General features: G+C 71.1%; 56 protein-coding genes, 1 pseudogene and 1 riboswitch (1 of these 58 cut by a window edge). Of the genes and pseudogenes, 32 read left to right on the forward strand and 25 right to left on the reverse strand.

Annotated features, from left to right (window positions below; genetic code table 11):
- Positions 1-340 precede the first annotated feature (340 nt).
- Positions 341-3,478 carry an alpha-N-acetylglucosaminidase gene (locus tag OO63_RS21975; protein ID WP_030360990.1) on the reverse strand — a complete coding sequence of 1,046 codons (3,138 nt, stop codon included), beginning with the start codon at positions 3,476-3,478 and terminating at the stop codon, positions 341-343.
- Positions 3,479-3,590: 112 nt separating this feature from the next.
- On the opposite strand from OO63_RS21975, the pseudogene OO63_RS21980 reads away from it, so the two are divergent.
- Positions 3,591-4,039: pseudogene (locus OO63_RS21980) on the forward strand (hypothetical protein); the annotation flags it as partial.
- A 92-nt stretch (positions 4,040-4,131) separates the two neighbouring features.
- On the opposite strand, the gene OO63_RS21985 reads toward OO63_RS21980, so the two are convergent.
- The 3 genes from OO63_RS21985 to OO63_RS21995 all read right to left on the reverse strand — a co-directional run bounded on the left by OO63_RS21985 (position 4,132) and on the right by OO63_RS21995 (position 7,640).
- Positions 4,132-5,652 carry a DUF1996 domain-containing protein gene (locus OO63_RS21985; RefSeq protein ID WP_030360989.1) on the reverse strand — a complete coding sequence of 507 codons (1,521 nt, stop codon included), beginning with the start codon at positions 5,650-5,652 and terminating at the stop codon, positions 4,132-4,134.
- A 75-nt stretch (positions 5,653-5,727) separates the two neighbouring features.
- Entirely contained in the window at positions 5,728-6,378 is a 651-nt protein-coding gene (locus OO63_RS21990) for a LuxR C-terminal-related transcriptional regulator (RefSeq protein ID WP_030360988.1), read from the reverse strand.
- Positions 6,363-7,640, reverse strand: coding sequence for a sensor histidine kinase (locus OO63_RS21995; RefSeq protein WP_030360987.1), 1,278 nt, complete (start codon positions 7,638-7,640; stop codon positions 6,363-6,365). The genes OO63_RS21990 and OO63_RS21995 overlap by 16 nt, the downstream gene beginning before the upstream one ends.
- Positions 7,641-7,888: 248 nt before the next feature.
- Between OO63_RS21995 and OO63_RS22000 the strand changes: the two genes are divergently transcribed.
- Positions 7,889-10,075 (forward strand): MMPL family transporter, encoded by a 2,187-nt coding sequence (locus OO63_RS22000; protein WP_199819529.1) that lies wholly within the window; start codon positions 7,889-7,891, stop codon positions 10,073-10,075.
- A gap of 145 nt (positions 10,076-10,220) precedes the next feature.
- On the opposite strand, the gene OO63_RS22005 is transcribed toward OO63_RS22000, so the two are convergent.
- The 5 genes from OO63_RS22005 to OO63_RS22025 form a co-directional block, all read right to left on the reverse strand.
- The gene (locus OO63_RS22005; protein WP_030360985.1) at positions 10,221-11,216 is read right to left on the reverse strand and encodes an NAD-dependent epimerase/dehydratase family protein; all 996 of its coding nucleotides are present in this window, start codon (positions 11,214-11,216) and stop codon (positions 10,221-10,223) included.
- A gap of 125 nt (positions 11,217-11,341) precedes the next feature.
- Entirely contained in the window at positions 11,342-11,977 is a 636-nt protein-coding gene (locus tag OO63_RS22010) for a winged helix-turn-helix domain-containing protein (protein ID WP_030360984.1), read from the reverse strand.
- 394 nt (positions 11,978-12,371) lie between these two features.
- A complete protein-coding gene (glnII, locus tag OO63_RS22015; RefSeq protein WP_030360983.1) occupies positions 12,372-13,409 on the reverse strand; it encodes a glutamine synthetase in 1,038 nt (345 codons plus the stop codon).
- Positions 13,410-13,828: 419 nt separating this feature from the next.
- On the reverse strand, positions 13,829-14,299 hold the full coding sequence (locus OO63_RS22020) for a hypothetical protein (RefSeq protein WP_030360982.1): 471 nt from the start codon (positions 14,297-14,299) through the stop codon (positions 13,829-13,831).
- A gap of 164 nt (positions 14,300-14,463) precedes the next feature.
- The gene (locus OO63_RS22025; protein WP_030360981.1) at positions 14,464-14,832 is read right to left on the reverse strand and encodes an arsenate reductase family protein; all 369 of its coding nucleotides are present in this window, start codon (positions 14,830-14,832) and stop codon (positions 14,464-14,466) included.
- 221 nt (positions 14,833-15,053) lie between these two features.
- Between OO63_RS22025 and OO63_RS22030 the strand changes: the two genes are divergently transcribed.
- A complete protein-coding gene (locus tag OO63_RS22030; RefSeq protein WP_078619286.1) occupies positions 15,054-15,413 on the forward strand; it encodes a hypothetical protein in 360 nt (119 codons plus the stop codon).
- 148 nt (positions 15,414-15,561) lie between these two features.
- Positions 15,562-16,530, forward strand: a complete 969-nt coding sequence (locus OO63_RS41515) for an asparaginase (RefSeq protein WP_051811083.1) — start codon at positions 15,562-15,564, stop codon at positions 16,528-16,530.
- Positions 16,531-16,656: 126 nt separating this feature from the next.
- On the opposite strand, the gene OO63_RS22040 is transcribed toward OO63_RS41515, so the two are convergent.
- Positions 16,657-17,826: an HAD family hydrolase gene (locus OO63_RS22040; RefSeq protein ID WP_030360979.1), complete on the reverse strand. Its 1,170-nt coding sequence runs from the start codon at positions 17,824-17,826 to the stop codon at positions 16,657-16,659.
- 175 nt (positions 17,827-18,001) lie between these two features.
- On the opposite strand from OO63_RS22040, the gene OO63_RS22045 reads away from it, so the two are divergent.
- The 8 genes from OO63_RS22045 (at position 18,002) to OO63_RS22080 (ending at position 24,300) form a co-directional block, all read left to right on the forward strand.
- The gene (locus OO63_RS22045) at positions 18,002-18,913 is read left to right on the forward strand and encodes a helix-turn-helix domain-containing protein (RefSeq protein WP_051811084.1); all 912 of its coding nucleotides are present in this window, start codon (positions 18,002-18,004) and stop codon (positions 18,911-18,913) included.
- Complete coding sequence (locus tag OO63_RS22050; protein WP_030360977.1) at positions 18,910-19,374, forward strand: VOC family protein; 465 nt, start codon at positions 18,910-18,912, stop codon at positions 19,372-19,374. Before OO63_RS22045 ends, OO63_RS22050 begins: the two co-directional genes overlap by 4 nt.
- 13 nt (positions 19,375-19,387) lie before the next feature.
- Positions 19,388-19,574, forward strand: a riboswitch (cobalamin riboswitch).
- A gap of 58 nt (positions 19,575-19,632) precedes the next feature.
- Complete coding sequence (locus OO63_RS22055; protein WP_051811085.1) at positions 19,633-20,676, forward strand: ABC transporter substrate-binding protein; 1,044 nt, start codon at positions 19,633-19,635, stop codon at positions 20,674-20,676.
- Positions 20,677-20,708: 32 nt separating this feature from the next.
- Positions 20,709-21,728, forward strand: coding sequence for a FecCD family ABC transporter permease (locus tag OO63_RS22060; RefSeq protein WP_234311326.1), 1,020 nt, complete (start codon positions 20,709-20,711; stop codon positions 21,726-21,728).
- The gene (locus OO63_RS22065) at positions 21,725-22,609 is read left to right on the forward strand and encodes an ABC transporter ATP-binding protein (protein ID WP_078619287.1); all 885 of its coding nucleotides are present in this window, start codon (positions 21,725-21,727) and stop codon (positions 22,607-22,609) included. The genes OO63_RS22060 and OO63_RS22065 overlap by 4 nt, the downstream gene beginning before the upstream one ends.
- Before the next feature lie 57 nt (positions 22,610-22,666).
- Positions 22,667-23,167 carry an MmcQ/YjbR family DNA-binding protein gene (locus OO63_RS22070; RefSeq protein WP_078619288.1) on the forward strand — a complete coding sequence of 167 codons (501 nt, stop codon included), beginning with the start codon at positions 22,667-22,669 and terminating at the stop codon, positions 23,165-23,167.
- A 116-nt stretch (positions 23,168-23,283) separates the two neighbouring features.
- Positions 23,284-23,574, forward strand: a complete 291-nt coding sequence (locus OO63_RS22075; protein ID WP_030360972.1) for a DUF6355 family natural product biosynthesis protein — start codon at positions 23,284-23,286, stop codon at positions 23,572-23,574.
- Between the two features lie 126 nt (positions 23,575-23,700).
- A complete protein-coding gene (locus OO63_RS22080; protein ID WP_030360971.1) occupies positions 23,701-24,300 on the forward strand; it encodes a hypothetical protein in 600 nt (199 codons plus the stop codon).
- An 18-nt stretch (positions 24,301-24,318) separates the two neighbouring features.
- On the opposite strand, the gene OO63_RS45490 is transcribed toward OO63_RS22080, so the two are convergent.
- Entirely contained in the window at positions 24,319-24,486 is a 168-nt protein-coding gene (locus OO63_RS45490) for a hypothetical protein (protein WP_157854030.1), read from the reverse strand.
- A 9-nt stretch (positions 24,487-24,495) separates the two neighbouring features.
- On the reverse strand, positions 24,496-25,245 hold the full coding sequence (gene arsM, locus OO63_RS22085) for an arsenite methyltransferase (RefSeq protein WP_030360970.1): 750 nt from the start codon (positions 25,243-25,245) through the stop codon (positions 24,496-24,498).
- Positions 25,246-25,316: 71 nt separating this feature from the next.
- On the opposite strand from arsM, the gene OO63_RS22090 reads away from it, so the two are divergent.
- On the forward strand, positions 25,317-25,712 hold the full coding sequence (locus OO63_RS22090; RefSeq protein ID WP_030360969.1) for an ArsR/SmtB family transcription factor: 396 nt from the start codon (positions 25,317-25,319) through the stop codon (positions 25,710-25,712).
- Between the two features lie 14 nt (positions 25,713-25,726).
- Complete coding sequence (locus tag OO63_RS22095) at positions 25,727-26,173, forward strand: arsenate reductase ArsC (RefSeq protein WP_051811092.1); 447 nt, start codon at positions 25,727-25,729, stop codon at positions 26,171-26,173.
- Between the two features lie 21 nt (positions 26,174-26,194).
- On the opposite strand, the gene OO63_RS22100 is transcribed toward OO63_RS22095, so the two are convergent.
- Together OO63_RS22100 and chrA are read right to left on the reverse strand one after the other, a co-directional pair.
- Positions 26,195-27,199: an arsenic resistance protein gene (locus tag OO63_RS22100; protein WP_030360967.1), complete on the reverse strand. Its 1,005-nt coding sequence runs from the start codon at positions 27,197-27,199 to the stop codon at positions 26,195-26,197.
- A 101-nt stretch (positions 27,200-27,300) separates the two neighbouring features.
- Positions 27,301-28,491, reverse strand: coding sequence for a chromate efflux transporter (gene chrA / locus OO63_RS22105; protein ID WP_051811086.1), 1,191 nt, complete (start codon positions 28,489-28,491; stop codon positions 27,301-27,303).
- 536 nt (positions 28,492-29,027) lie between these two features.
- Between chrA and OO63_RS45495 the strand changes: the two genes are divergently transcribed.
- A complete protein-coding gene (locus OO63_RS45495) occupies positions 29,028-29,951 on the forward strand; it encodes a hypothetical protein (protein WP_157854031.1) in 924 nt (307 codons plus the stop codon).
- A gap of 150 nt (positions 29,952-30,101) precedes the next feature.
- Here OO63_RS45495 and OO63_RS45500 read toward each other — a convergent pair whose 3' ends face one another.
- From OO63_RS45500 to OO63_RS22120, 4 genes are all read right to left on the reverse strand, one after another.
- On the reverse strand, positions 30,102-30,548 hold the full coding sequence (locus OO63_RS45500) for a hypothetical protein (RefSeq protein ID WP_157854032.1): 447 nt from the start codon (positions 30,546-30,548) through the stop codon (positions 30,102-30,104).
- Between the two features lie 721 nt (positions 30,549-31,269).
- Complete coding sequence (locus tag OO63_RS22110; RefSeq protein ID WP_030360965.1) at positions 31,270-31,509, reverse strand: hypothetical protein; 240 nt, start codon at positions 31,507-31,509, stop codon at positions 31,270-31,272.
- A gap of 48 nt (positions 31,510-31,557) precedes the next feature.
- Positions 31,558-32,142: a GNAT family N-acetyltransferase gene (locus tag OO63_RS22115; protein WP_030360964.1), complete on the reverse strand. Its 585-nt coding sequence runs from the start codon at positions 32,140-32,142 to the stop codon at positions 31,558-31,560.
- Positions 32,139-32,912 carry a GntR family transcriptional regulator gene (locus tag OO63_RS22120; protein ID WP_030360963.1) on the reverse strand — a complete coding sequence of 258 codons (774 nt, stop codon included), beginning with the start codon at positions 32,910-32,912 and terminating at the stop codon, positions 32,139-32,141. The genes OO63_RS22115 and OO63_RS22120 overlap by 4 nt, the downstream gene beginning before the upstream one ends.
- A gap of 447 nt (positions 32,913-33,359) precedes the next feature.
- On the opposite strand from OO63_RS22120, the gene OO63_RS45505 reads away from it, so the two are divergent.
- The 15 genes from OO63_RS45505 to OO63_RS22190 all read left to right on the forward strand — a co-directional run bounded on the left by OO63_RS45505 (position 33,360) and on the right by OO63_RS22190 (position 44,322).
- On the forward strand, positions 33,360-33,812 hold the full coding sequence (locus OO63_RS45505) for a hypothetical protein (RefSeq protein WP_051811087.1): 453 nt from the start codon (positions 33,360-33,362) through the stop codon (positions 33,810-33,812).
- 90 nt (positions 33,813-33,902) lie between these two features.
- Positions 33,903-34,172 carry a DUF6284 family protein gene (locus OO63_RS22130; protein WP_030360961.1) on the forward strand — a complete coding sequence of 90 codons (270 nt, stop codon included), beginning with the start codon at positions 33,903-33,905 and terminating at the stop codon, positions 34,170-34,172.
- Positions 34,169-34,615 (forward strand): Pycsar system effector family protein, encoded by a 447-nt coding sequence (locus OO63_RS22135; protein WP_030360960.1) that lies wholly within the window; start codon positions 34,169-34,171, stop codon positions 34,613-34,615. Before OO63_RS22130 ends, OO63_RS22135 begins: the two co-directional genes overlap by 4 nt.
- A complete protein-coding gene (locus OO63_RS22140) occupies positions 34,612-34,830 on the forward strand; it encodes a hypothetical protein (protein WP_030360959.1) in 219 nt (72 codons plus the stop codon). Before OO63_RS22135 ends, OO63_RS22140 begins: the two co-directional genes overlap by 4 nt.
- A gap of 53 nt (positions 34,831-34,883) precedes the next feature.
- Entirely contained in the window at positions 34,884-35,714 is an 831-nt protein-coding gene (locus OO63_RS22145) for a DUF2637 domain-containing protein (RefSeq protein WP_051811093.1), read from the forward strand.
- Positions 35,714-36,097 (forward strand): RRQRL motif-containing zinc-binding protein, encoded by a 384-nt coding sequence (locus OO63_RS22150; RefSeq protein WP_030360957.1) that lies wholly within the window; start codon positions 35,714-35,716, stop codon positions 36,095-36,097. The genes OO63_RS22145 and OO63_RS22150 overlap by 1 nt, the downstream gene beginning before the upstream one ends.
- Positions 36,098-36,125: 28 nt before the next feature.
- Positions 36,126-36,692: a hypothetical protein gene (locus OO63_RS22155; protein ID WP_030360956.1), complete on the forward strand. Its 567-nt coding sequence runs from the start codon at positions 36,126-36,128 to the stop codon at positions 36,690-36,692.
- A gap of 32 nt (positions 36,693-36,724) precedes the next feature.
- Entirely contained in the window at positions 36,725-38,848 is a 2,124-nt protein-coding gene (locus OO63_RS22160; RefSeq protein ID WP_030360955.1) for a P-loop NTPase family protein, read from the forward strand.
- A gap of 204 nt (positions 38,849-39,052) precedes the next feature.
- Positions 39,053-39,361 (forward strand): hypothetical protein, encoded by a 309-nt coding sequence (locus OO63_RS22165; protein ID WP_030360954.1) that lies wholly within the window; start codon positions 39,053-39,055, stop codon positions 39,359-39,361.
- Between the two features lie 84 nt (positions 39,362-39,445).
- Complete coding sequence (locus OO63_RS22170; RefSeq protein WP_030360953.1) at positions 39,446-40,174, forward strand: DNA cytosine methyltransferase; 729 nt, start codon at positions 39,446-39,448, stop codon at positions 40,172-40,174.
- Positions 40,171-41,061: a bifunctional DNA primase/polymerase gene (locus tag OO63_RS22175; RefSeq protein ID WP_030360952.1), complete on the forward strand. Its 891-nt coding sequence runs from the start codon at positions 40,171-40,173 to the stop codon at positions 41,059-41,061. Before OO63_RS22170 ends, OO63_RS22175 begins: the two co-directional genes overlap by 4 nt.
- A 71-nt stretch (positions 41,062-41,132) precedes the next feature.
- Positions 41,133-41,408: a hypothetical protein gene (locus OO63_RS46015; RefSeq protein ID WP_234311324.1), complete on the forward strand. Its 276-nt coding sequence runs from the start codon at positions 41,133-41,135 to the stop codon at positions 41,406-41,408.
- A complete protein-coding gene (locus tag OO63_RS22180; RefSeq protein ID WP_030360951.1) occupies positions 41,405-42,565 on the forward strand; it encodes a DUF3631 domain-containing protein in 1,161 nt (386 codons plus the stop codon). The genes OO63_RS46015 and OO63_RS22180 overlap by 4 nt, the downstream gene beginning before the upstream one ends.
- A 172-nt stretch (positions 42,566-42,737) precedes the next feature.
- A complete protein-coding gene (locus OO63_RS22185) occupies positions 42,738-42,974 on the forward strand; it encodes a helix-turn-helix domain-containing protein (RefSeq protein WP_030360950.1) in 237 nt (78 codons plus the stop codon).
- Positions 42,975-43,053: 79 nt separating this feature from the next.
- Positions 43,054-44,322: a tyrosine-type recombinase/integrase gene (locus OO63_RS22190; protein ID WP_030360949.1), complete on the forward strand. Its 1,269-nt coding sequence runs from the start codon at positions 43,054-43,056 to the stop codon at positions 44,320-44,322.
- Positions 44,323-44,433: 111 nt separating this feature from the next.
- Here OO63_RS22190 and glnA read toward each other — a convergent pair whose 3' ends face one another.
- The gene (glnA, locus tag OO63_RS22195) at positions 44,434-45,843 is read right to left on the reverse strand and encodes a type I glutamate--ammonia ligase (protein WP_030360948.1); all 1,410 of its coding nucleotides are present in this window, start codon (positions 45,841-45,843) and stop codon (positions 44,434-44,436) included.
- A 200-nt stretch (positions 45,844-46,043) separates the two neighbouring features.
- Here glnA and OO63_RS22200 point away from each other — a divergent pair, with 200 nt between their 5' ends.
- On the forward strand, positions 46,044-46,511 hold the full coding sequence (locus OO63_RS22200; RefSeq protein ID WP_030360947.1) for an RDD family protein: 468 nt from the start codon (positions 46,044-46,046) through the stop codon (positions 46,509-46,511).
- A gap of 141 nt (positions 46,512-46,652) precedes the next feature.
- On the opposite strand, the gene OO63_RS22205 is transcribed toward OO63_RS22200, so the two are convergent.
- From OO63_RS22205 to lipB, 4 genes are all read right to left on the reverse strand, one after another.
- Positions 46,653-47,360: a DUF4191 domain-containing protein gene (locus OO63_RS22205; RefSeq protein WP_030360946.1), complete on the reverse strand. Its 708-nt coding sequence runs from the start codon at positions 47,358-47,360 to the stop codon at positions 46,653-46,655.
- Positions 47,361-47,390: 30 nt separating this feature from the next.
- Complete coding sequence (locus OO63_RS22210; RefSeq protein ID WP_030360945.1) at positions 47,391-47,594, reverse strand: SCO2195 family GlnR-regulated protein; 204 nt, start codon at positions 47,592-47,594, stop codon at positions 47,391-47,393.
- Positions 47,595-47,950: 356 nt separating this feature from the next.
- Positions 47,951-48,916, reverse strand: a complete 966-nt coding sequence (locus OO63_RS22215) for a lipoyl synthase (RefSeq protein WP_030360944.1) — start codon at positions 48,914-48,916, stop codon at positions 47,951-47,953.
- Between the two features lie 162 nt (positions 48,917-49,078).
- Complete coding sequence (gene lipB, locus OO63_RS22220; protein WP_051811088.1) at positions 49,079-49,930, reverse strand: lipoyl(octanoyl) transferase LipB; 852 nt, start codon at positions 49,928-49,930, stop codon at positions 49,079-49,081.
- 255 nt (positions 49,931-50,185) lie between these two features.
- On the opposite strand from lipB, the gene OO63_RS22225 reads away from it, so the two are divergent.
- On the forward strand, positions 50,186-51,628 hold the full coding sequence (locus OO63_RS22225) for an NsdA family TPR-like regulatory protein (protein WP_030360942.1): 1,443 nt from the start codon (positions 50,186-50,188) through the stop codon (positions 51,626-51,628).
- A gap of 100 nt (positions 51,629-51,728) precedes the next feature.
- Here OO63_RS22225 and OO63_RS22230 read toward each other — a convergent pair whose 3' ends face one another.
- Positions 51,729-53,924, reverse strand: coding sequence for a family 20 glycosylhydrolase (locus tag OO63_RS22230; protein ID WP_078619294.1), 2,196 nt, complete (start codon positions 53,922-53,924; stop codon positions 51,729-51,731).
- A gap of 224 nt (positions 53,925-54,148) precedes the next feature.
- On the reverse strand, positions 54,149-55,117 hold the 3' portion of the coding sequence (locus OO63_RS22235; protein ID WP_030360940.1) for an NAD(P)/FAD-dependent oxidoreductase. The gene runs 435 nt beyond the window's last position; the window shows 969 of its 1,404 coding nt (coding positions 436-1,404); the start codon falls outside the window, past its right edge; it ends in the stop codon at positions 54,149-54,151.

Here is a 55,117-nt window from a genome sequence, read left to right on the forward strand (position 1 = left end):
TTTCCCACCCGCCCGCCCCCGCCATGGCTTCGGCGGGGGCGGGTCGCACTGCCTGCCAGGTGTGTCTCAGCCGCCCTGGCGAAGCCTTCCAGCCCGCCCCGGCGAGCCTTCCAGCCTGCCTCGGCGAAGCCTTCCAGTCCGCCCTGGCGAAGCTTTCCAGTCCGCCTCGGCGACGCCTTGCAGCCTGCCTCGGCGAAGGTTTCAGCCCGTCCGGCGATTGAGGACGAGGCGCGGAGCGCCGATCGGGGGTGGCTGTCCCACCCGAAGGGGACACCCACCCCCGGGGTCCAGGGGCGGAGCCCTGGGATCGGGAAGGGGCGGGATTGGGGGCCCCGCAGGGTCAGGGCAGCTGCCAGGCGCTGAATTCCACCGTGCCCCGGCCCCCCGCACCCCCGTGCGTAGCCGTCATGAACATCCCCACGTCCTGGGCGGCGGCGACCCCGGGCACGGGGACCGAGGCGACGGTGCGCCACGAGGTGCCGCCGTCGGTGGAGAGGGCGCCGGTGAAGGTGGACCCGGCACGGGAGAGGCGGAGGAGGACGGGGGCGCGGACGCCGGTGACGCGCTGGTAGGTGTCGAGGGTGCCGTCGCCGGTGGTGTCGTAGGAGAGGACGACGCCGTTGGCGGGGGTGACGGCGAGGTTGAGGAAGCCGGGGGAGCGGGGGGCGGCGAGGGAGTTGCGGGCGATGATGCCGGCGCGGGCCCAGGGCCCGGTGGCGGCCTGGGAGTCGACGCGGAGGGTGACGGTCACGCCGTCGCGCAGGGCCCCGGCCCGGTAGAGGGTGCCGAACTCGGTGGTGCCCCGCCACAGATCGGCCCCGCTCCCGTCGATGGCGTACCGCCCGTCGAACTCCCCGAAGACGGCCCCGTTGTTGGTGTAGGTCTTCCAGCCGGGGCTGAGGGGCCCGGCGACGAAGAGGGTCCCTTCGTGGACGGCGGGCACCCGCTTCTCGCCCTGCGGCCCGTACCGGGCGGTGAGGGTGTAGGGGAGGGGGCGCAGCGGCCGGTCGAGGGGGGTGTCGGGGGCGTCGGCGCGCCAGGCGACGGTGCCGGTGCCCCCGGCGGGCACCCGGGGCAGCGACGTCGGCCCGTCGGGCTCGGCGTCGAGGCCGGTGAGGGTGAAGTCGACGCGGCCGGTGGCGCGCAGCCCGTTGACGTTGCGGAAGCGGGCGGAGACGCGGGCGTGCCCGCCGGGCGGGAAGGCGGGCGGCTCGGCGGTGACGTCGAGGGAGCCCTGGTAGGGGGCGCGGGCGAGGACGTCGTGGACGCGGGCGGCGGTGCGGTGGGCGTCGCCGACGGGCCGCAGGGGATAGTCCTCGCGCTGCCGCGTCCAGGGCTCCTCCACGGCCCCGTACCAGTCGACGGGCGTGGGCGCGCGCCCGGCGGCCAGCGCGTCGGCGAGTTCGTCGAGCCACTTCTGCCAGCGCGGCAGATAGAAGTCGCCGGTCAGGCCGTGCCACTCGCGGTTGCCGTAGTCGTGCAGGTTGCCGGGGTCGGAGGTGGGCCGGTCGCCCCAGACGGTGAGGAGGACCTTCGCGGTGCGTTCGAACTCGGTGCGCTCGGTGTCGCTGGTGGCCAGGCGCCGGGCGTCCTCGACCCAGGGGCCGAGCAGGAACGCCGGGTGCGTACCGGTGACGTCGTCGGAGAGCCGCATGAGGCGCAGCCACAGGTTCGACAGGGCCCGGAAGGTGTCCTGGTCCTTGGCCGCGTACGCGGCCCTGAGCTGGGGCAGGAGCTGGCGGCTGCGGTGGGCGAGGGCCTGGCGGGCGACGTCGACGAGGTCGTGCTTGTAGGCGGCGCTGCGCCGCAGTCCGCCCGCGACGCCGAGCAGCCCGGCGAGGGCGGCGTCGAAGCGGCCGGGATCGTAGGTGAGGGCGCGCGGCGCGTACTCGGCGGCGCGGTTCGCGGCCAGGTCGGGGCGGGCGGCGAACAGCGAGTCGTGCGGGTCGCTGCGCTCGACGGCCCGGTGCTGGTACGCGGTGTCGTGCAGGGCACGCCAGGCGGCGCGGGCGCGGCTGTCGCGGCCGCCGTAGCGGAAGTCGGCGTACGCGGAGAACCAGTCGGCGCGGTCCACCTCGCCGTCCATCCAGGCCAGTTCGGAGAACAGCTCGAAGGCGGCGGGGTCGCGGTCGGTGGCCTCCGGCATGTACGCGGTGCCCACGAGCGCGCTGCCGGGCTTGTCGCGCCAGGCGAAGAACCGCTCCTGCCACAGGTGGGTGCGGGCGCCGATGGTGGAGCGGCCGCCGAAGTTCGGGATGGATCCGAAGGCGTAGGGCGTGCCGCCCCAGTCCTTCTCACGGTCGGGGACCTTCTCGTAGCGGTCGGAGACGCCGTCGACGATCAGCATCTTCTCGCGGTCGACGGCGTCGAGGAGCGCGGGCAGCGGGTTCTCCTGCCAGCCGAGGATCACCCAGGTCGCACGGGGGTGCGCGGCCCGCAGGGCCTTCTCCACGCCCTGCGCGGCGGCGGGCACGGGCACGTCGCCCGCGGTGCCGCCCTCGTGCAGCAGGTCCATCTTGAAGTGGTCGGCGGCGCCGAAGAGTTCGCGCTGGTGACGGTAGAAGGACGCGGCGACCCGCGCGAAGGCGTCGGTGCGCGGGTCGAGCCAGTCGGGGCGCTTGAAGCCGTGCCAGGTGCCCTGCGGCACGACGCGCGCGTCCCCGCCGTTGCGGGCCACGAAGCCGTCCGGGACGTGCCCGTAGTAACCGGGGAGCACCGGCGCCATGCCCAGCTCGCGCAGCCGGTCGACGATCCTGCGGCCCAGGTCCACGCGCCGCTCGATGATCGCGGGGGAGAGCGGGCCGCCGTACCCGGACAGGTTCTGAAGGAGCCACCACGGCTGGTGCGAGGGCGCGGGCAGCCAGGCGCGGGACTCGGCGTCGGTGTACTGGAAGTCCTTCAGGACGCGGTGGTAGACGGCCTCGGTGCCCGCGATGGTCAGCACCTCGTTGCAGCCGTGCAGCGCGAGGACGTCGATCATGCGCTCCCAGTACGGCCAGTCGGCGTACGGGGCGGTGTAGCCGTCATTGGTGTCGTTCAGGGCGAAGCGGTGGCGCAGTCCGGTGGCGCGGGTCAGCGGGCGGGCCGGTGCGGGCAGGCGGCGCGGCAGGTCGAGCTGGTCGCCGTTCCAGGCGATGTGCGCGCCGCAGACGTACTTCAGGTACCAGTGGACGCCGGTGAGCAGCACGGCGGGCGTGGTGCCCGACACCTCGATCCGGCCCGTGGAGCCGGTCACCCGGAAGCGGTCCCGGCCTTCCCGGGCCGGGACGAGTCTCAGTCTGAACTGGTCCGCGTGGTGCGGGAGTCGCCGATTGAGCACGGAGCGCGCGGAATCCGTATCGAGGGCGGGGCCCGCGGCGGGCTCCTCGGCCGCGCGGGCCGGGTCCGGGGCGCCGACGGCGGTGCCCAGGCCTCCGAGCCCGGTCAGGCCGATGGCACCGGCGGTGCCGAGCATGGTGCGTCGCGACGGTCCGTACATGTGTACCCCCTGCGTCGATGACTGCGGCGCACGGTATCCGGGCGGCCTTCAGCGCTCAACGGTGCGTACGGAGAAGGCGAGTTCGCATCGCCGGACGGGACAGGAGGAAGCGATGAGGAAGATGGTGTGGGCCGCGGGAGCGCTTTCGGCCACGACGCTGGGCCTGGTGATCGCGGCGGGCCTCGCCGCGGGCGCGGGCGACGGCTCCGGTGGGGACGGCGCGGCGGACGGGGCGCCGAGGGCGGCCACCGGCACCCTGGAGCAGCTGGCGGCGAAGGCCGAGTGCGCGCCCGACATCCAGACGAACGCCGATGAGCTGCGCCAGGCCAAGTGCCAGAACGAGGACGGCCGTTTCGTGCTCGCGACCTTCGCCACCGACCGCGGCGAGCGCGACTGGCTGAACGCGGCCAAGGACTACGGCGGTACGTATCTCGTCGGCAGGAAGTGGGTCGCCGTGGGGGATCCGGCGGTGGTCGACGCGCTGCGCGGCCGGCTCGGCGGGACGGTGGAACGGGCCTCGCACCACTCGCCGTGAGGGAGGGTGGTGGGGGGAGCGAGGACCGGGCCCTGGGCACGTGGGGCACGGTTCCACCGGCACCGCGCGGGCCGACCGCGCAGCAGTTCGGGGTGGGGCGGATGCCCCGGAGGGGGCGTCAGGCGCAGCGGCGGTTGCCGTTGATGCACTTGGCGACGCGCTGCATCAGACGCTCGTCGAACACGTTGATGAAGTCACCGTGGTCGGTGATGGGCTTGTGCAGCTGCTCGGGGAAGGAGTCGACGGCGAAGCCGGGGCCCGGCGGCACGTCGTACACGACGCGCTGCACCAGCTGCGGGACGGCGCGGAACCCCTGGGGGCAGCGGCCGCTGCGCTGGTCGGCGAAGGCGACGTGGGTGCGGTGGTTGGCGCTGTCGGTGTTCTGGCCGTCCCAGCAGCTCTGGAAGTTGAAGGTCCGCACGACCTTGCTGCCCCGGGGGCAGATCGGGTACTTGTCCTTCAGCTGCCGGTTCTCGAATCCGGTGCAGCTCCAGGACGCGTTGGCATTGGCGTCACCGTTGGTGAACGCCTTGGCGTCACCGGTGATGATGCGCAGGAAACGCGGCATCGCGGTCACCTTTCCGACCGGACTTCCGACGAATTTCAGCGTGACCTGGTCCGGCGTCTGGATCTCGCCGACGTTCTTGTCCCGGCCGCCGCCGTCCGCGTCGGCGTCGTTCTCGTCGTTTCCGTTCTGCAGCCGAAGGACCGGCCAGTAATACGTGGACTTGTCGCCCCGATTGCGGCAACTGGTGTCACCGTTCGCGAGGTCGTCGTCACCGGAGAAGGCGTCCGTCTCCTGATTTCCGACGTAGTCGTGCATATGGTGGGCGCCATTGCTCACACCGGGCGCGACGATGACATTGTCCGGATTGAACTTTCCGTTCTCGTTCGTTCCGCAATTCGTGGTGAAGGTGCCGCGGGAGGCGCCGCGTTGTGTGCGCGGCTTCTGGACGTTGGGGCGGACCGACTTGATGTCGACGAAGTCACCGGCCTCGGGGCCGTTGCCCGCCTGCCCCTGCCCCTGCCCCTGACCTTGGTCTCCGCCCTGCCCGTCGCCTTGGTCGCCGCCCTGCCCCTGGCCCTGGCCGTTGCCCTGGCCGCCGTTCTGGCCCTGGTCACCGCCATTACTGCCCTGGCCCTGGTCTCCGCCCTGCCCGCCGCGGCCGTCGTCGTCGGCGCGCAGGGTGCACGGCGCCATGCCGTCCAGGTTCTCGGGCGCCTGGCCGCCCCGGTCGATCGCGGACCGGATGTTCTCGATGGTCGGGCGCCGCCGCTCCTCCAGCGGGCCGAGCACGGAATTCTTGTCCTCGGCCTCGGCGAACTTCGCGTAGGCGTCGGTGATCTGGCTGTCGAGCGTGGCGAGTTCGCGGTCGACCTCGGCGCGCGCGCCCTCGGGAACCTCCGGGAGCTGATTGCCGACGTCGGGGCAGCTGATGGTGGTCGCCTGCTGATCCCCGCCCTGGGCCTGGTTCTGTACCTGGCTCTCGGGCGGCGGACCCCCGCCTTCCTCGGCGTTCGCGTAGACATTCACCGCGACAAGTCCGCCGCCGCCCAGGATGAGCGCCGCCGACGCGGCGATCGCCCGCCCGGCCAGTTTTGATCGTTTTCGTGACGTGCGTCGTGAGGTGCGTCCCATGGGGCTACGTACGCATCAGCGGTCCGCCGTGTTCAAAGCCCGCCGGGAAATTCTCGGCGCGAACTCCCGTCCGTATCAACGCCCTTGATCGAGATAGGCGAGAACCGCGAGGACACGGCGGTTGTCGTCGTCCGACACCGGCAGGTCGAGCTTCGCGAAAATATTTGAGGTGTGTTTGGCGATGGCCCGCTCCGTCACCACGAGCTGCCCCGCGATCGCCGCGTTGGACCGGCCCTGCGCCATCAGTTCGAGCACCTCGCGCTCGCGCGGGGTGAGCGCGCCGAGCGGCTGGTCCGTGGCGCGCCGCGAGAGGAGCTGCTGGATGACCGTCGGGTCCATCGCGGTGCCGCCCGCGGCGACCCGGCGCACCGCGTCCACGAACTGCTCCGCGTCGAAGACCCGGTCCTTGAGGAGATAGCCGACCCCGCCGTTGCCGTCGGCGAGGAGCTCACGCGCGTACAACTGCTCCACGTGCTGCGACAGGACGAGCACCGGCAGACCCGGCCGGGCCCGGCGCGCCGCGAGCGCGCACTGCAGGCCCTCGTCCGTGTGCGAAGGCGGCAGCCGGACGTCGACCACGGCGACGTCCGGCTGCAGTTCCGCGAGGGCCTTCGTCAGCTCCGGCCCGGTCTCTACGGCCGCCGCGATCTCGAAGTCGAATGCCTCCAGCATCCGCACGAGACCGTCGCGCAGCAGGAAGAGATCTTCGGCTAGGACAACTCGCAAGGGATCTCCATGGTCACCATGGTCGGACCGCCAACGGGGCTGCTGACGGCCAGTACGCCGTCGAATGTACCGAGTCGCCGTTCGATCCCGCTCAGCCCCGACCCGGCGCCGATCCGCGCCCCGCCCTTGCCGTTGTCCGTGACCGCGATCCGCAGCATCCCGGCGGCGTGGTGCACGTCCACCCAGACGCGCTCCGCCTCGGCGTACTTCACCGCGTTCGTCAGCGTCTCGCTCACCGCGAAGTACGCCGCCGCCTCCACCGGCTCGTCCAGGCGGCCCGGCAGCTCCACGTCGACCTCCGTGTCCAGCGGCAGCCGCAGCGCGAGCGCCTGCACCGCGTCGCCGAGGCCACGCTCGGCGAGCACCGGCGGGTGGATGCCGCGGACCAGGTCGCGCAGCTCGGTCAGCGCCTCGCCGGAGTTCTGCCGGGCCTTGGCCAGCATCTCCTTGGCCTTCGCCGGGTCCTTCTCCACCAGCGCCTCGATGGTGCCGAGGTCCATCCCCATGGCGACCAGGCGGGCCTGCGCGCCGTCGTGCAGATCGCGCTCGATGCGGCGCAGCTCGGCGGCGGAGGTGTCCACCGCGTCGTGCCGGGTCTCCTCCAGGCGGTCCACGCGCAGCGCGAGCTCGCGCTCGCGCATCGAGGTGGTGGGCGCGAGCAGGCTGCGGGCGAGCAGGAAGTGGCCGCGGACGATGGCCGGGTTGGCGAAGAGGGCGAGCACGCCGAGGGCCGTGCCGAGCACGGCGGCGCCGTTCGCCGTCATCTGCGAGGTGACGTGGATGAAGCCGTACCACTCGCCGCCGCCCGCGCTGTGGATCGGCCGCCAGACGCCGAGGGCGAGCACCCAGCCGTACACCGGGTAGAGCAGCAGGGCGGGCGCGAAGATCACGACGGTGAAGCCCGCCGTCATGTCGACCAGGAGCCACTGCAGGTCACGCCAGGTCGCCGGGTCCTTCAGCATCCGCAGGCAGCGCGCGACCTGGCCGACGGCCCCGGCCGGCTCGTTCGCGGGCGGCTGCCGGTACGGGACCGGGATGCGGACGCCCGCCCACTCGGCGGCGTGCACCCGGCGCAGATTGGCGAACCTGGCCACGGCCGCGAGGACCACCGGGGTCGTGAAGAGGCCGATCCCGAGCACGATGAACGCGATCGACACGACCGCGAGGACGAAGAGCGTGATCGACCCGGCCAGCGAGATGATCGCCAGATACAGGCCGCGCGCCCCCGACACCAGTGCTTCGCGCACCCTCGACGTCTTCATGATGTCCCTCTCCTCCAACGGCCCGTCCGCGGTCGCTGCGTCCGGCACTCGAACAGTCTCCCTGGTCACGGCCGTCCCGGTCATGGGTCCGGGCACCCGGCTTGGGGTGGTGCCAGCACCACCCCCGCGCCGGGGCCTGTGCTTCACCGACAGGGGGGCTCGGCGGCTGGGGCGGCGGGCCGCCGATTTCTAGCGTGGATCACGTCAGTTCGGCTTATCTCACGCTTACTCAACTGGGGGCGAAGGACATGAGCGCCAAGGGGCGTAACCTCGCGGCACGACTCGGGGTGTGGAGCGCACACCATCGCAAGACGGCGATCCTCGGCTGGCTGCTTTTCGTGGTCCTCGCCACCGTGATCGGCGGTGCCACCGGCACCGTCACGGCCACCGACGACGAGATGGGCGTCGGCGACTCGGCGACGGCCACGAAGATCCTCGACGACGCCGGGATCGACGAGCCCGCGGGCGAGCTGGTCATGGTCGGCGCCAAGTCCGCCGACGGCTGGAAGGACGCCGCGGCCGACCTCTCCCGGGCGCTGAGCGACACCGGCAAGGTCGAGAAGATCAAGCCGCCGCTGCCCTCCGAGGACGGCAAGGAAGCACTCCTGCGCTTCGAGATGAAGGGCAAGTCCGACGACGCCGCGGACCAGGTGCAGCCGGTGCTCGACGCCGTCGCCAAGGCGAAGGACGCCGGTGCCGAGCGCGGGATCAGCGTCCACCAGTTCGGCGACGCCAGCTCCGAGAAGCACCTCAACGACCTGCTCTCCGACGACCTGAAGAAGGCCGAGTTCACCGCCGTACCGCTGGCCCTCGGCATCCTCCTCGTCGCCTTCGGCGCCGTCGTGGCCGCGCTGCTGCCCGTCGGGCTCGCGCTCACCGCCTGCGTCGCCGCCTTCGGCCTGCTCTCCCTGGCCAGCCACTCCCTGCACATCTTCGAGACCACGTACTCCGTGATGTTCCTGATGGGCCTCGCCGTCGGCGTCGACTACTGCCTGTTCTACCTGCGCCGCGAGCGGGACGAGCGGGCCGCCGGGCGCGACGCCGACACGGCGCTGCGCATCGCCGCCGCCACCAGCGGGCGGGCCGTCCTCGTGTCAGGACTGACCGTCATGGTCGCCATGGCGGGCATGTTCCTGTCCGGCCTGCTCCTCTTCAAGGGCTTCGCCGTCGCCACCATCCTGGTCGTCTGCGTGGCCATGCTCGGCTCCGTCACGGTGCTTCCCGCGCTGCTCGCCTGGCTCGGCGACCGCATCGACGCGGGACGCATCCCCTTCCTCAACCGCCGTTCCAAGAAGGGTGCCCACGCCAGCGGCTCCGTCGCCGGATCGCTCCTCAAGCCGGTGCTCGCCAAGCCCAAGTTCTTCGCGGTCGCCGCGACCGCGCTGCTGCTCGCCCTCGCCGCGCCCGCCCTCGGCATGAAGACCGAACAGCTCGGCCTGGAGAAGCAGTTCGGCTCCGACGCGCCGCTCTCCGTCTCCTTCAAGGCGATCACCGAGGAGTTCCCCGGCGGTCCCGCACCCGCCCGGATCGTGGTCAAGGCCGACGACATCACCTCCGCCCCGGCGCGCGACACCCTCCGGGCGCTGGAGCAGCGGGCGGGCAAGGGCGCCGAGGTCACCGTCCACGCCCGCCAGGACGTCGCCGAGATCGCCGTGCCGCTGCCCGGCACCGGCACCGGTCCCGAGGCGAAGAAGGCCCTCGCCGATCTGCGTGACGAGGTGAGTGAGGTACGTGACGGGAGCGGCGGGGGAGTCGAGGCGTACGTCGGCGGGGACCTGGCCGAGTCCGAGGACTTCAGCGACCAGCTCTCCCAGGGCATCGTGCCGGTGTTCCTGTTCATCGCGGCCGTCACGTTCCTGCTGATGCTGTTCAGCTTCCGGTCCGTGGTGATCGCCGTGACCTCCATCGCCCTCAACCTGCTGTCCGTGGGCGCCGCGTACGGCGTCATGACCGCCGTCTTCCAGCACGGCTGGGGTGCCTCGCTGATCGGCTCGGAGAAGGTCGGCGCCATCGAGAACTGGATGCCGCTGTTCGTCCTCGTGGTCCTGTTCGGCCTGTCCATGGACTACCACGTGTTCGTGGTCTCCCGGATCCGTGAGGCGCGGGACCGGGGCCTCGGCAACCGGGACGCGATCCGTGAGGGCATCACGCGGACGGCCGGTGCGGTGACCGGTGCGGCGGTGATCATGGTGGCCGTGTTCGCCGTCTTCGGCACGCTGTCCATGCAGGACATGCAGCAGATGGGGGTCGGGCTCGGCGTCGCCGTCCTCCTCGACGCGACGGTGGTCCGCATGGTCCTCCTGCCCTCCCTCATGACCCTCCTCGGCGAGCGCAACTGGCACACCCCGCGCTACCTCCGCTGGCTGCCCCATGTCTCGCACGAGGCCCCGGTGGCGGCGCCGTCGGCTCCGGCGCCCACGTGGGAGCGCGTCTGAACCCCGCGAACCGGATCGGCCCCACTCACCCCTCCCCGGCGGGGGTGAGTGGGGCCGACCCGTTTCGTGAGCGGGGCGCGCGGGGACGGGTGGGGCCGCCGTCGGCCGCAGGGTGGCCGCCCAGCCCCGCCCGGCCACAGCCGCCTCACGCGCCCAGCGCAGCCGCCTCCTTCTCCGGCGCAAGCCCCACCACCGGCCGGTCGGCCCGCTGCGGCGCCACCCCGCCGAGGCCCCGGAGCCAGTCCCACGTGTCGGAGACCGTGTCGAGGGCGCTTCGGCACCGCAGCCCGGCCTGGAGGGCCTTCGCGACGCTGGTGTCGTGCATCGTGTCGTACAGCTCACCGGGCGGCAGCCACACGGGGAGTTCCTGCCAGGGCTCGATGCCGGCGGCGAGGACGGCCTCGGGGGCGGTCCAGACGAGCTCCGCCCGGGGCGCCCCCGCCACGCGCACGCACGCGTCGAGCAAGTCGCCCATGGTGACGTGCCCTTGGGGGCAGACGATGTTGTAGGGCCCGGAGAGCCCTGCAGCCAGGGCGTCCAGCGTCCACGCGGCGAGATCACGTACGTCCACGTACTGGACGGAGGCGTCCCGGGGCCCGGGCGCGAGCACGGCCCCGCCCCGGGCGACCCGGTTCAGCCACCACGGCAGCCGCCCGATGTTCTCGTAGGGCCCGAGGATCAGCCCGGCCCGCACGTGCAGCGTCCGCTCCGCCCCGAAGGCCCCCTCCGCGGCCAGCTCACCCCCGCGCTTGTCCTCCGCGTAGGCGACGGCGTCGGCGTCGGGGTCGCCCGCCACGACGGGGAACGACTCGTCGGACCCGGCCTCGCCGGGGTAGCGGTAGACGGAGGCGCTGGAGACGTACGCGTAGCGCCCGGCCCGCTCGGTGAGCAGCCGCGCCGTGTCCCGGACGACGCGCGGCGCCCCGGACCAGGTGTCGACGACGGCGTCCCAGGTGCCGCCGTCGGCGGCGAGCGCCGCGAGCCCCGCGGCCGTCGTCCGGTCCCCGTGGACGGCCCGCGCTCCGTCCGGCGCCGCGTGCCGCCCCCGGTGGAACACCGTCACGTCCCAGCCGCGCGCGAGCGCGTCCTCGGTGACGGCCCGCCCCACGAACTCCGTACCACCCAGCATCAGAAGTCTCATGGGCGCGACTCTGACGGCAGGGACCGCTCCGGGGGAACCGGATTCCGCCAGCGGAAGAATCGTTCAGCCGCAGGAGGAATCCGGCCAGGCCCGAACGGCCGCCAGGGGGCGGGGTCCGGTGACCGTCACCCGGCGGTCGGCGGCGCGTACTTGTACCCGACCCGCCGCACCGTCTGGATCGTTGCCCGATGCTCGACCCCGAGCTTGCGCCGCAGCCGGGCGATGTGGACGTCGACGGTCCGCCCGTCGCCCACGTGTCCGTACCCCCACACCGTCGTCACCAACTGGTCGCGGGTGTGCACCCGGTGCGGATGCGCGACGAGATGCGCGAGCAGCTCGAACTCCAGGTACGTGAGGTCCAGCGCCTGCCCCTCGACGTGCGCGGAGCGCCGCGCGGTGTCGATGCGCACGGGTCCGCGGCCGGCCAGGTCGAGCGACGGCTCGGGCTCGGGGGCGACGGGACCGGCGGGGACGGGACCGGCGGGGGCGGGCTCCTGCCCGGCGGGCAGGAGGACCAGATAGCCGATCATCGGCGGCTGCCCCGGCCGGGCGGGCAGCGCGTGCTGGGGCGCGGGAAGCAGCGTCGCGCCCGGCGGCAGGAAGCCCGAGATGCCGGCGAGGCCGGACACCTGGGCGACCTCGTCGGGTGCGACGGCTCGCAGGCGCCCGCGGGCGGAGGAGGTGGTGGGGCGGGGTGCCACCGGGACCCCGGAAGCAGCCGAGGCGGCGGGGGCGGCGGAGAAGGAACGGGAGTTCGCCATGAGGTCAGCTCTTTCGCGCGGAGGAGTCGTCGAGGACGTACGTCGTGCGCGTCAGGCCGGAGGCCGGGAATACGGCTTCAGAGGGCCCGCGCGCTCAGCGCGCGGCAACACACCCGGTCGAAGTCGTGATGCTGCCGGGAAGGCCAGAAAGGCTCGAGGTCACAGTGACCCGTCGCGGTGATCTGGAAGCTGCCCATGGCCCCATTGAAGCAGATGAGGACGGGTCCGGCGGATCCCTCTCGCACGTTGATACGACTCCTTGGCGTGCGGGTGGCCGGAAATGGCCCGCTCCGAGGCGGAAGTTGGGGCACGCGTTCGGGGCGCCCCCCAGCGGGCGGGCGCCCCGAACGAAATTCGGCAGACCGTGCAGACCGCACGGAACGGCTCGGACCGGTCAGACCTGACCGGCCTTCTCCAGCGCCGCGCAGCAGGTGTCGACGAGCAGGCGCGTCACGACGTACGGGTCGACGTTGGCGTTCGGACGGCGGTCCTCGATGTAGCCCTTGCCGTCCTTCTCGACCTGCCACGGGATGCGGACGGACGCGCCGCGGTCGGAGACGCCGTAGCTGTACTCGTTCCACGGGGCGGTCTCGTGCAGGCCGGTGAGACGGTCGTCGATGCCCGCGCCGTAGTTCTTGACGTGGTCCATCGGCTTGGAGCCCTCACCGAGCGACTCGCACGCGGTGATGATCGCGTCGTACCGCTCGCGCATGGCCTTCGTCGAGAAGTTCGTGTGCGCGCCCGCGCCGTTCCAGTCGCCCTTGACCGGCTTCGGGTCGAGGGTCGCGGAGACGCCGAAGTCCTCGGCGGTGCGGTACAGCAGCCAGCGGGCCACCCACAGCTGGTCGGAGACCTCCAGCGGGGACAGCGGGCCGACCTGGAACTCCCACTGTCCTGGCATCACTTCGGCGTTGATGCCGGAGATGCCGAGGCCCGCCTTCAGGCAGTTGTCCAGGTGCGCCTCGACGACGTCACGGCCGAAGATCTCGTCCGCGCCGACGCCGCAGTAGTAGCCGCCCTGCGCCGCCGGGAAGCCGCCCTCGGGGAAGCCGAGCGGGCGGGCGCCCTTGAAGAACGTGTACTCCTGCTCGATGCCGAAGATCGACTCCTGCGCGGCGTACCGGCCGGCCACCTCCGCCAGCGCGGCGCGGGTGTTCGACGCGTGCGGCGTCATGTCGATGTCCAGGACCTCGCACAGGACGAGGATGTCGTCGCCGCCGCGGATCGGGTCCGGGTAGCTGGCGACCGGCCTGAGCACGCGGTCCGACGCGTGGCCCTCCGCCTGGTTCGTGGACGAGCCGTCGAAGCCCCAGATCGGCAGGTCCGCGACCGTCGCGGTGCGCTGGGAGTCCGCCAGTATCTTCGTCTTCGAGCGAAGCTTGGCCGTCGGCTCGGTGCCGTCGATCCAGATGTACTCAGCCTTGAAGGTCACGGGCTTCATCCTTTGACGCTTGGTACGGCGCAGACGTGCGGGTGCTGCGGGCCGTGGTGATGCTGCGCAGACTGCCAACCCGCGATTTCCCGTCCGTTGCCCGTTTGTGAACCCCGTGTTACCTGGGGTGGGGGTGAGGGGGGTCACGTTGCGGGGCGCTCCCCAGTCCCGCCCCTTCCCGGCTGTGACAATTTGCGGCTCCGCCGCGTGGGGGGCTCCGCCCCAGACCCCGCTCCTCAATCGCCGGAGGGGCTAAATATCTCGCCGCTGCGGCACCGTTCTAGCCCGCCCCGGGGAAAGTTCTAGCCCGTCCGGCGTTTGAGGACGAGGCGCGGAGCGCCGATAACGGGGGTCCAGGGGGCGGAGCCCCCGGTCTCGGTGAAGGGGTGGGACTGGGGCGCCCCGCGAAGGCCCCCGGCCTACTTGATCACCGCGTTGGCCACGGCGATCACCACCCCGATCGCCGCATCCACACCCCCGATCAGCGCAGCGACCCCCCGCCGATACCCCACCCGCAACGCGGCGAACGTCCCCCACCCGAACAGCAGCGCAGCATTCAGCATCAGCCCCGCGCACGTGACGTTCTCCTCGGCCCACCCCATCACCCCGGCGGTGACGAGGAGTGCGACGATGGGCCAGCAGGCGATCACGACGGGCCACTCGTCGGCCAGCGCCCAGGCGAGCTGCCGCCACCGGTGCAGCCCGCTGCCGGGCCGATGCGTGGCCATGTGATGGGCGTAGCCGTGCGCGAGGGCGGCGGTGCCGGCGGTGACCATGACCCAGGCGGCGTCGTAGTACGGCGTGTAGGGGGTGCCCTCGGACTGCAGGGCGGCGAGCAGCGCGCTCGCGAGGACGGTGCCGTACACGCCCCCGGACAGCCAACTCCGCACGATGCGCTCCTTCCTCCGGACGTCCTGCGTGTCGCAGATGGAGCGCTCAACCCTATGGGCCGGTATGTAACGTTTTGCCTGCTACGGCCGATCGGTTACAGGTCGATCGAGGACGGCCGATCGCATACCGGCCGACCGTCGGTCACAGAGAAGCCGACGACCGGTCACCGCGACATCGCGTCCCGCACCGCCTCCTCCGACCGCCCCACCACCGCCGTCCCGTCCGTCGCCGTGATGATCGGCCGCTGGATCAGTTTCGGGTGGGCGGCGAGTGCCTCGATCCAGGCCTCGCGCCCGGACGCGTCGCGCGGCCAGCGCGCGCGGTCCTTGAGGTCGAGCTCCTTCGCGGCGGCCTCCTGGGTGCGGGTGATGTCCCAGGGCTCCAGGCCGAGGCGGTCGAGGACGGCGCGGATCTCGTCGGGGCTCGGCACGTCCTCCAGGTAGCGGCGGACGGTGTACGTGACGCCCTCCTCGTCGAGGAGGGACAGCGCGCTGCGGCACTTCGAACAGGCGGGGTTGATCCAGATCTCCATGGCCCACACGCTAGCGCCGCGGCCCCGCCGGTCCAGCCGGTGTTCGAATTCTGGGAACCCCACGCGCACCTCGTGCAACTGGGGTGCCGGACCGGCAAATTCCCTGTCCACCTGCGACTTTGGCGGTCCGCGTGGACTGCTGATTGTCAGTGGTGGGAAGTAAACTGGTAGCAATGTTCGAAGGGGCCGCGAGGGCTCCTGAACGCGACAGGAGGATGCCTGTGCCCGCTGCCGCACTGCCGTCGAAGCCCGGTGTCACCCGCACCCGCACCACCGCCGCCCCGCGTCCCGCGCGCAGGTCGCGCGCCCCGCGCCCGGACCACCCCACCCTCTGCGACGTGCCGTACGTCCCGCTGGAGAAGCGCCCCCTGCCCCCCGGCCGCCCCCGCGACTGGTACATCACGCACAACCGCCGCCTCAAGGCCATGCGCCTGGCCATCGCCCTGCTCGACGCGGGCGTCCTGGTGCCGAACCAGGCGAGCAACGTACGGATACGCACCATGGCGGAGACGGTCGGCATCCACCCGCCGTCGGACACCACCTGCCACATGGTGCGGGCCCTGATGCGCTACAGCCGCTGACGCGGACCGGGGCCGCGCCGCACCCGGCGCGGTCCGCCCGTTTCGGGACGGGGTGGAAGCGGGGAGAGGCCCCAGGGGGCCCAATCGCCCCACCCCGCCCCACCCCTGCTCATCCGCACCCACCCCCTGCCCACGGAAGCGAGCCCCTGTGCCCAAGACCGTCAGCGTGTTCACCCTCGGCGGCACCATCTCCGCGCAGGGCGGGGACTACGCCCGTCTCACCGGCGCCCAGACCCTGGCCGCCGCCCCGGTCCCCGCCGGAGTGGACGTCGAGCTGCACGACGTCCGCCGACTCCCCGGATCCTCCCTGGCGTTGGCGGACCTCGCCGAGCTGGCCGGGAGGGTGGACGAGGCCACCGCGGCGGGGCACGGCGCGGTCGTCGTGCAGGGCACCGACACCCTGGAGGAGACGGCGTTCCTGCTCGACGTGGTCTGCGCGCCCCGCGAGCCGATCGTCGTCACGGGCGCGATGCGCCGCCCCGACCTGCCGGGCGCGGACGGCCCGGCAAACCTCGCCGCGGCGCTCGCGATCGCCGCCGACCCGGGCTGCCGCGGCCTCGGCGTGCTCACGGTCCTCGCCGACGAGATCCACGCCGCCCGGCACGTGCGCAAGACGCACACCACGTCCGTGGCCACGTTCGCCTCACCGGGCGCGGGCCCGCTCGGCCGTGTCGTGGAGGGCGTCCCGCACATCCTGCTGCGCCCCGAAAAGCCCACGGTCGAGCGGCCGTTGCGGCTGCGCACCCCCGCCCGCGTCGCCCTGCTCACGCTCTCCCTCGGCGACGGCGGCGAGCTCCTTGACGCCGTGGACGACCGCTTCGATGGCCTGGTCGTCGCCGCGTTCGGCGCGGGCCACGCGCCGAAGTGGCTGGTCGAGCCGCTGGCCGCCGCGGCAGCGCGGATGCCCGTCGTCCTCGCCTCGCGCACCGGCGCGGGCCCGCTGCTCAGCGAGACCTACCGCGGCCCCGGTTCGGAGTCCGACCTGCTGGCCCGCGGCCTGATCTCCGCGGGCCAGCTCGACGCGCCCAAGGCCCGCCTGCTCCTGCACGCACTGCTGGCCGACGGCGCGGACCGGGCGGCGACGGCCGCGGCGTTCGAGCGGCTGCGGGCCGGGTAGCCCGGGTCCGTCGGCGGCGGCCCCGGCCGCACGGGGGAGCCCCCGGGTCGGCTGACCCAGGGGCTCCCGTTCGGCTCAGCGAGCTGGTCCGCCCAGCGAGCTGTTCCGCTCAGCGAGCCGTTCCGCTCAGCCGATCTGCTCCGGCGTCACCGTCAGCCACCGCTTGTCCGCCGTCACGGGCTGCCCCAACTCCCTTTGCCGCGCCGCGTTCTTCCGCTTCATCCCGTCCAGCTGCTTCATGTAGCTGTCCTTGCGGTTCACCCACACGCGTACGCCCCCGTTCCGCACGTCCGCCGAGTGGAACAGCATCGGGCCGTCGCTCACGGGGGTGTCCCCGGCGACGAGGACCGGCTTCTTCCACTCGTCGATGTACGTGGAGATGGCGGCGGGCTTGCCCTGGTACCAGGTCAGCGGCGCCCACAGGTTCGGTGTCAGCTCGTACTTCGCGAGCCGCGCCCGGTCCTTCGGGCCGAACCGGCCCTCGGCGATCTCCTTGCGGGAGCTGGTCACCCGCCCCGTCCTCGGGTCCTTGAGCTGCAGGCCGACGCCGATGACGTTCTGCGGCTTCACGCCGTACCCGTACTTCGGGTCGGCGAGCACCATCCGCACCAGGTCCTCGCTGGCCGCGCTCACCACGTACACCTCGATGCCGTGCGCGCGCAGCGACTTGTACAGCTCCCGCATGCCGGGGAAGAACTCCGGCCGCTCCACCTCGGTCTTCGTGACCTTGCCGTGCTCGTCGAAGTACGTCGCCGGGATCGGCTTGTCGTACGCGAGGAGGTCGTCCACGTACCCCTTGAGCTTCTTCAGCGTGAAGCCGGAGAAGATCTGCGCCGCCCACGGGTAGCAGACCTGGTCGTCGACCTCGCAGAGCCGGTTGTAGTAGCTGTACAGGCTCTCCTTGTGCGTGGCCGTGTCCTTGAACGGGATGACCTTCAGGGACGGGGCCATCGACGCGCGGCTGAGGACGCCCTTCATCTCCAGGAACGGAAGCAGCGACTCCTCCAGGTCGTGGCGGTACGTCGTGTTGTCCGCGTCGAAGACCGCGTACGCGCCCTTGCCCTGGTTCTTCGCGATCACCTTGCCGAGCTTCGCCGCCACCGGCTTCGGCCAGTGCTTGAGATCGGCCGCGGCGGCACGGGCCGCCGGGGTGGGCGCCTTCGCGTCCGCCGCCTTCGCGTCCGCCGCCTTCGCGTCGGCCGCGCCCGGCCACAGCGCGCCGCCTGCGAACACCGCCGCCGCAAGCGCCCCCGCCGCTCCGACGACCGCCAGCCTGCCCTTTGCTCGAATTGCCATGGTTCCCGTTCCCTGAGAGCGCTGCGCCGACCCGTCCGGAGCGGCGCGCCATGCTACGAGGAGCAGGTGCCCGATTCCCATGATCGAGGTCACCGTGCGTGCCGGGCATGGGACGGACGGACGCGGGTAGCCGCACCGGACGACAGGCCCGCCCGCGCCCGCGCACAATGGGTTCATGGGCCCCACGGCTGCGGACACCGCGGTGCGGGACGGCGACGCCGCCTCCCGCGAGTTCGTCCGGGCCGCGCCCCCGCCCGGCGGCGGGGTCGTGTCCGCCGTCGGCTACCGCAGTCGGGGCCGGCGCCCCGCCCTGCACCGCGGCCTGCCGTCCCCGTACCTCACGCTGATCTTCTCCCTCGACGGCCCCGTCACCACCGGCCGCACCCCCGCCGAGGCGACCGGCCCCGACGCCGTCCGCACGGACATCGTCGTCGGCGGCCTCCACCAGAGCCCCGCCTACGTCGTCCAGCCCGAGCACGAGGCCGGCATCCAGCTCGCCGTGCACCCGCTCGCGGCCCGCGCGCTCCTCGGCCTGCCCGCCGCCGAGCTGGCCGGACAGCTCGTCACCGACGGCACCGACGTGCTCGGCCGCATCGCCGCCGACGTCCGGGAGCGCCTCTGCGAGCAGGACGCCTGGAGCGACCGGTTCGCCTTCCTCAACGCCTACTTGGCCCGCCGCGCGGCCGACGCCGAGCGGGCCGGGGCGGTGCGGCCCGAGGTCGGCGAGGCCTGGGCCTGGCTCGCCCGGCACCGCGGCGCGGGCACCCTGCGCGGCCTGTCCGCGCACGTCGCCCTCAGCGAACGCCGCCTGTCCGCGCTGTTCCGGGCTGAGACCGGCGTCACCCCCAAGCAGGCCGCCCGCCTCATCCGCTTCCAGCACGCGAAGGCCGCCGTCGTCCGTGCGGTCGCCGCGGGCGCGCGCCCCGACCTCGCCCGGATCGCCGCCGACCGCGGGTACTACGACCACTCCCACCTCGTCCGGGACTTCCAGCAGTACACGGGCCTGAGCCCCAGCGCCTGGGTGGCCGAGGAGTGCCGGAATATCCAAGCCGGGGGGCACGGGGGCGGCGAAGACTGGGACGCATGAACAGCAACGAGAACCCGCAGAACGTGCAGAACGCGCAAACCAGCCAGACCGTGGCGAACCGTCGCCCGGCCGACGTCTGGGCCACCTTCCAGGCCCAGGACGCCCCCGCCCTCATCGACTTCCTCGTCGGCACCGTCGGCTTCCTGCGCACCGCCGTCTACGAGGACGGCGGCCGCGTCGCCCACGCCCAGCTCGACTGGCCCGAGGGCGGCGGCGTCATGCTCGGCAGCCACGACCCGAAGGCCGCCGAGTGGTGCCTGCAGCCGGGCACGTTCGGCGCGTACGTCGTCACCGACCACGTCGACGACCTCTACCTCCGCCTCACCACCGCAGGCGTGAAGGTGATCCGCGAGATCGAGGACCAGCCGTACGGCAGCCGGGAGTTCGCGATCGCCGACCCCGAGGGCAACAAGTGGTCCTTCGGCACCTACCGCGGTGAGCCCCGCCCCGACCAGGGCTGATGCCGTACCGGAGTGATAGCTTGCGGACGCCAGTCGTACCCGCACCTGGGTCGGGGAATCCGGTGGGAATCCGGAACTGACGCGCAGCGGTGAGGGGGACGGGCGGGGCCAGCGGCCACTGGGAGTCCACGGACCCCCGGGAAGGCGGCCCCGCCCGGACGAACCCGAGTCCGAAGACCTGCTGGCACCGCCGTCCGCACGGGCGGCGGAGTTCGCAGACCAGGCTCCGCGCATGAGCCCTGAGACTCGGGAAGACGTGTGCCTTCGACCACGCGGCGCGCTCGCCGCATCCCCCTCACCGCCCTGCTGGGTGCGGGCCTCCTCCTGCTGACCGCGTGCGGCGGCTCGCCGACGAAGACGTCGGACAAGGCGCGGCCCGGTTACCCCGTCACCCTCACCACGTGCGGCGAGAAGACCAAGGTGCAGGCCCCGCCGAAGCGGGCCGTCTCCCTCGACCAGGGCTCCACCGAGATCCTGCTCTCCCTCGGCCTGGCCGACCGCATGGTCGGCACCGGCACCTGGACGGACCCCGTCCTGAAGGGCCTGGAGAAGGAGAACGCCAAGGTCCCGCGGCTCGCCGACCGCTACCCGTCGCTTGAGAAGGTCCTCGACGAGGAACCCGACTTCGTCAGCGCCTCGTTCCTCTACACCGTCGGCAAGGGCGGCGTCGCCGACCGCGCCAAGTTCACCGAACTCGGCGTCCCCGTCTACGTCTCGCCGACCGACTGCGCGGGCAAGGACAACGCCGGTGACGACGACGGCACCCGCACCAAGACCCTCACCATGGACACCGTGTACGGCGAGATCCGCGACCTCGCCCGGGTCTTCGACGTGGAGAAGCGCGGCGAGAAGCTGATCGCGGACCTCAAGTCCCGTGCCGCGAAGGCCGCCGGGTCCGTCGACGCCTCCGACACCACTCTCATGTACTGGTTCGCCAACTCCGAGGCCCCCTACATCGCGGGCTGCTGCGGCGCCCCCGGCGTCATCACCCGTGAACTCGGCGTGAAGAACGCCTTCGCCGACACCCGCGAGGAGTGGCCCCAGATCAACTGGGAGACCATCGCCGACCGCGACCCCGACGTCCTCGTCATCGGCGACCTCACCCGCAGGTCCCAGTCCGCCGAGTCCGCCCGCCAGAAGATCAAGTTCCTGGAGTCCAACCCGGCCACGAAGAACCTCACGGCCGTGAAGAAGAAGCGCTACGTCCTCCTCAGCGGCCAGGCCCTGAACCCGAGCATCCGTACCGTCGACGGCATCGAACAAGTCGCGGCGGCGCTGCGCGAGTTCGGCCTGGCGAAGTGAGCGGCGCCGCGGGCGGCGGTGGCGCGCATCGCCTGCGCTCGGCGCTGCGCGGCGGACTGCTCACCCTGGCCGGGCTCGCCGTCCTGTTCCTCTCGGTCGCCGTGGCCGTCACCATCGGCCCCGCCGACATCTCCGTGCCCGACGTGTGGTCGGCCGTGGCCGCCCACCTCGGCTGGGGCGAGGCGGAGCTGACGCCGATCCGCGACGGCATCGTGTGGAACCTGCGGATGCCGCGCACGGTCCTCGCGGCGGTGTGCGGCGCGGGCCTCGCCGTGTGCGGGGCGGTGCTCCAGTCGCTCCTTCGCAACCCGCTCGCCGACCCGTTCGTGCTCGGCGTCTCCTCCGGCGCGTCCACGGGCGCCGTCGCCGTCGTGGTCCTCGGTGTCGGCGGGGGAGTGCTCACGGTGTCGGCGGGCGCGTTCATCGGCGCCGTCGTGTCGTTCGCGCTCGTCCTGCTGCTCAGCCACACCCTCGGCGACACCACGGACCGGGTGGTCCTCTCCGGGGTCGCCGCGATGCAGCTCTTCTCCGCGCTCACCTCCTTCGTCGTCCTCACCGCGGCCGACGCGGAGACCACGCGCGGCGTGCTGTTCTGGCTGCTCGGCTCGCTGAGCGGCGCGGCCTGGACGGACGTCTGGACATGCGGCGCGGTGCTCGTCGTCGTGCTCACCGTGTGCCTGCTGCACGCCCGCACGCTCGACGCGTTCGCCTTCGGCCAGGACGCGGCGGCCACCCTCGGCGTCCATGTGGGCCGGGTGCGCGTGCTCCTCCTGTGCACCACGGCGCTCCTGACGGCGGCCCTGGTCAGCAGCGCCGGGGCGATCGGGTTCGTGGGCCTGGCGCTGCCGCACGCGGCCCGGGCGGTGGTGGGCGCGGGCCATCCGCGGCTGCTCCCGGTGACGGCGCTCGCGGGCGCGGTGTTCCTGATCTGGGTGGACACCCTCGCCCGCACGGTCCTCGACCCGCAGGAGGTCCCGGTGGGGGTGGTCACGTCACTGATCGGCGTACCGGCGTTCGTGGCGGTGCTGTACCGGACGCGGAGGAGCCGATGACGTACGAGAAGCGTGTGACGTACGAGAAGCGTGTGGCCTACGAGAGGCCTGGGGCGCACGAGAAGCCTGGGGCGCACGAGAACCCCGCGCCCTCCGGCCTCGCGGCGGACCGGGTCGCCCACGAGGCCGGGGGCCGCCTCATCGTCGACGGCATCACCCTCGCCCCCCGGCCGGGCACCACCCTCGGCCTGATCGGCCCGAACGGCTCCGGCAAGTCCACGCTGCTGCGCCTCCTCGCGGGCGTCCTCGCGCCCGCGGCGGGCGTGGTCACGCTGGACGGCACGCCGCTGCCCCGGCTCGGCCGCAGACAGACGGCGCGCAGGCTCGCGGTGGTCGACCAGCACGCGACCACCCAGGTGGAGTTGACCGTACGGGAGGTGGTGGCCCTCGGCCGCATCCCGCACCGCAGGCCGTTCTCGGGCACCACCCCCGCCGACGAGCGGGCCGTCCGGGACGCCCTGGACCGCACCTCCCTCACCGACCGGGCCGACCAGTCCTGGCACACCCTCTCCGGCGGCGAACGCCAACGCGCCCACATCGCCCGCGCCCTGGCCCAGGCGCCGCGCGAACTGCTCCTCGACGAGCCGACCAACCACCTCGACATCCAGCACCAGTTGGACCTCCTGAACCTGATCGCCTCGCTCCCCGTGACGACGGTGATCGCCCTGCACGACCTCAACCTGGCCGCCATGTTCTGCGACGAGATCCTGGTCCTGAGGGAGGGCAGGGCGTACGCGCACGGCACGCCCGCGGAGGTCGTCACTGAGGAGCTGATCGCGGAGGTGTACGGGGTGCGGGCGCGGGTGACGCCCCCGGCGGACGCGCTGGACCACGTGTCGGTCCGCTTCCTGAGAACGCCACCGCGACAGCCGGGTCCTTAGACTCGCCGGAGACCCGCGACGAGATCACCGGAGAACCCGCAGCGAGGGGGAGGGCCCATGACGCGCCAGAGGATCCCGGACGACGACGAGGTCCCCCTCGACGTCCTCACCCACCTGCGCGCCGTGTGCCTGAACCTCCCCGAGGCGCACGAGGAACCGGCCTGGATCGGCACCCGCTGGCGCATCCGCACCGCGACCTTCGCGCACGTCTACCTGACCGACCTGTCCCGCTCGGACTCCCCGTCGGCGCGGGCCATCGCGACCGAGGGACTCACGACGACCCTCACGTTCCGCTCCGGCGGCGAGGAGTTCGAGGCGCTGACCCACGCGGGTGCCCCGTTCTTCCGCGTCTCCTGGGGCAGGAACGTCGTGGGCATGCGCCTGGACGGGGACACCGACTGGGCCGAGGTGACGGAACTCCTCACCGAGAGCTACCGCGTTCAGGCGCCGAAGCGGCTCGCGGCGCGGATCGACGGCACACCCCCGGCGGCCGGGTCCACGGGCGAAAACGGAGGAGATCCATCCGATCGGCGGAGGAGGGAACGTTCTTCCAGGTGAACGGGGTGCCGTTTGATCAATCGGGGTGACGCGGGGCTGCGATCCTCGGGCCGAAAGCCGCCCCGGACCGCTCCTGGCCCGGGGCCGAACCGACCCCCCTCACCAAGGAGTTCCCCGTGCCCGTCCGCCGCCTGGTGACCAGCGCCTTCGCCGCCGCCGCTCTCGCGTTCACGTCCCTGGGCGCGGTGACCGTCACCGCGACCCCCGCGGCCGCCGACCCGTGCGGCTTCTACGAGACCTCCTCCGACGCCTTCTACAACCACTGCACGTCGGACGGCTCCCGCGTCGTCATCCACGTCAGGGTCGCCCTGGCGCCCGACTACGAGCGCTGCGTCGGCCCCGGCAAGACGTGGCTGGGCTCGGCGAGCAAGATCCAGGGGGCGCACTACGTCAACCGCACCTGCTGACGACGGAACTTCGGTGAGAAGGTGACGCTGCCGGCGGGCGGCGCCACCAGCGGCCCGGGCGCGCGCACCAGCGCGCACCCGGGCCGCCGCCGCTTCCCGCCCGCGCTCCCTCGTAGAGTTCAGTCGATGATCCCTCGCATACGTACGACAGCACGCGTCGCGGCCCTGGGCGCGGCCGTCGTCCTCCTGACCGCGGCCTGCGGCGGCCAGGCCGACCGGTCCGAGGGCCCGTCCGAACGGTCCGCCGAGCCGCCCGCGTCCAGCTCGCCGCCCGCTGACGAGGGACAGCTCGTCGAGTGGGGAAAGGGCGACGCGGAGGACGCGTTGCGGCGGGCCGACAGGGCTCTCGACTACGACGACACGCCTGTCGAACTGGTCGACAGCGACATCACGTCCCTCTCCGACGGGCTCAGGAAGACGTTCCCGACGCCGGGCGAGCGGCCCTACCGCCTCGACATCACCTGCGTGGCCCCGAACACCGACGAGATCACGCTCACGCTCGGCCGTGGCGACGACGAGCAGGAGTGGGTCGTCGCCTGCGGCGAACGGCAGGCGGACCAGTTCAACATCCCGGCGGGCGCCGCCCCGTTCACGGCCCGCGTCGCCCCCGACAAGCGGCGGTCCGAGAACCTGGCCGAGATCGTCTGGCGTCTGAACACCATCGCCACAGACGACGTGTTCGACTGCGAGGACGACATCGCCGGCTGCGACGAGGAAGCTTCCTAGCCGACCTCGGGGCCCGTCCTAGAGGCTGTCCAGGAAGTTGCCGACGGCCTCCACGACGCGGTTCTTGCGGCGGTGCGCCTTGCTGCAGTAGAGCCGCCTGCGCCACCTGCGCGGCTGCGGCACCGGCTTGTTGCACCACGTGCACGGCAAGGTCCGTGTCGTCGCTGTTCTTGCTCCCCCGTACATGCCCGCACTTTAACCGGTGGGCTTGGTGGCGCGGACGATCGCGGAACGCATGCTGTCGGCGACGGTGTGGGTCGGGGTGATCTCGATGTCGGTGAAGCCCGCGGCTTCAAGGCCTCGCCGGTACTCGGAGAAGGACAGCGCGCCCGCGATGCAGCCGACATAGTCGCCGCGTTCGGCTCGCTGGGCGGGGGAGAGGGCGTCGTCGGCGACGACGTCCGAGACGCCGACGCGGCCGCCCGGCGCGAGGACGCGGAACATCTCCGCGAAGACGGCGGGCTTGTCGGTGGACAGATTGATCACGCAGTTGGAGATCACGACGTCGACGGTGTCCGCGGGCAGCGGGACGGCCTCGATGGTGCCCTTGAGGAACTCCACGTTGGTGGCACCGGCCTTCTTCTGGTTGGCCAGCGCGAGGGCGAGCATCTCGTCGGTCATGTCCAGGCCGTACGCCTTCCCGGTCGGCCCGACCCTGCGGGCGGACAGCAGGACGTCGATCCCGCCGCCGGAGCCGAGGTCGAGGACGCGCTCGCCCTCACGGAGTTCGGCCACGGCCGTCGGGTTGCCGCAGCCCAGGGAGGCGGCGACGGCCTCGGCGGGCAGGGTGGCGCGCTCGTCGGCCGGGTACAGGGCCCCGCCGAAGGTGTCGTCGACCTCGACGGGCTCGGGCCCGCAACACCCGGTGCGGGCTTCGGCCGCCTGTGCGGCGGCGGCGTAACGGCGGCGGACGGTCTCACGCAGGTCAGTGGGCTGATCGCTCATGACGTGCCTCCTGATTCGAAGTCTGTCTATGCAACGTTGCGCCTTGGATCGAAACTTGTCAACATAGAGGAATGCCGAAACAAGAGCTCGTGGTGCTGGGGCAGACGGCCGCGCCGGCCGCGGACGGATGCTGCCCGGAGCTGCTGACCGCGCCCCTGGCCGAGGATCAGGCCGCGGAGCTGGCCAAGGTGTTCAAGGCCCTGGGCGACCCGGTCCGGCTGCGCCTGCTCTCGATGATCGCCTCGGGCGCGGGCGGCGAGATCTGCGTCTGCGACCTCACCCCCGCCTTCGACCTCTCCCAGCCGACCATCTCCCACCACCTCAAGCTCCTGCGGCAGGCCGGACTCATCGACTGCGAACGGCGCGGCACCTGGGTCTACTACTGGCTGCTGCCCGAGACGACCGACAGACTCGCCGGGATCCTCACCCGCCCGGGCCGACCCGCCCCCGCGGCGCCGCGCTCATGATCGAGGCGACGCCCATGCCTGAAGGTTCAGACGGCCCAGACGGCCCAGACGGCTCTGGCAGCCGAAAGCCGTCCGTACTCTTCGTCTGCGTCCACAACGCGGGCCGCTCCCAGATGGCCGCCGCCTGGCTGACCCACCTGGCGGGGGACCGCGTCGAGGTCCGGTCGGCGGGTTCGGCACCCGGTGCCGCCGTGAACCCGGCCGCCGTCGAGGCCATGGCGGAGGTCGGCATCGACATCTCCGACCGGGCGCCGAAGCTCCTCACCGTCGACGCGGTACGGGAGTCGGACGTCTGCGTCACCATGGGCTGCGGCGACACCTGCCCCGTCTTCCCCGGCAAGCGCTACCTCGACTGGCAGCTGGCCGATCCGGCCGGGCAGGGCGTCGCCGCCGTACGCCCGATCCGCGACGAGATCGAGTCCCTGGTCCGGGGCCTGCTCGCGGAGATCGCGCCCGAGTAGCTTCTGGCGGGCATATGGCCCTCACCTCGCCGTCGGAGTCCGCCCGGCCTCCGCGCCCTCGGGCAGCAGCCGAGGGACGGCCCGGACGTAGACGACCATGCCGATGACCTCGACGAGGGTCTGTGTGACCACGACGACGGCGGCGATGGCGTAGGGCTCGGGCAGGGCCAGGGCCAGGGGCAGCACGACGAGGGAGTTGCGGGTGGCGCCGGTGAAGACGAGCGCGCGGGAGCCCGGGGTGTCGAGGCGGAAGAGGCGGGCGACGGCCTTGCCCGCGAAGGCCATCACGAGCAGGAACAGGACGTAGCAGGGGACCACGGCCGCCACGTCGGTGAGGTTCCCGCCGAGCTTGGGGACCTGGGAGGCGACGACGGTCAGGAGGGTCGCGGCCATGAGCGGGACCATCGTGGTGGTCGCGGCGTCGGACACCTTCCGCCCGGCCGCCCCGCGCCCGGCCCACGCCTGCAGGGCCCAGGCCACGGCGAGCGGCACGACGATCAGGACGAGGAACGCCTGAAGGAACGGGCCCGCCTCGACGACGTCGCCAAGCTCCGGCCCCATGAACACGTACAGGAAGAGCGGCAGCAGGAGCATCTGGCCGATGAGCAGCAGCGGCGTCGCGGCCAGCAGCCGGCGGCTCGCACCGCCCGCGAGCCCGGAGAAGACGATCACGTAGTCGACGCACGGACACAGCAGGACGAGCAGCACGCCGACGCGCACGGCCTGGTCGGCCGGCAGGAAGGCGAACATCGCGGCGACCACGAGCGGTACGACGGCGAAGTTCACCACCAGGGCGGCGGCCAGGAACCGGGCGTCCCTGAGGGAGCGAAGCAGTTCACGGGCCGGGACCTGGAGGAAGGTCACGAACAGCAGGGCCGCGAGGACCGGGTTGATGGCGTGTTCCAGACCGGGCCCGGCGTCCGGCGCGGCCAGACCGAGCGCGGCGCCCGCGGCCATCGCGATCAGGTAGACGGCCACCTGGTGATCGTCCATCCGGTCCACCAGGCCCGGAGCGTCCTGCGACATCCGTGCGTACGTCCCTCTCGGTCGCTCTTGTCCGTCCCGGGTCCGCCGGTCGGCCGGCGGGCCCCATCCTCGCAGGCCGCGGGGGTCCGGGCCCGGAGGCCTCAGCCCGCGGGCCACCCGACCAGCGCCGCCGCCACGCCCAGAGCACCCGCCGTCAGCAGTGCGCTGACCACGCCACGCCGGGCCACCAGGAGCCAGACCGCGGCACCGGCGAGCACCCCGTACTGCCACAGGTGCTGGAGGGCGAGCGCGAGGGGGAGCGCCGAGCCCATGATCGCGCCGATGACCGCGGGCCCCGCGCCGGTGAAGAACGCCTGCACACCGGCGTGGGCCCGGATGCGGTCGAAGCGGGGACCGCCGATGACGACGAACAGGAAGGACGGGGCGAAGGCCACGGCGGCGGCAAGGAGGCCGCCCGGGATCCCGGCCGCCGCGTAGCCGACGACGGCGACGGTCTGCACGACGGGGCCGGGGGTGACCTGCCCGAGCGCGACGGCGTTGAGGAACTGGCCATCGGTCATCCACTGGTGGGTGTGGACGGCGTCGGCCTGCATCATCGGAATGATGACGAAGCCGCCGCCGTAGGACAGCGCCCCGACCTTGAACGCCACCCACGCGAGGGCGGCCGTCCCACCGGCCGGGAGCGCGACCGCGAGGGGCAGCGGCCAGGCGGCACGCCGTCCCGGAGCGCCACGGGTGCGCACCCCGACCTCCAGCAGACCGGCCGCGACCAGCACAAGCACCATCCACGGGCCGACCACCGCGGCCGCCGCGCCACCCGCGAGGACGTAGCAGGCCCAGCGGACCCGGGCCGCCCGCCGGTCACCGGCCCGCCGCCGACTCGCCGGAACCAGCGCGGTGGCCGCCTGCACGGCGACGGCGGCGACGGCCGCACCCGCCCCGGCGGCGGCGCCCCGCACCCACAGCGGCGGACTCCCGGCGAGGAACAGGGCCGCCAGGGCGAGGATCAGGACGAGCCCCGGCACGATGAAGGCCAGGCCCCCGACCACCGCCCCGGCCGTCCCGCGCAGCCGCCAGGCCGACAGGACGGCCAACTGCGTGGACGCGGGCCCCGGCAGCAGATTGGTCGCCGCGACCCCGTCCTCGAACTCGGCCGCCGACACCCAACCCCGCCGCTCCACACACAGCTTCCTGAGCAGGGCGACATGCGTGGGCGGCCCCCCGAACCCCACACACCCGATACACCCCCACTCCCGGACGACCGTCCCGAGCCCCACCCGCCGCCCGTCGCCCCCACCGCTCACACCACTCTCACCACTCGCGCCGCTCACCGCACCTCTTCCCCGCCCCGGACCCTTCGGGCGGCGCGACCCTACCGCCCGGGCGTGAACGGACGGCGCCCCCCGGACACGGCCAAAGGCCGCCACCAGGTCGGTGACGGCCTTCGGAAGCTGTGCGCTCACACGTGGCGAACGCGTGACTCACAGCGAAAGCACGGCTCAGAGCGGACGCGCGGCTCAGAGCGAAAGCGCGGCTTAGATGTCGAAGAACTGATGTGCCGGGTCTGCCACCTCGGAAGCAGGGCTTCGGCATCGTCCTGACCAGCGGGGGAGCGGTCGTCGATGGTCGTTGTTGGTCGCCCTGGGGCGTCGCCCGACGGCCCAGACACGGCCCAAGGCTTCGCTCGTTGACCTGCGAGACGGGGGCGCACAGGCGAGGGGCTGATGAGCGTGGGTGGTGGGCCATCAGGTGGGGTGACCATCGTGACGCGGTGCGCGACATTCCCCTTTTCCGTGGAGGCACGTGAGGTCGACAAGCCTCGCTAAATAGGTATGTCTCGCTGCCGTGTTACCCGTACGGTGCTCCCATGTCATCCGATCCATGGGGCGACTTGGCCGACTCGCTCGATGCAGTGCGCGAGCCGTTCGAACGTGATCGCGATACCCATCAAGGTTTTCTTCCGGGGTCGCCGGCGGCTCTAGAAGCCGCCAGCGAGCCCTTCGCTGATGACTGGGCCACGGCACCATCGCGCAACGCGAACATTGCGGGGGTGCACCTAGCGACTGTGGCTATGGATCATCTGGCTGGCCTCGCTACCTTGCTGCGCACACACGAGCCTGCATGTATTTACGGGCCCTCATCATTGGCGCGCAGCGCGATCGAAATTTCCGCCCGGTGCTATTACCTTATGGAGCCTGGAATCTCACCGCTGGAACGCATTCGGCGGCAGCAGGGCGAACGTTTGGCGGGGCTATGGGAGCAGAAGAAGCTGGCAGAAGTAATGTCAAGCGGAAAAATGTCTGCCGAGGTTCAGGAATCAATTGCGCGCATGGATCTGCGCATGAAGGAAATCGCGGACTCGGCTCATCGGCATGGGTTGACCCCTCGGGTTAAGGACAAGAAGCGCCTCCCCTTCCTTGCTGGGCCCGGGGCGTCGAAACCAGTCAGTTCAACCTCGCTGGTGGAGGAATTGGTAGGCCAAGGAAAAGGGCTCGGTACGATTTCCTACCAAACCTTGTCCGCTGTTGGTCATGGCCGAGAGCAGGGAATGATCCAGTACTTTAACCGTCAGGGTGTGCTTCTTGATCGCACTCATGGCGACCTCTTTGGAAGTATTGAGGCCAGCGCCCAACAGACGGCGGTGAACCTCGCAGGAACGCCTATTGCAACGTTCGGGATGCTAGATCGTTTGTATGCCCAATTTGGGTGGCCAAGTCTTAGCGTGGGACCTCCCGCAAAGCGCCTACTTCAGATCTGGGGGCGAGTCGCTGGGGCCTCGATTCAGAGCTGACTTTGTCAAGTTCTGGAGGGTACATCTAAGGGCTGGATCAGACTCGTTTGCCTACATGAGGCCACTATGGGTGAGCACCTAGAATCGACGATTCTGATCTAGTGAGTCAGGTGGCCGACCGTGAATTCCTCCCGCGTCCGTCCGTAAGAGCTATGGGTTGTATCCCGCAGGAAAGTACTTCACGCCGCGGGTTGCTCCTTCGGTCTCAAGTTCTTCTCCGCTCCTACGGATGAGCAATCTCACGTAGTCCTTTTCCAGGCCAGTCAGCTCGGCAATCTGACCCATGGTGCGCCCTGGGTTTACTCTGATCGTGGAGATGACCTGTTGGCGGTGAGCTTCGAGTGGATTAGCTGCGACTGCGGTGCCAAGCTCTTGGACTACAAGGCTCTCCACTTCACCGGTCAACTCATTCAAGTCTTGGTACTGCAGGCGGTCGTAACCCCTGACATCGCTAGGAACGTCTCCGCGATCCGTTCTTCCCGGATTGAAGGCTATGAATGCCTTACGATTCATGCCAATCGCCATCCCGTACTCCAGAGTGACATTCGCGTTCCAGTTTGAGACGTCGTAGATTCCGAAGGCCGCCTGTTCAATCATGTCGCGGATCTTGACAAGGACAGTGTTGGTTGAGACTTTTTGCTCCGCAAAGATGAATTCACTTTGAGGGCTGATTGCATAGACGTGTAGGCTCGTTTGTATGCAGCTCTGTCGTCGTGCAGATCCCAAGGGTAGGCCACGAAGATCTCGCGAGTTCCTGGAACAGGCATGATGGCTCCCTCGCTAGTGGCGGATTGTCCTTCTCTTAGTATGCGCCTGTGGATACCTCACGTACCTGGTGAAACGTTTAGCGACTAGAAGCGACGGCTTTCAAGACCGCCAACTCGGCGCGGTGAGAACGGGCCTTGACCTGCTGGCGCTGTCTCTCGCAGCCATCGAACGCGGTCAGTCTGGCCGCAGGTTGGCCACAGCGCGGCCGGGGCGGGCCCGGATACGCTTCACGCGTCGGCTGCTTGGATGCGGAGAGGGAGGAATGTCCGATTCTCTCAAAGTGAGCAAAAACTGGGGTCGGTCTGGCTAACGTGCCTGGTCAGCTCCCGTGGTCCCCGCGCGTGCGGGGGTGGTCCCGCTGCCCCCGACAGGATCGACAGGGCGGTGGAGTGGTCCCCGCGCGTGCGGGGGTGGTCCCGAGGGTTCGGGGAGCGCGGGGGTGGGCTGTTCGTGGTCCCCGCGCGCGCGGGGCTGGTCCCGCACCCATCGAGCTGCGCCTGCTCCAGGTGGGTGTTCGAATCGTTGCGCTCCGGGCGCGCCAGTGGCAGCCCTACGCCTGCCCGTTGTCCTCGTTGTCGGCAAGGGTTCCGACTTCTCCGGTGCCGTCGCAGGCATCGCAGACGACGACGGTCGTGTTGCCGTCGTCGTCGACGATGGTGACGGTGCCGCCGCTGCAGTTGCCACATACGGGCATGCACTGCTCCAGGAGCCGCTTCGTCATGTTGATGAGGCGCGCGTAGCGCCAATCGCCCTCAAGCGTGGGGATGTGCTCCCGGTCGACCCAACCCATAGCGGTCTCCCTCGTGTCCCGTTTAGGGTCCCCCCGGGACGGCCCTGATCACAATGGCCCGTAATCCCCATCAGGCGGGATGGCGTCGGGGGCAGGGGTCTGGTCAACAAAGCCGTGGTCCAGGAGTTGAGTCGGGCGCTGCGCCAGCCACCCCGAGACGCGCGGACCGCCGTTGACCGCGTCCCCTTCGAGGACTGTCCGTACGTGCTCGAACCCCTGGCGGATGTAGTAGCGCTGGAGTGCCTCGTTCGTGGTCCACGCATCGAGCCGCAGCCACTTGGCGCCGTCGCGGTACGCGCGGTCCCCTGCCCAGTCCAGCAGTCGTCCACCGACGTTCTGTCCGGCGTGGCTTCGTGCCACAGTCAGCTTGTTGATGAACCGCGATGGCTCATCCAACTCCGCCTCCGTCCACAGCCCTTCCTCGGCTTCTGACGTGAGCGTGATGGTGCCAACAGTCTCCTCGCCGTCCATAGCCATGAAGACAGTGCCTGCCTTGATGGTGGAGAGCAGCCGCTCAGGCGGGTACGGGCGCTGCCATTGGTCGGTGCCAAGACGGGTGAGCCAAGCTGCCGCCTCCTCGCGGAAGGCAAGCAGCTTGGCCACGTCGCCCGGTCGGGCCGGGATGATTCTCACTGAGGCTCGTTCTCGCTTCGGGCGGACAGGTCGCCGATCTCGTAGTTCATCCGGTTCAGGTCGCCCCGGAAGGTGGTGATGGTGCACCGGATGGGCCGGTCGCCGGAGTAGCCCGTACGCATCCACAGCAGCACGGGTACCCCAGCGCCGACCTCCAGCAAGCGGGCCTCGTCGGGGGTCGGCATCCGCGTCGAGATCTCGTCGAAGTACCCGACCTGCTCGATGCCATGGGCTGCGAGATATCGGGTAGTCCCCTCGGCGATGTCGCCAGGCTCAGCGAGCCGTGGCGCCTGCTCGACGAGCCAAGCGGGGTAGTGCGTCGCCTGAGTCGACCAAGGCACATCGTCGACGAAGCGGTGACAGAACCGCAGGACAGTGGTAGATCCCGCCTCGACGGTCAGCCGCTCCGCTACATCTTCGGGCGCCGGCTTCATCTCCACGCGGAACGTCTGATGTGGCCGGCGGCCCGCGTTCGTCACGTCGGTGCTGTATGCGTCGCCGTTCTGAGGGAAGTTCAGGTTCTCAAACTGAGACGCGTTCAGCTCGAACACTTCGTGCGATCGGACTTCGTAGCCGAGCCCCTGACTGGACGTAATCAGCCCCTCGCTGACCAGCAGGCTTAGCCCGGAACGCACAGTGTTCCGTGAGGCGTCGAAGCGCGCCGAAAGCTCGCTCTCCGAGGGCAGCCGGGACCCCGGGGGGAGCGCCCCGCCGTCGATCTCCCGCCGCAGGGCGTCGGCCACTTGCCGGTACTTCGGCTGCTTGTTCATGCGCCCATCATGACGCACTCGCTCAACTTGTTGGTACATGTGGGCCCCAATCCCTTGACGACTCACCGTCCGTGGGTGCAGCATCACTGCATCAACTTGTTCCAACAAGTTGAGCAAGCGGAGCAATTCCCTTGAGTTGCTGTCGTCTGCATCACTGCTTGATCTGCAAGACCGCACGACCAGGAGCCCCGCGTCGGTCGGGGGGAGGGTCCCGGGTCCCTTGTCAGTCCCGGAGGGCTTAGACCGAAAGGTCACGTCCCCATACGCCTTCGCCAGGCATGGCTGCTCTACCTGATACGGGAGCGGCGGACCTGAAGGGGACATTCGCACTGCTCAACCCTCGTCGCGGCACTTCTGCTGCGGCCGGCTCCCCTCAGCGCTGCTCGTCTCGTACGAGCAGCGCTGAGGGGAGCCGGAACAGGCTTCTTCCACCCTTTGGGAGTCCTCATGACTGCAACGTTGATCGCGGTTCTCGGCACTCTGTCCGGGGCCGTTGTCGCCGGGTTCATGCAGCACCTGAGCGCCACCCGAACGACCCGGACAGCGATGGCGGAGCAGCGCCGTCGGGCGTTGGCCGACGCTGTCCCGGCGCTGCTGTCCGCGCTGGTGCGCCACCGGGAACAGCAGTACCTGAAGATCGTGGCCCGCCGGGAAGGTGTGGCCGACACGGTCGAGACGCGGCAGGCCCGGTACGCGGCCCGTTCGGCTGTCACCAGCGCGATGGACACGCTGTTCATGACCACGCAGGACAGCGCCCTTCTGGCTGTCGCTCAGGACGCGGTCGACGCGGCGATGGCCGTGGGCGACGTGCCGGCCGACGAGTTGGACGCGGCGGGGCTGCGGGCCCGCCAAGCGCACACCGCGCTGCGCGTGGCCGGTGCCCAGCGCATCTACTCCTGATCCACCCCACCTCAAACGGCGCGCGCCCCCGGAGCGGCAACTCCGGGAGCGCTGTTCGGGCCGTTCCACCTGCTAGGGAGACCACGACCCATGAGCCACATCGTCACTGTTCAGGACGCCGTTACGGCGTTCGCCGACTGGATCGAGCCGACCGGCGCGGAACTGGCCGCGATCGAGCAGGAGATGCCCGTGATCCTCGCGGACGTCGACCTGTTGGACGCGCAGATCGTCACCCTTGACCGCACGCCGAACGAGCTGGACGAGCGCCGGATCCGCCGGGCCCGCCGTCGGGCGTTGGCCGCGCGGATCGCGCTGGTCAACCGCACTGCCGGGGCGAGCCTTCCGGGTGGTGCCGCGTGAGCGCCCCGGACCGGAACCTGATGGTCGCGCACGCTGAGGTGAAGGCGGAGATCGCGCGCACGGACACCAAGACGGGCCTGTTGCTGGCGTTCGTCGGCGCGGTGTTCGCCGGCGCCTGGACCGTCGGCCGCGCGCTGCCCGTGAACTTGCCCGCCTGCCTGGCGGGAGTGCTCGGGATGGGGCTGCTGGTCGCGGCTGCTGGTCTGCTGCTGCGTTCGGTGCGGCCGAACCTGCGCGGTCGGCACGGCTTTCCGCTGTGGGCCACGCTCACCCCGGAGGAGATCCCTGCCGCGCTGTCGAGCGATCTCGCCGCCGACATCGCCGGGCTGTCCCGCCTGGCCGTCGCGAAGTTCACGTGCCTGCGTCGCGCGGTCGACCTGACCTGCGCTGGTGGGGCGCTGCTGATCCTGGCGGCGCTGTTCGCGCTGGGGGGTGCGGCATGAGCGCCGTCGGCCGCAAGTGGTGGCGCCTGACCGTCACCGTCGTGTGCGTGCTGGGTGCCGTCGCGGCGAGTGTGTCGGCGTTCGTCTACGCCCTCCCCTGGCCCGCCCTCGCCCTCTCCATCGGGTGCCTGCTCATCGCCCGCCACCTGAGCACCCAGACGCCCGCGCCGTCCCCGAACGAGCCGCACCACGACACGGGGGAGGCAGGCCGGTGAAATACTTCAACGGCAAGACGCTGCTCGTGCTCGCCCTGGTCGCCGTGGTCGCCATGGCGTTTCGGGTCTCGTGGAACGCGCTTCGGGATGTGGCCCGCGCGATCGGCGCGGATGACACGGCCGCGACGCTGTACCCGTTCGTCATCGACGGCCTGATGACCCTGGCCCTGGTCGCCACCCTCGTGTTGACCGGCGACGCCCGGCAGTTCGCGCTGCGGGTCCTGGGCGCGTACACGCTCGCCTCGCTGGTCCTGAACTACGTGCACGGCCTGGTCCCGGAGCTGCACGACCGCACCGTCGACTGGGGCCGACTCGCGCAGGGCGACTACGAGAACTGGGCACTGGTCCTGCTCGCCACGTCGCTGCCGGTCGGGGCGATCTACTTCGGGTCGGACCTGGTCGCCAAGGTCCTGCACCACCAGTCGACCCCGATCGATCCACCAGCCGCAAATGCGGAGGAATCTACTGAGACCATAAGGGTTCGGTCTACGGCTGGCCTGCCAGAATCGACCCCCGCGCCGATCACGCCGAACGTCACGGCGCTGCCCCGTCCGGTGGCTGTCGGGTTCCTGAAGTCGGCCCTGGTGAGCAAGCCCGTCCCGGCGATCGAGTCGGCCTCTGCCCGTCCGATCGTGGCGCGCACGGTGCCCGCTCAGTCGAAGCAGCCGCGCCGGGCGACTGGTCGGGTGCCGGACGTCGCGAAGTCGACTCGACCCAAGCGCACCGGCGAGCAACTGCTCGCTGAGGCGCGCGCGGCCACGGCCGACTGGCCGGACGCGAAGCTGACCGCCGAAGGCATCCGCTTGGCCGTGCGCACCTCGCCGAAGAACGCGCGCGGTCTGCGGGATGCGCTGCGTGCGGAGCGCGCCGGGGCGGTGGCGTGATGTCGGCCGCGTACGCGAAGTGCTTCGACCCGTCCGGCGCCCGCTACGGCGTGCCCACCTATCCCTGGCGTCTGGCTCCCGAAGGCCTGTGCACACGGCGGCAGTTACGGGCCCGTGGTCTGCGGCCCGGGGGCCAGCCGATCGCGGCTCAGGTCATGCGGATCAACCGCCGTGCCGGTGGGCCGCGCGTCGCCTACCTCTACCGCGAAGAGCTGGCCAAGCCGGTGCGGCCGATGACCTCGCGCAAGTGGGGCGCGCTCGCGCTGGCGATGCTCGCCCGCCGCACCTGCCCGGCCTGCCGCCTGGACGTCGGCTACTGCATCCCGACGTCGCTGGGCATGTGCGGCCGGTGCCTCAGCGCCTCTCCTGACCACGCCGCCTGAGCGCGGCCACAGCAGACGGAGCATCTTGATGAACCTCACCGTGAGCACGCACAAGATTCCCGGATACGGGCCTACCCTGCGCACCGCCAAGCAGCTCGCCCCGCAGGCCGTGCGCCTGGTCGACCGGGCTGTGCCCGGGCGGATGCCCGACGTCGAGATCATCCTGACCAACCCGCGCGGGATGGCCGAGCTCGGTTCGGCCGCTGACGCGGAACTGGCCGGGGTCCTGGACAAGCGCACCCGCAACCGTGCGGAGCGAGGCGCCCGGCGCCTCGCCCGTGACGCGTCCGGACATGCCGTCCCCCGCGTCAACGGAAGCGTGTTGGTGCTGGTGAACGTCGACCAGCACGCCTCCCCGGGGCAGTTCGCCGTGACGCTCGTGCACGAACTCGTGCACGCCATGCAGTTCAGCCGCAAGAACGTCGTCGACCAGGTCGTGCGTGACGCGCGTGCGCAGTTCGGCGTGGAGCGCCAGTCCCGTCGCCAGTCCCGCGAATACGCCCGCCTGGTCGAGCAGCACGAGCAGGAGGCCTACGGCTGCGAGTACCTGGCCGACCAGCTCGTGCCCGGCGCCACCGCATCCGCCGCTGCCTGAGCGGCCGCTTTCCCAGTCTGGAGTTCTTCAACATGAGTGAGAACGTCGTTCACCTCTACAAGGACCCTGAGCCCCCTGCCCCGGGGCAGGGACCGACCGTGCTGTCCGTGGTCCCGGATTCGCCTGCCGAGTCGGCGCCGGTAGCGCCGCTGTGGGTGCGCTCCGGGCGCGCCGTGCGGCATGCACTCACGCACGAGCACACGAAGACCGCTGCCCGCGCAGTCGCCCGCCACGGCATGTACGTGGTGGGCGGGGGCCGGATCGTGGCCCGGCGCACGCTGGATGCCCGCACCCCGGCCCGCTATGAGCGCATGCTCCGCGCCGCTGAAGCCGCCGGGAACTACGAGGTGGCGGCGGAGTGGGAGGAGCGCGGGCAGCGCTTCCGCGACGCCCGCCACCGGCGCCGCATGGACCTGCTGACCTCCCCCATCGACGCCGCCAAAACCGCCCTGGTCGGCACCGGCCTGGGCATCGGCGGCCTGATCGGACTGGGGGTGGCCCTCGCGCTGGCCACCAAGGACCCCGCCGACGTCATCACCCCCCTCGCCGCCGTGATCGGCCTGATCAGCCTGCTCGTCACCATCGTCATGGTGGTGTGGGGCCCGCTCCTCACGATCGGCCCCTTCCTGGCCCTGCTCAGCCTGTGGGCCGTGGGCCGCAAGCAGCAGGCCGCGCCTGCATGGACGCTGCCCGCCAACGCCCGTGGCAGCGAGGGCGAGCCCATCACCCCCTCGATCGTCGTCAAGGCCCTGCACGACCTCGGAGTGCCCGCGCTGCGCAACGCCATCAAGGAGATGGGCGACGCGGGCGCGGCCATGCTGGGTCCGATCCGCATCGCCGGATGCGGCGTGGAAGTCGACGTCACCCTGCCGTCCGGGGTGTCCACCAACGAGGTGCAGAACCGCCGGCGCAAGCTCGCGGAGAACCTGACCCGCCACGAGCACGAGGTGTTCATCACCATCCCCGAAGCCGCCCGCACCGTCCGGCTGTGGATCGCCGACTCCGGGGCACTGGACGAGCCGATCGGCCCCTCCCCGCTCGTCACCGACGAGTCGCTGACCGCCGACTACGCCAAGGGCCGTGCCCCGTGGGGTCAGGACCTGCGCGGGGACGCAGCGAGCCTGAGCCTGTACCAGCGCCACCTGCTCATCACGGGCTTGTCGAACCAGGGCAAGACCGCCGCGCTCAGGTCTCTGGCCCTGTGGCTGGCCCTGGACCGGTCGGTGGAGTTCTGGATGGGCGACCTCAAGGGCGTGGGCGACTGGGCGATGTTCGACGGCCTCGCCACCCGGCTCATCCAGGGACCGACCGACGAACACGTCATCCAGGTCACCGAGATGGCCGAGGACGCGGTGGAAGAGATGAACCGCCGCCTCCAGGCCCCGCCCGGCACCGTGTTTCCGCTGCTGGTCGTCATCGTGGACGAGGCGCAGATGGCGTTCATGTGCCCGGTCGTCGGCGACGACAAGCGCCCCTACGGCGGCAGCAAGGCGACCAGCCGCTACTTCATGGCCGTGCGCAAGATTCACAACCAGGGCCGGGCGGTCAACGTCCTGATGTGGCAGGGCACCCAGGACCCCACCGACCAGAACCTCCCCAAGCTCGTACGCGAAGGCGCGCACACGCGGGCTTCCCTCGCGCTGGGCACGGAGTCGCAGGCCCGTATGGCGCTGGGGGACAAGGCGGTTGACGGTGGCGCGGCTCCGAACCTGCTGCGCCCCGGGCTGGACAAGGGCACGGTCGTGGTCGCCTCCGACGGGATCGCCATTCCCGCCGGGCAGGCTTCCATCACGGTGCGCACGCACTACATCGACACCGACGACGCGACTGAGATCGCGGAGCGGGCCAAGCGGCTCCGCGACGGGGTCACCACCCTGCACGTCATTGAGCACGGCGAGGACCGCGATCCGCTGGCCGACGTCGCCGCCGTGCTCGGGGACGCTCCCCGGGTGCTGACAGCCGACGTCCTCAAGCGCCTCACCGTGCTGGACGCGAACGCGTATGGCGACTGGACGCCCGGTGACCTCAAGCGCGTGCTGGAAGCCGATGGCGCGGAGCCGTACAAGTCCGACGGCCGCATGGTCGTGGGCCGTGACCGCGTCGCCCGCGCCCTCGCCAACCGCGACGACGACAGTTCCGCTTCCGCTGCCCAGTAGCAGGGACCCGCACCCGTCCGGGGCAGGGAGGCAGGGAGAACTCCCTCACCCCCTCCCTGCCCCAACTCCCTGTCATTGACCTGCGCATATGGCCTGCCAGGGAGTCAGGGAGGCGCGCAGACCAGCACCCCTGAAACCCCCTCCACGGCGCCCTCGTAAAGGGGTGTCGCTGCCTCCCTGCGCCGACCGTTGAAGGGATTCCGGATGAACCACCGCGACCCGCCGGGGATCATCGCCCCGCACATCCCCGCCGACGACTACCGCCGCGCACAGGCCACCGGCCAGCCCGTCGTCATCGTCGTCCACACCACCGACCAGACCGGCCGTCCGCTGCGCCACTACCTCTTCCCCCTCGCCCTCGCGGGCGCGGGAGCCATGGGCGTCTTCGGCCTCGTGGCCGCCTTCCTCGCCCTGCTCGACGTCGCCGCCCACACCGCCATGGCCATCGGCGGAGCCGCCGGACCCCTCGGCATCGGCGGCATCACCCTGCGCCTGGCCCGCACCAAGACCTAGCTACGCCAAGGGCGGCCCCCGTCTCGCCAAAGCCTGGGGCCGCCCTTGTCACCAGCACTCTTCACAGAACTGGAGACATTCAGCATGACGCAACCCACCCACATCCGGCGAGACGGCCACCGGCCGTTACTGCTGGACCTGTTCTCCTGCGCCGGCGGCGCCGCCATGGGCTACGCCCGCGCCGGCTTCACCGTCCACGGGTGCGACGTCGCCGACCGCCCGAACTATCCCTTCCCCTACCACCGGGGCGACGCCCTGGAACACCTCGCCCGCCTCATCACGACCGGCGAGATCCAGCGGTACGCGTTCATCCACGCCTCCCCGCCCTGCCAGGCAGGATGCGCCCTGACCGTGGGCACCAACCAGTCGCAAGGGTGGGGCAGTTCCCACGTCGACCTCGTGGCGCCCACCCGTGACCTGCTCGACCGGACGGGCTTGCCCTACGTCATCGAGCAGCCCAACGGCCGCGCCAAGATCCGCAAAGACCTGACCCTGTGCGGCGAGATGTTCGGGCTCGACGTCATCCGGCACCGCAACTTCGAACTCGGCGGCTGGCAGATCGAGCAGCCGGCGCACATCCCGCACCGGGGACGCGTGCGCGGCTACCGCCACGGCCGGTACTTCGACGGCCCGTACGTGGCCGCGTACGGCAACGGCGGCGGTAAGCCCTCCGTCCCGGAGCTTCAGGCCGCGCTGGGCATCGACTGGACGAACGTGCGCGAGGAGCTGACCGAAGCCATCCCGCCCGCCTACACCCAGCGGATCGGCCGCGCCTTCCTCGCCTCCCGCACGTCGGCGGGGGTGGCGGCATGAGTGAACACCTGTTGAACGCTGCCCTGGACGCCGCCGCCCGTGGCTGGCATGTCTTCCCCCTGCGCCCCGGCACCAAGCGCCCCGCCCTGCACGGCGAAGCCACCTGCCCCCGCACCGGCCCGTGCGCGGACGGGCACCGCAAGTGGGAACAGCGCGCCACCACCGACCCCGACCGCATCCGCGCCACCTGGTCGCACGCGCCCTTCAACATCGGTGTGGCCACCGGCCCTTCCGGGCTGGTCGTCGTCGACCTCGACATGCCCAAGAACAACAGCAGTGCGGACACGCCTTGCGGCGTGACGACCTTCACGGCGCTCTGCGAGCGCACCGGCCACGCCGTCCCCGACACCTACCGCACCCGGACCGCAAGCGGCGGGACGCACCTGTACTTCACCGCCCCGCCCACCGTCCGCCTGGCCAACACGGCGGGGACCATCGGTGAGTTGGTCGACACGCGCGGATGGGGTGGCTACGTCGTCGCTGCGGGCAGCACCACCCCCGCCGGACCGTACGAAGCCCTGAGCAGCCCTGTGGCGGCTCCGTTGCCTGAATGGCTACAAACCATCCTGAAACCCGCTCCCGCACGCTCTGTCGGCCCGCTGCGGCTTCCTGCGGTCGACGGGAGCCGCGCGGCACTGGCCGCACTGCAAGCCGAGTGCGCCATCGTCACCACGGCGCCGGACAAGCAGCGCAACACCACCCTCAACCGCTGCGCCTTCAAGGTGGGACGGTTCGTGGCGTGGGGCGACCTCCCCCGGCACGTGGCGGAAGAGGCCTTCCAAGGGGCGGGAGAGGGGCGGGGCCTGACCGCTGCCGAGTGCCGCGCCACGATCCGCAGCGCCCTGGACAGCTCCATCCGCAAAGCCCGACCCCGGGAAGCGGCATGAACGCCCGTGGCCGCTCCCCCTTGGAAGGCCAACCGGCCGCGAACCGAGGGCCGGTCGCCGACCTTGGCGAGTTGGCATCTGCCGTGGGCGCCCCGAAGGGCGTCGCCGGAGGCGTCCCCATTGCTGTTCGCCCTGACCCGCACTTCGGAGACGGGCTCTACCCCGTCGGGTGGCTGCACATCGTCGCCCCCAGGGACGCCGTGCCTACGGCTACTACGACGTGCCTGTGCGGCAGGGACCGCAGCGCCGTCGGCCACCGGCGCGTGCTCGCCCTCATCAACGACCACGCCGCCCACCGCGACCTGTGCCCCCTGCGTGCTCCCCAGGAAGGAAGGGCCGCCGCATGACCAACCACACCGACGGTGCCGCACTGCTGGACGAGGTGGAAGCCTTCCACCGCCGCTTCAACGTCTTCCCCACCGAAGCCGCCTACGTGGCTGTGGCCCTGTGGGACGCCCACGCGCACCTGCTCGACTGCTTCGACTCCACCCCGCGCCTGGCCTTCCTCAGCCCCGAGCCGGGGTCGGGGAAGTCGCGGGGGCTGGAGATCGTGGAAACCCTCGTGCCGCACCCGATGGTCGCCGTCAACGCGTCTGCCGCTGCCCTGTTTAGGGCCGTGTCCGGCGCCGACGGACGGCCCACGATCCTGTTCGACGAGATCGATACGGTCTTCGGGCCCAAGGCCGGGGACAACGAGGACCTGCGCGGCTTTCTCAACGCCGGCCACCGCCGTACCGGGGTGACCTACCGGTGTATTGGCGACGGCGGCAACCAGACCGTGCAGGCCTTCCCGTCGTACTGCGCGGTCGCGGTGGCCGGGCTCGGCTCGCTGCCGGACACGATCCTGACCCGCTCCGTCGTCATTCGGATGCGACGACGGGCCCGCAACGAGAGCGTGGAGCCGTTCCGCGCCCGGATCCACGAGGCGGAAGGGCACAAGCTTCGTGACCGGCTCGCCGTGTGGGCAGAGCAGGCACGTGGGTTCGTGCTGGGAGCGTGGCCGGAGATGCCCGACGGCGTCAGTGATCGCCCCGCCGACGTGTGGGAGCCCCTGCTCGCCATCGCGGACGCGGTGGGCGGCCGGTGGCCTCGCCGGGCGCGCGAGGCGTGCGTGACGCTCGTCAAGGCAGCACAGACCACCGACAAGCACAGCCTCGGTATCCGGCTGCTGACCGACCTGCGCGACCACGTCCTGATCGGCGTCGACAAGCTGCCCACCATCGCCATCCTCGACCGGCTGAACGCCCTCGACGACGCTCCGTGGGCGGACCTCGACGGCAAGCCCTTCGACAACCGGCGCCTTGCCCGGATGCTCGGGGAGTACATGACCGGCGACAACGCTCCCATCCGCTCCCGCAACATCCGCACCGCCGGAGGAGTGCTCAAGGGCTTCCACGCGGCCGATCTGGAAGACGCGTGGGCCCGCTACTGCCCGCCCCCTCCCCAGGACTGCGCTACAGCCGCTACACCGCTACAGCCCAGCTCAGAGCCGGTGAATCTGTAGCGGCACCCCAGCGTGTAGCGGCTACACCCGCTACCCCCCAAGCGCGGGCGTAGCCGCTACACGCCACCCCTCCGCTACAAAAACACCCCCGCTGACCTGCGATGTAGCGGCGTAGCGGCTGTAGCGGACTTCCCAGAAGGGCCCCGAGACGCCTGCCTAGGAGGCACCCCGGATGAGCACCACACGTGTACAGCCGGATCCGCGCGCCACCCTCCGCAGCGGCCTGCCCGACCGGTACCTCACCCCCGACGACATCGCCGAGATGTTCGAGGTGCCCAAGGAGACCGTCTACCAGTGGCGTAAGAAGCGCACCGGCCCGCCCGGCTTCCGCGTCGGCAAGCACATCCGCTACGACCCCGCCGACGTCCAGCGCTGGAAGCAGGAGCGGATGGCGGCCGACGCCGCATAACCGAACACACCCCAGAACGGCAGGGAAAGACGCCTCGCGCGTCTCTCCCTGCCGTTCTTCGTGAAGGGAACACCCCCTCGTGGCAGGCCACATCCAAGACCGCTGGTACAAGACCGAAACCGACACCAACGGCAAGACGAGCCGTGCCAAGACCGACCGATTCGGGACCGGGATGCGCTATCGCGCACGTTATGTGGCGCCGGACGGGACCGAACGCAGCCGTTCATTTCCTGACAAGCAGAAGCGTCTTGCCGAAGCGTGGTTGAACCAGATCGCGGCCGATATGAACCGAGGTCAGTACGTCGACCCATCGGCAGGGAAGGTGACGTTTCAGCAGTTCGCCACACAGTGGCTTGCGTCGCAGACGACGGACCCGGCAACCATCACGGCCATGGAGTTGCGATTCCGGCTGCACGCCTTTCCGTATATCGGCTCGCGCTCTCTCAGCGCATTCCAGCCGGGGCACATCCGCACCCTTGCACGTGCGCTGAAGGATTCCGGGATCGCGTCGTCGTACCAACGCGTCATCTTCGCCAACGTCTCCGCCGTGTTCGCGGCAGCGGTCGACGACGGCATCATCGGGAGGAACCCGTGTCGTGCTGGCTCAGTGAAGGCGCCAAAGCTGGATCCCAGGAAGCTCAAGCCGTGGACCCACGAGCGCGTGAGCGCAGTCAGGGCAGGGCTTCCAGAGCAGTACGCAACCACGGTGGATGCCGGTAGCGGAAGTGGGTTGAGGCAGGGGGAGATCTTCGGGCTTGCGCTCGATGAGGTCGACTTCCTAGGGGGCGTGATCCACGTCGTACGACAGGTCAAGATGATCGGGCCGCACCTGGTGTTCGCTCCGCCCAAGGGCGGCAAGCTGCGTGATGTACCGATGGCTGACTTCGTAGGGCACCGGATTGCCGACCACATCACCCGGCATCCGCCCATCGAAGTCACACTGCCGTGGCTGACGCCCGATGGGCCGCCCGTCACGGCAACGCTGATCTTCTACTCGCGTGAGCGAAAGGCGCTGAATCGGAACTACTTCAACATGTACCTGTGGAAGCCCGCATTGGTCTCCGCCGGTGTCATCCCTGAGCGCGAGCCGGGGGAGAGGTACGAGAAGTCCCGCGAGCACGGCATGCACGCACTGCGACACTTCTACGCGTCGGTGCTCTTGGACGCGGGAGAGAACATCAAGGCTCTCGCCGAATACCTCGGCCACTCGGACCCGGGGTTCACGCTCCGTACGTATACGCACCTCATGCCGAACAGCCAGGACCGGGCACGGAGGGCCATCGACGCAGCGTTCGGTTGGGACGAGGCGGATGAGGGCGACGACGGGGCGGTACCCGCCGCAGCCTGAGCGGCGGCCAGACAAAGGGCCGTCGGCCGCGCCTTCCGAACCCGGAAGAACACGGCCGACGGCCCAGAGACGGCCCAGGAGAGCAGAAACCCGCTCTGACCTGCGGCGTTCTTAAATGTCGAAGTACAGCTCGAACTCGTGCGGGTGCGGCCGCAGCTGGATCGGGGCGATCTCGTTCGTGCGCTTGTAGTCGATCCACGTCTCGATGAGGTCGGACGTGAAGACGCCGCCCGCCTGGAGGTACTCGTTGTCCGCCTCCAGGGCGTCGAGGACCGCGGGGAGGGAGGTCGGGACCTGGGGGACGCCCGCGTGCTCCTCGGGGGCGAGCTCGTAGAGGTCCTTGTCGATCGGCTCGGCGGGCTCGATCTTGTTCTTGACGCCGTCGAGGCCCGCCAGGAGCAGCGCCGAGAAGGCGAGGTAGGGGTTCGAGGACGGGTCCGGCGCGCGGAACTCGACGCGCTTGGCCTTCGGGTTGGAGCCCGTGATCGGGATGCGCATCGCGGCGGAGCGGTTGCGCTGCGAGTAGACCAGGTTGACCGGGGCCTCGAAGCCGGGGACCAGGCGGTGGTAGGAGTTCACCGTCGGGTTGGTGAAGGCGAGGAGCGAGGGGGCGTGCTTGAGGATGCCGCCGATGTAGTAGCGGGCGGTGTCCGAGAGGCCCGCGTAGCCCTGCTCGTCGTAGAAGAGGGGCTCGCCGCCGGTCCACAGGGACTGGTGGACGTGCATGCCCGAGCCGTTGTCGCCGAAGATCGGCTTCGGCATGAAGGTCGCGGTCTTGTTGTTGCGCCAGGCGACGTTCTTCACGATGTACTTGAAGAGCATCAGGTCGTCGGCGGCGGCGAGGAGGGTGTTGAACTTGTAGTTGATCTCCGCCTGGCCCGCGGTGCCCACCTCGTGGTGCTGGCGCTCCACCTTCAGGCCCGAGTTGGCCAGCTCCAGGGAGATCTCGGCGCGCAGGTCGGCGAAGTGGTCGACCGGCGGGGCCGGGAAGTAGCCGCCCTTGTAGCGGACCTTGTAGCCGCGGTTGTCCTCAAGCGCGCCGGTGTTCCAGGCGCCCGCCTCGGAGTCGATCTCGTACACGGAGCGGTTCGCCGTGGTCTCGAAGCGGACCGAGTCGAAGACGTAGAACTCGGCCTCGGGGCCGAAGTACGCGGTGTCGGCGATGCCGGTGGAGGCCAGGTACGCCTCGGCCTTCTTCGCCACGTTGCGCGGGTCGCGGCTGTACTGCTCGCCGGTCACCGGGTCGTGGATGAAGAAGTTGACGTTGAGGGTCTTGTCACGGCGGAAGGGGTCCACGCGGGCCGTCGACAGGTCGGCCACGAGCGCCATGTCGGACTCGTGGATGGCCTGGAAGCCGCGGATGGAGGAGCCGTCGAACATCAGCTGCTCGTCCGGGTCGAACGCCTCGGCCGGGACCGTGAAGTGCTGCATGACGCCCGGCAGGTCGCAGAACCGGACGTCTACGAACTTCACGTCCTCGTCCGCGAGGAACTTCTTGGCTTCGTCGGCGTTCTGGAACATCCAGCTCCTCCTGTTCCCGCCCGGGAAGGAGCGGGGTTGCAGCTCGTTGGTGCGGCCAGTGCGGTGGCACACGCTGGGACCCGACCATAGGGACGGGGGATTTCTCAAGCGTGACCCATTTGTTTCGCCGAAGTTAACCGGCCCGGGTGCGAACGCGACCCGCACCCCGCGCACGAAGCGGTGCGCAGTACCGTGGACGGGTGGACAACAGGCAAGTAATCGGATCGTGGCTCTCCGGCCCCCGCGCGGCGGCCGAGGACGCGGGCGTCGACTTCGGATACCGCGGGGAGCAGCTCGGCCTGCCCGAGGAGGGCCCCGGCTCGATCGCCCGGCCCGGCCGCCGCATCGGCGCCATCGCCATCGACTGGGCCCTGTGCATGGTCATCGCGTACGGCCTGCTCGCGCGCGGCAATCCGCAGGCGATGGGCAACTGGGCGCTCGCGCTCCTCTTCGTGATGAGCCTGCTGACCGTCGGCACGATCGGCAGCACACCCGGCAAGCGCCTGCTCGGCCTGCGCGTCATCAGCGAGGACGGCGGCCGCCTCGGCCCGGTCCGCGTCCTGATCCGCAGCGCGCTGCTGTGCATCGGCATCCCGGCCCTCATCTGGGACCGCGACGGCCGCGGCCTGCACGACCGCCTGGCCCGCGCGGTGCAGGTCAGGATCTAGCCCCGGACCCGGGTTTCGCATACGTCCTGGTTACGCCGATGGGGCGCCCAGAACCACTCGGTTCTGGGCGCCCCATCGGCGTAACACCTGTTCAAGGCGCCGTCCGCAAGGAACAGCCGTCCACAAGGAACAGCGGCAGCGTCACCGCATCTTCGGGCCACCGCGCGGGATCCGCGCGCCCTTCGGCATGGGCCCCTTCGGCAACGGCATGTTGCTCATCAGGTCACCCATCGCCTTCAGGCGGTCGTTGGTCGCCGTGACCTGCGGGCCCTGGAGGACGCGGGGGAGCTTCAGGAGCGTGGTGCGGAGCTTCTTGAGCTCGACCTGGCCCTCGCCGTTGCCGACGATCACGTCGTGCACCGGGACGTCCGAGACGATGCGGGCCATCTTCTTCTTCTCCGCGGCGAGCAGCGCCTTCAGCCGGTTCGGGTTGCCCTCGGCGACCAGGACGATGCCGGCCTTGCCGACGGTGCGGTGCACCACGTCCTGGCTGCGGTTCATCGCGATCGCGGGGGTCGTCGTCCAGCCGCGGCCGATCTTGTCGAGCACCGCGGCCGCCGCTCCGGGCTGGCCCTCCATCTGCCCGAAGGCGGCGCGCTCGGCCCGGCGTCCGAAGACGATCGCCATCGCCAAGAAGGCGAGGATGAAGCCGAGAATGCCCAGGTAGATGGGGTGGTCGATCCAGAGGCCGATCGCGAGGAAGACACCGAAGGTGACGATTCCCACAGCCGCGATGATGAGACCGATCTTGGAGTCGGCCCGCCGGGTCATCTTGTAGGTCAGGGCGATCTGCTTGAGTCGCCCGGGTTCCGCGGCCGAAGCCGCCGCGGTGGTTTCCTTCCTCGCCATGCCTCGAAGTCTACGTGGCCCTGGAGGCGACTACGACGTGCGGGTTGTTCCTGCCTCTTCCAGCACGCGCTGCGCCTCGACCCGGTCCTTCGCGCGGCGCCGGTCCTCGAGGACGGACGTCCAGGCGTTGCGGCGCGCGGTGCGCTGGCCGCCGCTCATGAGCAGCGACTCGACGGCGCGCAGCGCGTCGGTGACGGACGGGATGGCGGTGGCGCGAACGGGCGCGGCCTGCATGGTGATGCCCTCCGGGGGAGCGACAGTTGACGGGGGAGCGCTGCGAGGGGGGAGCCTGACTCTGGGGGGAAGCCCTCCGGGATCCGGGGAGGGCCCTGCGTACGGAAACGATCTGTGTGCTCTGGGTAAGGCTGTACGTGCGGTAATTCCAGGGTCACTGATTGGTGTTACCAGGGCGTGACCGACCGGTCAAACACCGATGAAACCTTGACGCGGGGCCCCAAAACGCTGACGCGGCCCATGCGATCCCGTTCACCTGCGGGGATCGTAGGGGCCGCGTCATTACGGTCACTACTGGTTGGTAGTCACTTGTGCGCCGATTCACACAGTGCGTGCGCGCCCGGCATGTGCCCGCGTCACACCGCCTGCGAGGCCACGTACGCGCCGCGCCGCTCGATCGCCATCTGGTACAGCCGCCCCGCGCGGTACGAGGAGCGCACCAGCGGTCCTGACATGACGCCGGAGAAGCCGATCTGCTCGGCCTCGTCCTTGAGCTCCACGAACTCGTGCGGCTTGACCCAGCGCTCCACGGGGTGGTGGCGCACCGAAGGGCGCAGGTACTGCGTGATCGTGATCAGCTCGCAGCCCGCGTCGTGCAGCTGGCGCAGCGCCTCGCTTACCTCCGCGCGCTCCTCGCCCATGCCGAGGATCAGGTTCGACTTGGTCACAAGCCCGGCCTCGCGGGCCTCGGTGATGACCTTCAGGGAGCGCTCGAAGCGGAAGCCCGGGCGGATCCGCTTGAAGATGCGCGGCACCGTCTCCACGTTGTGCGCGAGCACCTCGGGGCGGGACGAGAAGACCTCGGCCAGCTGGTCCGGCTCCGCGTTGAAGTCGGGGATCAGCAGCTCGACCTTGGTGTGGCCGCCCTCGCGCTCGGCGGTCATGGCGTGGATCTGGCGCACGGTCTCCGCGTACAGCCAGGCGCCGCCGTCCTCCAGGTCGTCGCGGGCGACGCCGGTGATGGTGGCGTAGTTCAGGTCCATCGTGACGACGGACTCGCCGACGCGGCGGGGCTCGTCGCGGTCGAGGGCCTGCGGCTTGCCGGTGTCGATCTGGCAGAAGTCACAGCGCCGCGTGCACTGGTCGCCGCCGATGAGGAACGTGGCCTCGCGGTCTTCCCAGCACTCGTAGATGTTCGGACAGCCCGCTTCCTGGCACACCGTGTGCAGGCCCTCGCTCTTCACGAGCGCCTGCATCTTCGTGTACTCGGGGCCCATTTTCGCCCGGGTCTTGATCCACTCGGGCTTGCGCTCGATGGGGGTCTGGGCGTTCCGGACCTCCAGGCGCAGCATCTTGCGTCCGTCGGGTGCGACTGCGGACACATCGGCTCCCTGATAGCTGGCGTAACTTCGATTCGTCGGCGCACCCCAGGGTACGCCCGCGATGTCTTTGGACTTCACTCTGGCCAACCTCCGGCCCGAGGGGTGCATTCCCACTCGGGTGCTCGGGGGCGGGCCGGGGCCGGTCGGGCCGGGGCCCGGCGGCTAGGCGAGCGCGGTCTCGGGGGCCCCGGCCGCCTCCGGCACGGGCCCGGGCGCCTCGGCGGCGGGCTTCTCCACCACCCGCGGCTTCAGGTCCGCGTTCTCCAGTACGTCCCGCAGGTGCCGCTCGGCCACCGGCAGCACGTCGGCGATCGTGATGTCGCGGCCCACCTCGTGCGCGATGGACGTCACACCCGCGTCGCGGATGCCGCACGGCACGATCCGGTCGAACCAGGTGTTGTCCGGGTTCACGTTCAGGGCGAAGCCGTGCATGGTCACGCCCTTGGCGACACGGATGCCGATCGCGGCGACCTTGCGGTCCTCGCGGCGCTGGCCGGCGTTGGAGGGCGCGTACTCCGGGCCGTTGAGACGGGGGTCGAACTCGTCGTCCGTGAGGCGCGGGTCGAAGTCGAGGCTGAGCCCGCCGAGGGCCGGGCGCGACTCCACCGGATCGCCGAGGACCCATACGCCGCTGCGTCCCTCGACGCGCGTGGTTTCGAGACCGAACTCGGCACACGTTCGGATAAGTGCGTCTTCCAGGCGGCGTACGTGTGCTACGACGTCCACCGGACGCGGCAGCTTCTGGATCGGGTAGCCCACGAGCTGGCCGGGACCGTGCCAGGTGATCTTGCCGCCGCGGTCCACGTCCACGACCGGGGTGCCGTCCAGCGGGCGCTCGTTCTCGGCGGTTCTGCGGCCCGCTGTGTACACCGGCGGGTGCTCAAGGAGCAGGCAGGTGTCCGGGACCTCGTCCGCGAAGCGGGCGGCGTGCACCCGTCGCTGCTCGTCCCAGGCCTCCTGGTACTCGACGGACTCCGGACCGAAACCCAGCCGGATGAATCGAATCTCGCCCACGGCACGTGCCTCCCTAAGAACCATCCGCGTGCACCGGACCCGCGCCCGCACGGAAACCTTCACCGTGCACGGATCGCGCTCCTGCCACTGTACGTCCGGCGGAATCCCGTCAGCCCTCCGGCCAATCCTCACACGATCGGATGAATGGGGCTTGAAGGTCGCGATGAGACCCGTAAGGGCCGCTACATTCGCGCCGTTCATGAGGCCATAAGGGCTGCTCAAGGCAGGCCCGGAAGGCAGGAGACCGCACAGCTGATGACGGAACGACCCCCGCAGCGCACCCCCAACCGCCAGCTAGCCGCGCTCATCGCGGAAGCCGGGTTCTCCAATGCGGGCCTGGCGCGCCGCGTCGATCAGCTAGGGCTCGAGCACGGTCTCGATCTCAGGTACGACAAGACATCGGTGACACGCTGGCTCAGAGGCCAGCAGCCCCGCGGCACGACCCCCGCACTGATCGCGGAGGTCTTCACCCGGCGCCTCGGACGGCGCCTGTCCGCACAGGACCTCGGGCTCGACGCGTGCGCGCCCGTCTACGCGGGCCTGGAGTTCGCCTCCTCGCCCGAGGAAGCCGTCGACATCGTCGGCGGCCTGTGGCGCAAGGACTCCGGCAGCCACGCCGAACTGCGCAAGATCGCCTTCACCCCGGCCGGGCTCGTGGTGCCGAGCCGGGACTGGCTGATCGGCCGCGCCGACGAACGCGTCGCCCGCGGCGAACCCCCGCAGACGCCCCGTGTACCCCCGCAGGGCCGCCCCATCGTGCCCCGGCAGCGCCGCGACACCGACCGCGGGCCCGGCCACCGGGTCACCGGCGGCGACATCGCCGCCCTGCGCTCCGTCGGCGAGCTGTTCCGCGCCCTCGACCACGCCTACGGCGGCGGGCACGCCCGCCAGGCCCTGGTGCGCTACCTGGAGCACGAGGCCGAGCCCATGCTCCGCGGCACCTACGGCGAACAGGCCGGACGCCGCCTGTTCGCGGCCGCCGCCGACCTGACCCGGCTCGCGGGCTGGACGTCGTACGACATCGCGGCGCACGGCCTCGCCCAGCGGTACTTCGTGCAGGCGCTGCGCCTGTCGCAGGCCGCGGGCGACCGCGCGTACGGCAGCTACGTCCTGGTCACCATGAGCCGCCAGGCCGTCTATCTGGGCCACGGCCGCGAGGCCGTGCAGCTCGCCCGCGTCGCCCAGCAGGGCGTCGGCTCCTCGGCGCCGCCCGTCGTGCAGGCCCTGCTGCACGCCGTCGAGGCGCGCGGGCACGGGGTGCTCGGCGAGGTGCGGGCCTGCTCGGCGTCCATGGTGCGCGCCGAGCGTGCCCTGGAGACGGCCAGGCCCGGCGACGAGGTCCCGTACTGGGCGCGGTTCTTCGACGAGGCCCAGCTCGCCGACGAGTTCGCGCACTGCAACCGCGACCTCCAGCAGTACCGCGCGGCCGCCCAGCACGCCGAGCGCTCCCTGCAGCTGCGCGCCCCCGGCTACGCCCGCAGCAGGCTCTTCTGCCGCGTCGTCCTCGCCTCCTCGCGCCTCGGCCTCGGCGAGCTGGAACAGGCCTGCCAACTGGGCGCGGAGGCGGCCCAGGCGGCGGGCGAGATGAGGTCGGTGCGGGCGGTGGAGTACGTACGCGACTTCGAGCGCCGCCTGGAGCCGTACCGGGACGCGGCACCCGTGCGCGGGTACCGCGACCGGGTCGCGGCGCTGGGCTGAGGGGAGCGGGGGGCGGCCACACCAGGTCCGCCTCCCGCCGCCGGTTGAATCCCGCCGCGACGGCGAACAACCACAACGAACCCCTCCGGCGGTGCCGGACTCACCGCAAGCGGGCGACAGCCGAGGCACCCAACGCCACATCCCACGTGGCGAGGTCGTCCAGGTCCCCGCGCAGAGCGGATCGCTCCGTGCCGATGGACCGCATCGGCAACGGAACCGACGCGGGAACGGCCCCGACCCGCTCCCCGTCCGCGTACAGGACTGTGCGACCGGGCGAGGCGACCCACGTCAGGCGGACCCACCGGTCGAGCGGCAGGACGTACGGAAAGCTGAAGTCGGTCTCTCCGTACCGGGTGAAGCCCACGCGTCCCGTGCCGTGCTGCATGAGCTTCAAGGCCCCGGCCTTGGAGCTCAGCAGGACCTGGTCGCCGGTGCGGGAGGAAGCACGGACCCGCACCGACACGGTCCAGGGCTCCGCTACGTCGACGCCGCCGAAGCCCACCCCGTCCCGGTCCGAGTCGAAGCGCCAGGCCTGCCCGCGCACACCGGGCACGGGCGTGGGATTGTCGACGATGTACGAGGTGCCGGGCAGGTCGCCCGCGACATCCTCGGCGAAGATCGTGTTGCCGGGGCTGCCCGCGTACGTCCAGCCCTTCGGGTACGCGGCGTCGTCGAAGGTCCAGTGATGGCTCGGCCGGTCCCGCACCCGGGGCCGGGTCCACGCGGGCGTGGTGCCCGGGGGGTCGCCGACGCGGGCGGCGCGGGCCCGGAAGCCGGCGAGCGTGTCCGGCGTCGGGGAGCCGTTCCAGGCGCGGTCGGCGAGGATCGCGCGGGGGCCCGCCAGGTGCTGCTCGACGTACTCGTCGTCGGCCCAGAAGTTGTAGTCCGCCCAGTTCACGACGCCGGAGCCGAGCATGTCGGGGGCGGTGCTCGGGGCCCAGGTGTCGTACATCCAGGGCTCGTCGGGGTACTTGTGGTGGTAGTTGTTCGGCGTGTTGTAGAAGGGGCCGATGGCGATCTCGTCATGGCCCGGAATGGCGGGCTCCGCGCCGGTGCCCTCCCAGGTGAGGAAGACGACCGGGGCGTGCACGCGCTGCTGCGGCGCGGGCAGGTGCTCGGAGCCGTTGTAGACCGCCGTGCGCTTGCCGTGCGAAGTGACCACGTCGTCCAGGGTGTTGATGTACCGGTTGAGCAGGTCACCGAGGGTGGAGACGTCGGGCGCGGCGGCCAGGTGCTCCTCCACGCGCGGGCACGCGGCGAGCTGACCGGGCACCTCCTCCGCGCCGATCGAGAACAGCGGCGCGTCGAACCAGCCCGCGAACTCGTCGACGATCTCCTTGCTCTTGGCGACCGCCTTCTCGCTGGTCATGTCGATGATCCAGTCCGGCGTGAGATGGGAGTGCGTATGGGCCCCCGTGCACGCGCCGGGACCCGAGCCGAAGCCGATGCCGAACGCCTCGCTGATCACCGTGGCGTGGCCGGGCAGTTCGAGACCCGGCATCAGCTGCACGTGATGACGCGCGGCGAAGGCCTTCAGGTCCTCGATGTCGGCGCGGCTGTAGCTGTGGTCGGGGTCGGCGAGCCCGGGGAACCTCGGGCTGTACAGGCGGAAGCCCTCGGACTCCGACAGATGCAGGAACAGGGTGTTCAGCTTCTGGTCGCCCATCCTGCGGATCAGGTTCTTCAGATACGGGATCCGCCAGTACTTGCGCCCTGCGTCCAGCTGCACCATGCGGACCGCCTGCGCGGGCCGGTCGGCCGAGCGGGCGCGCGGGACGGCGCGGTGGTCGGGGGCGGTGGTGCGCAGGAGTTGGAGGAGGGTGCGGGTGCCGTAGTACAGGCCGTGCGTGGAGGCGGCGGTTACGCGGACGGGTCCGGTGCTGTCGAAGCGGTGGCCCTCGGCCTGTGCCTCGGCGGGGGCGCCACGGTCGGCGGCGAGGGTGAGGACGATGTCGTCCCGGTCCGGCCGCCCGCCCGCGACGACGCGCGGGGCGATGCCGGTGATCTGCTCGATCTCCGTACGCAGCTGACCCGCGAGGGCGCGGACGGACTGGCGTGCGGGACCCGGGAATTCGGCACGTCCGGACGGCAGCGCGGTGGCCGACGCCTGCCGCGGGTCGATCAGGACACGGGTGCGGCGGGTGAGTTCGGTGCGCCCCGGGAGCGCGGTCCAGTCGGTGGGGCGGGGGACGACGGACGGCACGCCGTCGTCCGGCCGGGGAGCGTCTGTCCGGTCGCCCGGGCGAGGTGAGCCCTGGCCCTCGGCATGGGCGATCGGCGCCGACAGAGATCCCATGAATAGGCCCAGGATGAGAGTGATCACCGGCAAGGTACGACGCACGTCAGCCCTCCCGCGGCTCGGTGGTCCGGTGCCCGGATCCGCTGGGACGGTAGTGCTGTGTGGGGTCGGTGACAAGACCGCGGGACGGTTGAAGCCCCCGCGTGGGGGGCGCGGGGGCTTAGGGGGAGCCGGCCCGACGGAGTCGGACAGGTCCGATGAGTGAGCCCTGGAGAGTGGCCTCAGGCGGCCGCCGGTAGTGACTCCTCCGTGCAGGCAGGCCGGATGCCCAGGTCGGCGAGGGCGGCGTGCGCCGCCCTGCGTCCGGAGTGCAGCGCGCCCTGCACCGTGCTGGTGTCGCGGTGGTCGCCGCACACATAGAGCCCCGCCAACAGCCGTACGGGACGGCGCAGATCGTGCGGCGGCGGCATCGCGGGCACCGCCTCACGCGTGCGGTGCACGGCCAGCAACTCCCAGCGGTCGGTCGGGGCGCCGTACAGCTTCGCGAGGTGGTCGCGCACGGACCGCTCCAGGTCGTCCGGGGGCGTGCCGAGGACGGTCGAGGACACCAGGGTCCGGCCCGCGGGCGCGCGCGTGGGGTCGACGTGGCTGACGACGGCCGTGTGGGCGACCGGGCCCTCGCGGTCGGCGTCCAGGAGGAGCGCGGGCCCGTCGAGCGGCGGCTCGGGGGCCGCGTGGTGCACCACGGTGACCGGGTGGAACGGCGGTACGCGCAGGCCGGGGAGCAGTTCGGCGGCGGCGCGGGCGTCGGTGGCGAGCAGGACGCCGGCGCAGGTCAGCTCGCCGTGCTCGGCGGTGGTGACGCGGTTCGCGGACACCGAGGTGACGCGTACGCCGGTCCGTACGGTCCCGGGCGGCAGCGCGCCCGCCAGCAGCTCGGGCAGGGCGTCGGCGCCGCCCTCGGGCAGGCACAGGCGGCCGCGCGCGAAGGCGTGCAGGGCGAGGTCGGCGCACCGGCTCGACGTCGTCAGGTCCGGGTCGCACAGCAGTGCCGAGAGCAGCGGGCGCAGGAACCCCTCGACGGTGCGCGCGGGCAGCCCGCGCGCGGACAGGGCCTGGCCCGCGGGCAGTTCGGGGCGCGCGAGGAGCCGTCGCACGGGCGTCGCCGCGATCCGGGCGAGCGCCGCGCCGAGGCGGGCCTGGTCGAGTGCGCCGCCCAGCGGTGCCGTGCGGGACGGTGGCCTGGAGGG

The organism is Streptomyces alboflavus (genome assembly GCF_000716675.1).
Taxonomy (GTDB): domain Bacteria; phylum Actinomycetota; class Actinomycetes; order Streptomycetales; family Streptomycetaceae; genus Streptomyces; species Streptomyces alboflavus.

What these genes read in the sequence shown, in the direction of transcription:
- OO63_RS22130 (WP_030360961.1), top strand. Translation starts at nt 33,903, where the DNA reads ATGAGCCACATCGTCACTGTTCAGGACGCCGTTACGGCGTTCGCCGAC.
- glnA (WP_030360948.1), bottom strand. Translation starts at nt 45,843, where the DNA reads ATGTTCCAGAACGCCGACGAAGCCAAGAAGTTCCTCGCGGACGAGGAC.
- OO63_RS21985 (WP_030360989.1), bottom strand. Translation starts at nt 5,652, where the DNA reads ATGGGACGCACCTCACGACGCACGTCACGAAAACGATCAAAACTGGCC.
- OO63_RS22205 (WP_030360946.1), bottom strand. Translation starts at nt 47,360, where the DNA reads ATGGCGAGGAAGGAAACCACCGCGGCGGCTTCGGCCGCGGAACCCGGG.
- OO63_RS22155 (WP_030360956.1), top strand. Translation starts at nt 36,126, where the DNA reads ATGAACCTCACCGTGAGCACGCACAAGATTCCCGGATACGGGCCTACC.
- OO63_RS22025 (WP_030360981.1), bottom strand. Translation starts at nt 14,832, where the DNA reads ATGGAGATCTGGATCAACCCCGCCTGTTCGAAGTGCCGCAGCGCGCTG.
- OO63_RS22005 (WP_030360985.1), bottom strand. Translation starts at nt 11,216, where the DNA reads ATGAGACTTCTGATGCTGGGTGGTACGGAGTTCGTGGGGCGGGCCGTC.
- OO63_RS22010 (WP_030360984.1), bottom strand. Translation starts at nt 11,977, where the DNA reads ATGGCGAACTCCCGTTCCTTCTCCGCCGCCCCCGCCGCCTCGGCTGCT.
- OO63_RS22050 (WP_030360977.1), top strand. Translation starts at nt 18,910, where the DNA reads ATGAACAGCAACGAGAACCCGCAGAACGTGCAGAACGCGCAAACCAGC.
- OO63_RS22110 (WP_030360965.1), bottom strand. Translation starts at nt 31,509, where the DNA reads ATGGGTTGGGTCGACCGGGAGCACATCCCCACGCTTGAGGGCGATTGG.
- OO63_RS22040 (WP_030360979.1), bottom strand. Translation starts at nt 17,826, where the DNA reads ATGGCAATTCGAGCAAAGGGCAGGCTGGCGGTCGTCGGAGCGGCGGGG.
- OO63_RS22145 (WP_051811093.1), top strand. Translation starts at nt 34,884, where the DNA reads ATGGCGTTTCGGGTCTCGTGGAACGCGCTTCGGGATGTGGCCCGCGCG.
- OO63_RS22000 (WP_199819529.1), top strand. Translation starts at nt 7,889, where the DNA reads ATGAGCGCCAAGGGGCGTAACCTCGCGGCACGACTCGGGGTGTGGAGC.
- OO63_RS22185 (WP_030360950.1), top strand. Translation starts at nt 42,738, where the DNA reads ATGAGCACCACACGTGTACAGCCGGATCCGCGCGCCACCCTCCGCAGC.
- OO63_RS22225 (WP_030360942.1), top strand. Translation starts at nt 50,186, where the DNA reads ATGACGGAACGACCCCCGCAGCGCACCCCCAACCGCCAGCTAGCCGCG.
- OO63_RS22095 (WP_051811092.1), top strand. Translation starts at nt 25,727, where the DNA reads ATGCCTGAAGGTTCAGACGGCCCAGACGGCCCAGACGGCTCTGGCAGC.
- OO63_RS22165 (WP_030360954.1), top strand. Translation starts at nt 39,053, where the DNA reads ATGAACCACCGCGACCCGCCGGGGATCATCGCCCCGCACATCCCCGCC.
- OO63_RS22230 (WP_078619294.1), bottom strand. Translation starts at nt 53,924, where the DNA reads ATGGGATCTCTGTCGGCGCCGATCGCCCATGCCGAGGGCCAGGGCTCA.
- OO63_RS22210 (WP_030360945.1), bottom strand. Translation starts at nt 47,594, where the DNA reads ATGCAGGCCGCGCCCGTTCGCGCCACCGCCATCCCGTCCGTCACCGAC.
- OO63_RS22045 (WP_051811084.1), top strand. Translation starts at nt 18,002, where the DNA reads ATGGGCCCCACGGCTGCGGACACCGCGGTGCGGGACGGCGACGCCGCC.
- OO63_RS45505 (WP_051811087.1), top strand. Translation starts at nt 33,360, where the DNA reads ATGACTGCAACGTTGATCGCGGTTCTCGGCACTCTGTCCGGGGCCGTT.
- OO63_RS45500 (WP_157854032.1), bottom strand. Translation starts at nt 30,548, where the DNA reads ATGATTGAACAGGCGGCCTTCGGAATCTACGACGTCTCAAACTGGAAC.
- OO63_RS22070 (WP_078619288.1), top strand. Translation starts at nt 22,667, where the DNA reads ATGACGCGCCAGAGGATCCCGGACGACGACGAGGTCCCCCTCGACGTC.
- OO63_RS22170 (WP_030360953.1), top strand. Translation starts at nt 39,446, where the DNA reads ATGACGCAACCCACCCACATCCGGCGAGACGGCCACCGGCCGTTACTG.
- OO63_RS45490 (WP_157854030.1), bottom strand. Translation starts at nt 24,486, where the DNA reads ATGTACGGGGGAGCAAGAACAGCGACGACACGGACCTTGCCGTGCACG.
- OO63_RS22065 (WP_078619287.1), top strand. Translation starts at nt 21,725, where the DNA reads ATGACGTACGAGAAGCGTGTGACGTACGAGAAGCGTGTGGCCTACGAG.
- OO63_RS21995 (WP_030360987.1), bottom strand. Translation starts at nt 7,640, where the DNA reads ATGAAGACGTCGAGGGTGCGCGAAGCACTGGTGTCGGGGGCGCGCGGC.
- OO63_RS22160 (WP_030360955.1), top strand. Translation starts at nt 36,725, where the DNA reads ATGAGTGAGAACGTCGTTCACCTCTACAAGGACCCTGAGCCCCCTGCC.
- OO63_RS21975 (WP_030360990.1), bottom strand. Translation starts at nt 3,478, where the DNA reads ATGTACGGACCGTCGCGACGCACCATGCTCGGCACCGCCGGTGCCATC.
- OO63_RS22150 (WP_030360957.1), top strand. Translation starts at nt 35,714, where the DNA reads ATGTCGGCCGCGTACGCGAAGTGCTTCGACCCGTCCGGCGCCCGCTAC.
- arsM (WP_030360970.1), bottom strand. Translation starts at nt 25,245, where the DNA reads ATGAGCGATCAGCCCACTGACCTGCGTGAGACCGTCCGCCGCCGTTAC.
- OO63_RS22175 (WP_030360952.1), top strand. Translation starts at nt 40,171, where the DNA reads ATGAGTGAACACCTGTTGAACGCTGCCCTGGACGCCGCCGCCCGTGGC.
- OO63_RS22080 (WP_030360971.1), top strand. Translation starts at nt 23,701, where the DNA reads ATGATCCCTCGCATACGTACGACAGCACGCGTCGCGGCCCTGGGCGCG.
- OO63_RS22140 (WP_030360959.1), top strand. Translation starts at nt 34,612, where the DNA reads ATGAGCGCCGTCGGCCGCAAGTGGTGGCGCCTGACCGTCACCGTCGTG.
- OO63_RS22100 (WP_030360967.1), bottom strand. Translation starts at nt 27,199, where the DNA reads ATGTCGCAGGACGCTCCGGGCCTGGTGGACCGGATGGACGATCACCAG.
- OO63_RS22180 (WP_030360951.1), top strand. Translation starts at nt 41,405, where the DNA reads ATGACCAACCACACCGACGGTGCCGCACTGCTGGACGAGGTGGAAGCC.
- OO63_RS22120 (WP_030360963.1), bottom strand. Translation starts at nt 32,912, where the DNA reads ATGAACAAGCAGCCGAAGTACCGGCAAGTGGCCGACGCCCTGCGGCGG.
- OO63_RS45495 (WP_157854031.1), top strand. Translation starts at nt 29,028, where the DNA reads ATGTCATCCGATCCATGGGGCGACTTGGCCGACTCGCTCGATGCAGTG.
- OO63_RS22090 (WP_030360969.1), top strand. Translation starts at nt 25,317, where the DNA reads ATGCCGAAACAAGAGCTCGTGGTGCTGGGGCAGACGGCCGCGCCGGCC.